Source organism: Azospirillum brasilense, assembly GCF_008365405.1.
Classification (GTDB): domain Bacteria; phylum Pseudomonadota; class Alphaproteobacteria; order Azospirillales; family Azospirillaceae; genus Azospirillum; species Azospirillum brasilense_D.
In genome coordinates this window covers 1-56,086 of record NZ_QOKV01000026.1, presented here as the reverse complement: position 1 = coordinate 56,086, position 56,086 = coordinate 1, and the positions used below count along the sequence as shown (strand labels likewise).

Below are 56,086 nucleotides of genomic sequence, written 5' to 3'. Positions count from 1 at the left end.
CGTCTATGTGGAGGGCGTGCTCGTCGCCCGCGGCGAGGTGGTCATCGTGGACGACAAGATCGGCGTCACCCTGACCGACTTCGTAAAATCCAGCCGCGAGTGGAAGCGCTAGCTTTCGGCGCTTTGATGCGCTTGCGCAACGACATGTTCCGGAAGCGAAACGTTACGTTGCGCTCCCGGAACAATCATGATGCGGCTTCGCAACGATCCTTACGGCATCATTCAGCCGGCTCGGGAACCACGATGTCCAGCGGCGTTCCGGTGGCGTGGGCGTAGAGCATCAGGTCGTTCAGCAGCTCGGCTTCCTGCTCGCCGGCGTCCTTGCGGCGGATGGCGACCAGCTTGTCGAGCGCCTTGATGTTGAAGCCGGCGGATTTGACCTCGCTGCGCAGGTCCTTCAGGTCGGCCTTCAGGCCGTCGATCTCGTCCATCAACCGCTCCATGCGGTCGGCGAACTGCTTCAATTGGTCGGCGGCGGTGGTGTTGAAACCGGTCGTCACGACGGTACCATCTCCTTCAGGAACGGGGACCCCACCGCCTTCGGCACCTTGGCCGGGCCGCGGGGGGAGGCGCTGTTAGCACAGCTCGCGGCGCTTTGTCCGGGGACAACGCGCGTGGCTTGACGCGGCGTGGCCGGCAATGCTTTCGTGGCTGCGGCCGTCCCTGCGGTCTGGAGAGCGAACACGATGTCCGACCTGCCGCCGCTTGGCACCCCGCGTCTCTTCTCGAATCCGCGCGCCGACACGGACCACCCCTACGGACCTTCCGAACGGGCGATCCTGAGCCGCGCCGCCTTCCAGGATGCGATGAGCGAGATCGGCGCCTGGCCGGGCTACGCCCCGACCCCGTTGCGCTCGCTGAGCGGGCTGGCCCGCGCCGTCGGCATCGACCGCATCTGGTACAAGGACGAGAGCAGCCGCTTCAACCTGCACAGCTTCAAGGCGCTGGGCGGCGCCTACGCCGTGCTGCGCCTTCTGGTGCGCGAGGTGCAGGCCCGCGTGCCCGGCGTTCCGGTGACCGCGCTGGATCTGGTGGTCGGGCGCTACGCCAAGGTGACCCGCGGCATCACGGTGACCACGGCGACCGACGGCAACCATGGCCGCTCCGTCGCCTGGGGCGCGCAGGTGTTCGGCTGCGGCTGCGTCATCTACATTCCCGGCAACTGCTCGCAGGGGCGGCAGCAGGCGATCGAGTCCTTCGACGCCCGCGTCGTCCGCGTGGCCGGCAATTACGACGACGCGGTGCGGCAGGCCGCGGCGGACGCGCGGGAGCATGGCCGGCACGTCGTCTCCGACACCTCCTACACCGGCTACATGGACATCCCCCGCGACGTTATGCAGGGCTACACCGTGATGGTGGAGGAGGCCATCGGCCAGCTTCCGGCCAGCGAGCGCCCGACCCACGTCTTCGTGCAGGGCGGGGTGGGGGCCTTGCCCGCCGCCGTCTGCGGCCATCTGTGGGAAAGCTGGGGCCGCCAGCGCCCGCGCTTCGTGGTGGTGGAGCCGCACGCCGCCGACTGCCTGTACCAGAGCGCCGTCAGCGGCCGTCCGACACCCTCCAAGGGTGATCTGGAGACGCTGATGGCCGGCCTCGCCTGCGGGGAGGTGTCCCTGCTGGCCTGGGCGATCCTGGAGCGCGGGGCCGATGATTTCCTGACCATCCCCGACGACGCGGCGGTGGCGACGATGCGCCTGCTGGCCGAGGCGCGGTATGGGGGGCGGCCCATCGTGGGCGGGGAGTCCGGCGTGGCCGGTCTGGCCGGCCTGCTCTGCGCCGCGGCGGACCTGGCAACCCGCACCAGCCTGGGCCTCGCCCCGGACGCCCGCGTGCTGGTCTTCGGATCGGAAGGGGCGACCGACCCCGAGGTCTATGAGTCCCTGGTTGGCCGCAAGCCGGACGCGGTGCTGAACGGCGCCTGATCCCTGCTTTGCCCCCGCTGGGCCTGCCATGCGTGGTCTTCCCGCGCTGGTCCCTTGCGCGAGCCCGGCGGGGCGGTCCACCATGGCGCCCCATAAAAATCGGACCTCGCAGACTGGACATCAGGGAATGGACCGCAGAGACGTCAACCCGCTCGTCGCCGCCACCGAGGCCCCGCCCATCGCCGAGGCGTGGCGCTGGGTGGAAGGCCGCAGCTTTCCGGCGGACAAGCCGCTGATCGACCTCTGTCAGGCGGTGCCCGGCTACCCGCCCGCCGACGCGCTGACCGCCCATCTGGCCGAGCAGGTGCGGGCGCCCGACACGGCGCGCTACACCGCCATCGACGGCATCCCGCCGCTGACCGCGGCGCTGGCCCGGCGCACCGGATCGCTCTACGGAGCGGACGTCACTGCGAGCGAGGTGCTGATCACCGCCGGCTGCAACCAGGCCTTCGCGGTGGCGGTGATGGGGCTGGCGCGGGCCGGCGACAACGTGATCCTGCCCGCCCCCTGGTACTTCAACCACAAGATGACGCTGGATATGCTGGGCATTGAGGCCCGGCCGCTGGCGCTGCGCGAGGAGAACGGGCTGATCCCCGACCCGGCGGAGGCCGAGCGGCTGATCGACGCCGGCACCCGCGCGCTGGTGCTGATCTCTCCCAACAACCCGACCGGCGCCATCGCCTCGCCCGACGCCATCGCCGCTCTGTACGAACTGTGCGAGCGGCGCGGCGTGAAGCTGCTGCTCGACGAGACCTACCGCGACTTTCCGGACTGGGAGGGGCGGGCGCCGCACGGGTTGTTCCAGCGGCCCGGCTGGCGGCGCACGCTGGTCCAGCTCTACAGCTTCTCCAAGGTCTACAGCCTCGCCGGCTACCGGGTGGGCGCGGTGATCGCCGACGCCGGCCTGCTGTCCCAGGCGCGCAAGGTGATGGACTGCCTCGCCATCTGCGCCCCGCATGTCGGACAGAAGGCGGCGTTGTTCGGGCTGGAGAATCTGGACGGCTGGGTGGCGGAGAAGCGCGGCGACATCCTGGCCCGCGTCCATGCCTTCCAATCGGCGATGGAGGCCAGCGGCACCGGTTACCGCATCGCCAGCATCGGGGCCTATTTCGCCTATGTCCGGCATCCCTTCGCCGGCAAGCGCGCCCACGAGGTGGCCGAGGGGCTGGCCCGCGATCACAACATCCTGTGCCTGCCCGGTTCCATGTTCGGTCCCGGCCAGGACGATTACCTGCGCTTCGCCTTCGCCAACGTCAATGCGGCGGTCATGCCGGAGATCGCGCGGCGCCTCAAGGAAAGCGAAGCGTAAAGCGTGAAAAGCGAAGCGTAAAAGACGTCAGCGGATCAGGTGGGTGACGATGTTGGCGCCCACCGCCGCCAGATGGTCGGCGTTGTCGCGGTAGTCGAGGCTGCCGGAGAAGCCGCCGGCGGCCCGCACCCGCTCGATCCAGGCGGGGGCGGCGCCCAGCGCGACCAGACGCTTCACCATCTGGTCGGTGGAGCGCAGCGTCATGCGGCCGTTCTCCGCCAGACGCGGCGCATGCACCATGAACTCCGCGGTCGGCGCGGCGTAGCGCGGGTAGCCGGCCAGATAGAGGCCGACGCACATGCTCTCGCAGGACTGCCCGCCGGCCACGCGGGTGGCGACGGAGCGCCCCGCCTGCCGCTCCGCCAGCATCAGGTCGATCATGCGGTAGCCCGCGGTCGTGAAGCCGCCGGGGCTGGACAGTTCGACCACCACCGGCTGGCCGGCCGGCACGCTGCGCAGCGCGTCGGAGAAGCGCTGCTCCACGGCCGGCGTGATGATTCCGTCCAGCCGCAGCGTGGTGGAATCCATCTGATCGACGCGGACCAGCGTGGCGTCGGGGAAGTCGGAGGCGACGGGCGGCGGCGCCGGGTTCGGACGGTTCACCGACAAGCTGTCGGCGGTCGCGGCCCCAGACGAGCCGACGGCCAGCAGCAGCCCCAGAACCATCATGCGTGCAGTCGCGCGAACCGGCATCGAAACCTCCTTGCTCTGGGAAGGAGGGTGCCGGGAAATGCTTGCGTGATGGTTAACGACAAGCCTGCCCAAAGGTGCAACGACCCTCGCCGCAGGCTGTTTATGGAGGAAGGCGATCGTTCGGACTGTGAATGGTGAAACAATTTTGCGCATTCTGCGCCGCGGCCATGCTGATTCTGTGGTCCTTCCACGGCTTATCGGCGGAATTGGTTAATAATGTGGCGCCGCAGCAATTATCGCGCGGCTGCGGAGCGCCGGCCCCGGCACCGGTGGCCGACCATGTGACGCTGGACGGGGCGGCGCGTGGCATGATCGTGGCCGTGCCGGAGGGCTACCGCCCCGACCTTCCGCACAGTCTCGTCGTCGCCTTCCATGGGCGGACCAACAGCAACGCCGAGGTGCGGCGCTACTTTGCCCTGGAGGGGCAGGCGGGGGAGCCGGCGATCGTCGTCTATCCCGCCAGCCTGAAGGACGCCCGCGGCTTGAACGTGTGGGCCGATCCCGGCGACCCGCCGCACCGGCTGCGCGATTTCCGGCTGTTCGACGCCGTCCTCGAGAGCATGGCCGCGACCTACTGTCTGGACATGGGCCGGGTGTTCGTCGTCGGCCATTCGCTGGGCGGCTCCTTCGCCAACAGCCTCGCCTGCGCGCGGGGCGGGGAGATCCGCGGTCTGGCCAGCCTCGGCGGCGGGTCCGCCCGGCCCAAGGACTGCGGCGGGCCGGTCGCCGCCATGGTGCTGCACAACCCGCGCGACGAGCAGGTGCCGCTGTCCGAAGCCCTGCGCCTGCGCCGTGCGCTGCTGGCCCAGGATGGACTGCCGACGGGAAGCGAGCCGGACGAACCGCACCGCTTCAATTGCCGGCGTTATGGCGCCGAAGGCGAGGAGAACCCGGTTCTGTGGTGTCCGCTGGCCGACGACCGCACGCGCAACGGACGCTTCTACCCGCATCAATGGCCGCAAGGGGTGGGGGCGGCGATCATGGCCTTCTTCGCTCGGCTGGACTGAGTCTCTCCGTCCGCGGCAACAATTGTTGGCTGTGCCCATTGCCGAGGCCGCCTCATTCCGCCAAGATGCCGTGAAAACGACCATCAGGGACGGAACGCATTGATGTCAGACAGCGCCGCCGTGGCGGCCGCCCTGCGGACGGAGGGGGCGGACAAGGCCGCGCTCCGCCTGGACGGCGTGACCTGCACCTTTCCATCGCCCGACGGACGCGGGCAGACCTACACGGCGGTCCAGGGTGTGACCCTGTCGGTCGCCGCGGGGGAGTTCGTGTCCATCGTCGGGCCGACCGGCAGCGGCAAATCCACGATCCTGAACGTCGCGGCGGGGCTTCTCGCCCCCAGCGCGGGGCGCGCCCTGACCTTCGGGGAGCCGGTCGACGGCATCAATCCGCACGCCGGCTACATGTTCCAGGCGGACGCGCTGATGCCCTGGAAGTCGGCGCTGGAGAATGTGGCCGCCGGGCTGGAGTTCCGCGGCGTGCCGCGACGCGAGGCGGAGGAGCGGGCGCTTCCCTGGCTGGCCCGCGTCGGGCTGGACCGCTTCGGCGACCGTTACCCTCACCAGCTGTCAGGCGGCATGCGCAAGCGGGTCGCGTTGGCCCAGACGCTGATCGTCGATCCGAAGATCGTGCTGATGGACGAACCCTTCTCGGCGCTCGACATCCAGACGCGGCAGTTGATGGAGAACGAGTTGCTGGAGCTGTGGTCGGCGGACCGCAAGTCGGTGGTCTTCATCACCCACGACCTGGAGGAGGCCATCTCCATGTCCGACCGGGTGCTGGTGCTGTCCGCCGGCCCCGGCGCCCGGCTGATCGGTGAGTACCGGGTGGATCTGGAGCGCCCGCGCGACGTGGCGGAGATCCGCATGACGCCGCGCTTCCTCGACCTGCACCGGGAAATCTGGGGGCAGCTCCGCGAGGAAGTTCTGAAGGGCTATGCCCAAACCAAACTGAAATAACGTCCAAGTTGACGCGAGGACCCCATGGCCGTGGCCCGTGTGAAACGCCTGCCGAGCCGTTCGGTGATCCTGCTGCTGCAGGTCGCCGTGCTGATCGGTTTCTTCCTGATCTGGCACGTCCTGACCGCGACGAAGATCCTGAGCCCCTTCTTCTTCGGCACGCCGCTGGCGGTGCTGGAGCGCACCTGGAGCGACTTCGCGTCCGGGGTGATCTGGTACCATCTTGGGATCACGCTTCTGGAGACCGCCCTGGCCTTCGCCATCGGCACCATCGCGGGCATCGCCTTCGGCTTCTGGTTCGCCCGCGCGCCCTTGGTCTCCATCGTGTTCGACCCCTACATCAAGGCGGTCAACGCGCTGCCCCGCGTGGTGCTGGCGCCGATCTTCGCGCTGTGGCTGGGCCTCGGCATCTGGTCGAAGGTGGCGCTGGGGGTGACGCTGGTCTTCTTCATCGTCTTCTTCAACGTCTATCAGGGCGTGAAGGAGGTCAGCCCGGTCGTGCTGGCCAACGCGAAGATGCTGGGGGCGAGCAACCGGCACCTGTTCCGGCACGTCTATCTGCCGTCCGCCCTGTCCTGGGTCTTCTCCAGCCTGCACACCGCGGTCGGCTTCGCCATGGTCGGCGCGGTGGTGGGCGAGTATCTCGGCTCCGCCGCCGGCCTCGGCTACCGCATCCATCAGGCGGAGGGGGTGTTCGACACGGTCGGCGTCTTCTCCGGCATGCTGGTGCTGACGATCTTCGTCGTGGTGATCGACGCCGTGGTGACCGTCATCGAAAAACGCCTTCTGCACTGGCGCCCGCAGGAGGCGCAGACGACCAACGCGCAGGGATGACTGCGCCATAGCAAGAAACTTGGGAGGGAAGCCATGCGTATGAAAAGCGTGATCGCCGCCGCGGCGGTGGTCCTGGCCTTCGGGATCGGCGGGGCGAACGCCCAGCAGGTCGAGAAGAAGGACCTGAAGCTGGCGGTCGGCGGCAAGCCGCTGCTCTATTACCTGCCGCTGACGGTGGCGGAGCGGCTCGGCTACTTCAAGGAGGCCGGGCTGAACGTCGAGATCAACGACTTCGGCGGCGGCGCCAAGAGCCTCCAGGCGCTGGTCGGCGGTTCGGCGGACATCGTGACGGGCGCCTTCGACCACACGGTGCAGATGCAGGCCAAGGACCAGCCGATCACCGCCGTGGTGCTGCTGGGCCGTTATCCGGGCATCGTGCTGGCCTCGGTCAACAAGGCCGGCACGATCAAATCGATCAAGGAGTTGAAGGGCAAGAAGATTGGCGTGACCGCCCCTGGCTCCTCGACCAACTTCATGGTCAACTATCTGCTGACCCAGCACGGCATGACGCCGGAGGACGTGTCCTTCATCGGCGTCGGCGGCGGCCCCAGCGCGGTGGCCGCGGTGAAGCGCGGCGAGATCGACGCCATCGCCAACCTCGACCCGGTGATCAGTCAGCTCGAAGCCGACGGCGACGTGACCCCGATCGCCGACACCCGGACGGAAAAGGGCACGCTGGACACCTACGGCGGGCCGTACCCGGCGGCGGTGCTCTACACCACGCCGGCCTTCATCAAGGAGAACCCGAAGACCACCCAGGCGCTGGTCGACGTCTTCGTGCGGACGCTGAAGTGGCTGGACCAAGCCAAGACCGAGGACGTCCTGAAGGTCCTGCCGCCGGAATACTTCCTCGGCAACCAGTCGCTCTACGCCCAGGCCTTCGAGCATTCGAAGCCGACCTACTCGCCCGACGGCCGCTTCTCCCAGGAGGGGGCGGAGGCCGCCTACAAGGTGCTGAAGGCCTTCGACAAGGCCGTGGCCGCGACGAACATCGACCTGTCCAAGACCTACACGAACGCCTACGTCGAGGACTCGCTGAAGCGCATCAAGTGAGTTGTTCCCTCTCCCGTCCCGGGAGAGGGTGCCCGCGACAGCGGGCGGGTGAGGGTCGTCCAAGGATGGAGCTGGTGATCCTTGGCGGTACCCTCACCCGCCCGCCGCTTCGCGGCGGGTCCCTCCCTCTCCCGGGGCGGGAGAGGGGAGACCGGTGCGACATTCCGTCACCGGCACCCCCGGTCCCCGCGCCGGTAGACTGGACCTAATTCGTCCTGTTTCGATGCGGAGCACCAACCCCATGACGGAAGTGATCTTTTACGGTCTGTCCGGCTGCACGGCGAACGCCAAGCAGAAGCTTCAGCTCCAGGCCGCCGGCCACACGCTGGTGGAGCGCGATCTGGCCGCCGAGCCCCTCACCGCCGAAACCCTGCGCCCCTTCTTCGAGGACCGTCCGGTGGAGGACTGGTTCAACCGCCGCGCCGCCGCCGTGAAAACCGGCGCCGTGAAGCCCGACGAGCTGGACGAGGAGTCGGCGCTGACCGCCCTGCTGGCCGACCGCGACCTGATCCGCCGCCCGCTGCTCCAGGTCGGGGCGGACCGCAAGGCCGGATTCGACCCCAACACGCTGCACGCCTGGATCGGCCTGACCGCGTCCGGCGAAAGCTGCGACGACAAGCATTCGCGCGGCGTCTGCGACCACGGCCATCACCATTTCCCGAAGCAGGCCTGAGCGCGGAATCAACTGGCGGGGTGACGGGGCGTAATGGTTGAATGCCGGGTTATGGACCGGCCCGACCAAGAGCTTGCGGAACTCCTCGACACCCTGGGCGCGCGGCTGTCCGCCGCGCCGCCCGACGCGCTGGCTCATCTGCGGGAGCCGTTGCGGGCGCTGCGGAACCGGCTCGACGCCGTCGTGGCGAGCCCGGTGAGCGGTCACCCAGGCGAGGGCGAGGCGCATTTCCGTGCGCTGCTGTCCGACGCCATCGGCTGCGTCTCCGAAGGCTTCGTGCTGTTCGGTGCCGACGGACGGCTGGTGCTGTGCAACGACCGCTATCGCGCGGCGTACCCGTTGCTGTCAGACCATCTGGTTCCCGGCGTCCGTTTCGCCGATCTGCTGCGGGTCGCGGTGGAGCGGGGTGCCGCCGGTGACGATCTCGGCGACCCGTCCGACTGGATCGCCGAGCGGCTGAACCGCCACACCCGCAGCGGACCGCCGACCGACCACCAGCTCGGCGACGGGCGCTGGTACCGCATCAGCGAGCACGCCACGCGCTTCGGCGGCGTGGTCAAGATCCTCACCGACATCACCGAGCTGAAGCGCCACGAGGAGGCGCTGGCCGACAGCGAGGCGCGCTACCGCCGGCTGGTCGAGATGGCGCCCTACGGCATCCTGATCTGGGACGGGCAGCGGTTGCGCTTCACCAACCGCTCCGCCGCGCTGATCCTGGGCAGCGGGGATCCCGACGCCATGCTGCGCATCCCGCTCGTCGAGGCGACGGAGTTCGACGGGGTGCAGCGCCTGTTCGACTGGCTGCCCCCGCCCGGCAGCGGCCTGGGAGCCCCGCCGCCGGTCGAGGCCCGCTTCGTCACCGCGCAGGGCGCCCTGCGGGAACTGGAGGTCGGCATCCACCCCTTCGCGGTGGAGGGGGAGGCGGCGTGGTTCCTCGTCCTCACCGACATCACCGGGCGCAAGCAGGCGGAGCGCGCCATCCAGCAGGCGCAGAAGATGCAGGCCATCGGCCAGCTGGCCGGCGGCATCGCGCACGAGTTCAACAACATGCTGACGGCCATCGGCGGCTTCGCCCAGATGGCCCGCCGCGCTCCACAGGACCGCCCGCGGGTCGAGCAGTGCCTGACCGAGATCGTCAAGGCGACCGACCGCGCCTCCGGCCTGACCGCCCAGCTTCTCAGCTTCGGGCGGCCCGGCCAGACCGACGCGGCGCGTCCGGTGCGCGTCGGCGCGGTGATCGACGATTTGCGCCGCTTCCTCGGACCCACGCTGGGCGAGCGCCACCCGCTGCGGACCGAGGGCGCCGGGGGCGGTGTGGTGGTGACCATCGACCCGGCCCTGCTGCACCAGTCGCTGCTCAACCTCGTGCTCAACGCCCGCGACGCCATGCCGGAGGGCGGGCCGATCACCATCGCGGTGGAGCGGACGGACGATGTCAGCGTGACCATCACCGTCGCCGACACCGGTTGCGGCATCGACCCGGCGGTGGTGGACCGCATCTTCGAACCCTTCTTCACCACCAAGGAGCCGGGGGCCGGAACCGGGCTGGGGCTGGCGCTGGTCTATTCCACGGTCGCGCGGGCCGGCGGCGCGGTGGAGGTGGACACGGAGCTGGGGCGCGGCACCGTCTTCACGCTCCGCTTCCCGGCGGAGGAGGCTGCGGAGCAGCCGGACGCGGACGCCCCCGGTCTGGACGATCCCGTCTTCCTGGACGCGGAGGATGAGGAGATGGAGGGGCTGTCGATGGCCGCCACCGTGCTTCTGGTGGAGGACGAGGCGCAGGTGCGCGACTTCATCCGCCTGACGCTGGAGGACATGGGCATGCGGGTGGTCTGCGCCGCCGACGGCGCGGAGGCCCTGCGCGCCTACGCCGACCATGGCGGGGCCTTCGATCTGCTGGTGACCGACCTCGTGATGCCGCAGATCGGCGGGGCGTCGGTGGCCCGCGCGCTGCGCCGGGAGAATCCGGATCTGCCGACCGTCCTGATGTCCGGCTACCCGCCGGAAACGGAAAGCCTGGACGACCTGCTGGCCGACCCGAAATCAGGCGGGCGCCGCATCGTCTTCCTGCGCAAGCCGATCAACCCGGACGAGCTGGCCGACACGATCCACGCGCTGCTGATCTGATGGCGGGACATCGATGAGCGCCGTTCCGCCGCCTTCCCCGCTCCCGACCGACGGCATTCCCATCGGCGCTTACGACGTCGACGCCCTTCTCGGCGAACTGAGCGGCGACGCGCCGGAGGAGGCGCCGGAGTCCGCCGTCTGCGTCCGGGTCGAGGAGGTCTTCGCCCCCGCCGCGCGATTCCTGATCGCGGGGGAGCTGGCGGAGTTCCTGGAGGCGCGCGGCATCACTCCCACCGAATTCCTGCACAAGGTGGAGCCGCAACGCTCCTTCCTCGACTGGCCGCGCCGCGCCCAGGTGCTGGAGCGGGTGGCCCAGCGGCAGGCCCGCCCCGGCCGCCGCTCCCCCGCCATGCGGCTGGAGGAGCTGAAGCGGCTGGAGCAGGAGGTGCTGGCCGTCACCGCCCGGCGCGCCCACAGCGGTGCGGCCCTGTCCATCGACGCCAAGCAGTTCGCCGCCACGGTCGCCCAGACCATGGCGCGGACGCCGGGATTCGCCGGACGCCACACCATCGATTGCTGGCTGTCCGCTTGGCTGGGGGAAGGGCGCAACCACGAGCTTCGGCTGGTGCGTATCCTGTCCCTCGACGGGGACGGGCTGTCCGGCGAGGGCATCGCCATCCTCGACCAGATCGTCGGGGAAATGCTGGCCAACGGGCTGGTGGTCGAGGCGCTGTTCGGCTGGGCGGACGGGCTGCGCGGCGTGCTGGACGCCATGGCGATGGTCTGGCGGGGCGAGGCGCCGTCGCACCCCGACGCCCCGGCGGTTCTGCACCGCCTGTCCGCCTTCGTCGCCCGCCATCAGGCGCGCGCCGCCCGGCTGGGGCTGGAGGCGGGGGTTCACCACGCCCTGCTGGGGGACGCACCGCTGTCCGGCACCAAGGCGGAGCCGAACAGCGTCGCGGCGGTGCTGGACGAGCTGTCGGCGATCAGCCTCCTGTCCTCCCGTCTGGCGGTGACGGGTGGGGTGATCGGCGGGGAGCGCACGACCCGGCTGATCGACCGGCGGGTGGCGCTGCTGCTGTCCGGCGCGCGGTTGGAGGCGGTGCTGCACGCCAAGAGCCACTATGCCCGCATCGTCGACCTGCTGGCCTTCGAAGGGGCGGTGTCGGGGGAGCGCAGCCGGCGCATGATCGTCGCCCACCTGCGCCGCCATCTGGAGGCCCGCGACTTCACCCAGCGCCTGTTCGAGACGGCCCGCACGCCGCGCGCCCGCATCAAGGCGCTGGCCGACCTGCAACGGCGGGTGCAGCGCTCCACTCTGCCGGACGGCCTGCGCGAGCGCTACGTCCGCATGCTCGACGAGATCCAGAACACCTTCCTGCGCACCAACAAGGTCTTCGCCCGCATCGCCAAGGACCGCCCGCCCCACGTCGACGAGGTCATGGAATTCGCCAGCCTGCTCGCCGAGGGCGCCTTCACCGAGGGCAAATGCGTGGCGGCGGCGCGCGAGCTGGTCGGGCACCATGTCCGTTCCACCGCCTTCCTGCGCGGCTACCTCGCCCGTTGCAAGGACGCGACGGAGCAGCGGGCCGAGCGCTTCGCCCATTTCTTCGCGACGCTGGCCGGCGCCGGCCTGCCGATGCGCGCCATGAACACGCTGCGCGTCCTGCTGGCCGACGACGAGCCGGCCGCCCGCGGCTACGTCGAGATGATCCTGCGCGACCTCGGCATCACCGATCTGACCATCGCCCAGGACGGGCGCGAGGCGCTGACCCGATTCGAGGAGCGGCAGGGCGCCTTCGACCTCATCGTCTGCGACTGGAAGATGCCGCGCCTGTCGGGGCTGGAGTTCCTGAAGCTGGTCCGCGCGGTGCGACCGGACATGCCCTTTCTGATGGTCACCGCGCTCGCCACCATCATCGCGGTCGAGGAGGCCATGGCCCACGACGTCACCGCCTACATCGCCAAGCCCTTTTCTCCCGAACAGCTCGAAGAGAAGATCCTGGTTCTGGTGAACCGGCGCTGAGCGGTGGAAATCGTATGCTCACGGTAGAATCCGGTCGTACGAAGGCGAACAGCGAAACCGGCTGTTAACGGCTCCCCTCCTATTACGGGTCTATGCACAGCGCGCCTTGCGCGGCGGTACACCCATGACGATGGAGCGGGGCTCCGTGGATCTTTCCGGCCGGGGCGGGCTGCCCCCCACCGACACCGACCTCGACGTCCGTGCCGTCCGGCCGGCCGGGGCAGCGGCAGCGCGCCGCGGGCTGGGCGGGCTGACCGACCTGCTGTTCCTCATGCTCGGCGCCGCCGGCCTGCTGGCCGTGATGATGCCGGAGGAGGGGCGCGACCGGCTGATGCTGCCGCTCGGCGTGATGACGCTGGCGATGGCGGCGCTGGCCGTCCTTTCGGTGCGCCGCGCCCGCGCTGCTGCGGCGGCTCTGGACCGCTCCGCCCGCCTGCTGCGCACCGCCAACGAGGAATTGGCGGCCAGCCGCCAGCGCTTTCGCGACTTCGCCGAGGCCGCGTCCGACTGGTTCTGGGAAAGCGCCTCAGACCATCGCTACACCTATGTGTCCGAACGGCTTCCGGAGCTTCTTGGCGGCGATCCGGCGCCGGTGTTCGGCGATTCGCTGCTCGACCTCGGTGCGCTGGTGGAGGACACCGACACCTGGCTCGTCCAACTGGCCGACATCGAGGCCGGGCGAGCCTTCCGCGATCTGGAAATTATGCTGCGCGACGGGGCGGGCGACACCCGTGTCTTCCGCATCAGCGCCCAGCCCTTCACCGACGCGGACGGGCGGTTCGCCGGCTACCGCGGCACCGGCATCGAGACGACCGCGGAGACGCTGGCCCTGGTCGAGGCGCGCTTCATGCAGTCGGTGGTGCACGACGCGCTGTCCAGCATTTCCGAGGGCTTCGTGCTGTTCAGCCCGGACGACCGGCTGATCTTCTGCAACGAGCGTTACCGCAGCGCCTATCCGAATCTGGCCGACGTGCTGGTGCCCGGCACCGCCTTCAAGGACATTCTGCGCGCCGCCGCCGAGCGCGGCGGCTATGACGGCGACGACCGCGAGATGGCGAACTGGATCGCCGAGCGGATGAAGCGCCACCTGCTGCACACCGACCCGGTGGACGGGCGGCTGTCCGACGGGCGCTGGTACCGCATCAGCGAACACGCCACCGGCTCCGGCGGCATCGTGAAGATCCTGATGGACATCACCGAGCTGAAGCGGCGCGAGGAGCAACTGGCCGGCCAGACGGAGCGGCTGGAGGCCACCGTCAGCGCGCTCAGCGAGAGCGAGAAGCGCTACCGCCAGCTGGTCGAGCTGGCGCCTTACGGCATCGTCATCTGGGACCGCCGGGCCATCCGCTTCGGCAACGCCGCGGCGGCGTCCATCCTGGGGGTGGGCGGCAACGACGGGCTGGAGGGGGTGGACCTCAACCGCTTCATCGTGGAGGCGGAGACGGTGACGACGCGTTTGGGGCTGGGGCTGGGGCTGGGCGCGGAGGGCGACCACCAGCGCGTGGAATGCGCGATCGCCCGCCCGTCGGGCGAACAGCGCCACGTGGAGATCGGCGCCTTTCCCGCGGTCTACCAGCGGGAGCCGGCGGTTCTCCTGGTGCTGAACGACGTGACCGACCGCCGCCGTGCCGAGGCGGAGCTTCAGAAGTCGCAGAAGATGGAGGCGGTGGGCCGCATGGCCGGCGGCATCGCCCATGAGTTCAACAACATGCTGACCGCCATCGGCGGATTCGCCCGGCTGGCCGAACGGGCGCCGGACGATCCGGCGCGCGTCACCACCTGCGTGCGGGAGATCGCCAAGGCCTCCGACCGGGCGGCCGCGCTGACCGCGCAGCTTCTCGACTTCTCGCGCCGCCGCCCGTCCGACGAGACGGAGGTGGTGGCGCTGGCGCCGCTGGTGCGCGACCTGAAGATCTTCCTGAAGCCGCTGATGAGCGCCGGCATCGACCTGGACATCCGCATCGGCGACGCGGACACCCACGCCGTCGCCAACCCGGTGATGCTGAACCAGGCCATTCTGAACCTCGCCCTCAACGCGCGCGACGCCATGCCCGACGGCGGGCGGCTGACCATCGCGCTGGACAGCACCCTGCCGGATGCCGGCTTCTTCGGGCGGCACGGCGCGCTGGCGCACGGGCGCTATGCCGTGATCCGGGTCATCGACGAGGGCTGCGGCGTGCCGGAGGCGGTGCGCGACCGCATCTGGGAGCCCTTCTTCACCACCAAGGAGCCGGGCAAGGGCACCGGCCTCGGCCTGTGGATGGTCTATGGCACCGCCCAGCAGGCCGGCGGGGCCGTGGAGATGGAGGCCGGGCCGGACGGGCGCGGCAGTGTCTTCTCCATCCATCTGCCCGCGGTTCCCGCTCCCGTGAAGGCCGGTTCGCTGGTGGACGGGCTGGGGCTGGGCGAGGACGAAGGGGCCGCCATCCTGCTGGTGGACGACGAGGACTCCGTGCGCACCTACGTGCGGCTGGCGCTGGAGGAGGCCGGCTGCACGGTGACCGAGGCGGTGGACGGGCTGGACGCGCTGGAGCGCTGGGACGAATGCGGCGGGCTGTTCGACGCGGTGGTGTCCGACATGTCCATGCCCCGCATGAACGGGCTGGAGCTGAGCCGCGCCCTGGCGGAGCGCAACCCCGACCTGCGCATCCTCTTCCTGACCGGCTACGCGTCCCATGAAACGGCGGCGGACATGACGGCACAGCCCGGCCGCCGGATCGTCATGAAGCCAGTGGCCCCGGACCGCCTGATCGAGGCGGTGCGCGGGCTGCTGGCCGAATGAGACGGGGTTAGGGCATGGCATCGGACCAGAGCATCGCGGAGGGCCGGGACATTGGCCGGGACCTGGACACGGAGGGCGGGGTCGACACCGCCGTCTGCCGGACCCCGGAGGACTTCTACACCCCGCAGGGCCGGGACAGCATCGGCCGGCATTGCCAGCGCTATTTCGACGAGAACGCGCTGACTCCGACCGAGCTTCTGCATTCCCCCCGCCACCAGCAGAGCCTGTCCAACATCCCGACCTTCGTCGCCATCCTGCAGCAGGCGGAACGGGCGATGGACCGCAAGGGCGCGCTGACCGCCCTGGTCAACGAGGTCGCCCGGCTGACCCGCGAGCGGCTGAAGGACGCCCAGCCGCCGGACCTGACGCCGGCCAGCTACGCCGCCACGGCGGAACGGCTGATCACCGCCCGCGACGCCTTCAACGGGCGCTTCATGGTCGATGCGGCGCTGACAACGCACCTGTATCAGGGCCGCAGCTTCGCCGAAAAGGCGCGGCTCCTGCTGGATCTGGCGGACGGTCTGGAGGACGCCGACGCGCTGGCGCCGCTCGACCGGCTGCTCGGCGAGATCCTGCGCAGCGACACCGGCACCGCCTCCTGTTCCCTGGACGCGCCCTTCGTGGACCGGGTGGACATGATCGTGACGCTGATCGCCGGGGACAAGCCGTTGCCCGACGAGGCGCCACCGGTCTTCCGGGGTCTTGAGACGCTGGTGCGCCGCACGGCCATGCCGGTGCTGAGCGACAGCCTGATCGTCGCGCTGCGCCGTGAATTGTCGAAGCCCGACCGCTTCACCATCACCAGCGCCGGCGACCTGTTCGGGGTGGAGGCGGTGCAGCGGGAAATCATGGCGCTGAGCCAGGTGTCGCAGCGGCTGCGCACCGGCGAGGGCTATTTCGGCGGCGCCCGGACGGAGGCGGCGCTCCAGCGGCGCAGCGCTCTGCTCGTCAACGAGGACACGCTGCCCGAGATCACCAAGGGGCGGACGCTGATGCAGAAGCTCCGCATCCTGTTCGTCCTCCAGAAGATGCCCCTGTCGCCCAGCGCCGAGCGGGCGGTGAACGGCTACCTGACGCAGTTCTTCGACGGGCGGGATTTCGCCGGGCGCCTGCTCGACTGCTGGAAGGAGAAGACCGAGAAGCTGAAGGGGCTGGCGGAGGTCCAGAAGCTCGTGCTCGACAGCGCCTTCGCCGAGGATGCCCGCGAGCATATGGCCGGGCAGATCGACGAGATCCAGAACGCCTTCATCCGCACCCAGCGCCTGCTGAGCCCCCTCCAGGGCAAGGACGAGCCGAACCCCGACACGGTGCTGGAGATGGTGCGGATGGCCGGCGACGGCGCCTTCTGCCGCGGCAAGAGCCGGGCGGCGGTCGCCAAGGCGCTGTACCGGCAGGTGCACCGGCCGCGCTTCGTGCGCTCCTTCCTGCTGGGTGCCACGGGTGGCAAGGAGCGCTCGGCCCGCGCCTCCTGGATGCGCGGGGCGCTGGGGGTGATCGGCGTGCCCTTCATCGACCTCGGCGCCATCCGCGTTCTGGTCGTCGACGACGAGGACGGGCCGCGGCACTTCGTGGAATCGGTGCTGCGCGACCTCGGCATCGGTCACATCGACACGGCGGCGGACGGCCAGGAGGCGCTGCTCCGGCTGGCCGGGGACGGGAGCTACGATTTGATCGTCTGCGACTGGATGATGCCGAAGGCCAGCGGCCTGGACGTGCTGCGCCGCGTGCGTGAGGTGCGGCGCGATCTGCCCTTCCTGATGGTCACGGCGCTCGCCACGCTGAAGGCCGTGGAACGGGCGCTGGCCCACAATGTCAGCGCCTACATCGCCAAGCCCTTCACCCCGGAACAACTCGAGGAAAAGATCTTCCTCGTCCTGACCCAGAAATCCGCCCCCGGCGCCTGACCGCGATAGAACACGTCCAAGCGTGACAACTTTCAAACCTCGCAAGGGACATCAATTTTCTGACAGAACAAACAAAACGTCCGCAACGAAAGGTCTATGATCAACGCTCAGTCTTTGAGTTCGATCAAGTAAAACTATTAATGAATGAGTCACGATTTCTCTTATAGCATTCCGATGGCCGAACGGCCGGCGCGCAATCGGTCATCGGTGCGCATTTGTCGGAAGGGTTGTCATGTTCGATAATTTGTCCATCCGCTCGAAGCTCTGGGGGTTGGTGGCTCTGGCGAGCATCGCGTCGGCTGCCGTCGTCGGCGCCGGCCTCTGGCTGAATTACCAGCGCATGCACGCGGACCGCGTCCAGTCCCTGCGCTTCATGGTGGAGGCCGCCCACAGCATGGCCGCCGCTTACGAGGCGGAGGCCGCTTCCGGGCAGATCACGCGGGAGGAGGCCCAGGCCCGCTTCAAACGGTCGCTTCTCGGCATGCGCTACGGCGGGCAGGAATATTTGTTCGCGATCACCCTGGACGGCTTCGGCTTCGCCCATCCCAGCCCGAAGATGATGGGGCAGGACATTTCCGGCGTGAAGGACACCAGGGGGGCGCCGATCCTGATGGACATGGCGCGGATCGCCAGGGCCACGGGTGAGGGAACCTACGGCTATTTCTGGAACGTCGCCCCAGGCAGCGACGAGACGGCGGCGAAGCTGTCCTACATCAAGATCTTCCAGCCCTGGGGAATCTACATCGGAACGGGCGTCTTCGTTGACGACATCCGCGGCGCCTTCCTGGGCACGCTGTGGACCGTCCTGGCGGTGGCCGGCTTGTTGGCGGTGCCGGCGGTCTGCCTGATCGCGCTGGTCGGGGTGCGGCTCAGCGCCACGATCCGTGGCCTCAGCATCCGCATGCACGCCCTGGCGGGCGGCGATCTCTCCGTCGCCTTTCCCGAGGCGAGCCGCCGCGACGAGATCGGCGCCATGGCCGGCGCCGCCCGCGTGTTCCTGAGCAACGCCGAGGAGAAGACGCGCCTGGAGGCCGATCAGGCCGCCGCTCTCCGCCGCTCGGAGGAGGACAAACGCCGCACCCTCGCCGGCCTCGCCGAGCGGTTCGAGCGGAGCGTCGGCGAGGTGATGAAGTCGGTGTCGCTCGAAACCGAGGAGATGGAGCGCGAGGCCCAGGAGATGACCCGGGCCGCCGGACAGACCGACCGGCTGGCCGGCGCCGTGGCAGCGGCGACGGAACAGACCTCGGTCAATGTGCAGACGGTCGCCGTGGCGACGGAGCAGCTGTCGGGCTCGGTGGGGGAGATCAGCCGCCGGGTCGCCGACGCCTCGCGGATCGCGCGCGACGCCGCCACAGCGTCGGAGCGGGCCACCGGAAAGGTGACCGGGCTGGCCGAGGCGGTCGGGCGGATCGGCACCGTGGTCAGCCTGATCAACGACATCGCGGCGCAGACCAACCTGCTGGCGCTCAACGCCACCATCGAGGCGGCCCGGGCGGGGGAAGCCGGCAAGGGCTTCGCGGTGGTCGCGGGCGAGGTGAAGAGCCTCGCCAGCCAGACCGCCCGCGCCACCGAGGAAATTGCCGCCCAGGTCGCCGGCGTCCAGTCCGCGACCGGCGAGGCGGTGGCGGAGATCAGCGGTGTGGCGCGCGTGATCGAGCAGGTGAACGGCATCGCCACGATCATCGCGTCGGCGGTGGAGGAGCAGGGGGCGGCCACCCAGGCGATCAGCCGCAACGTCCAGCAGGCCGCCGACGTCACGCGCGAGGTGGCGCGCGACATCTCCGGTGTGACCGCCGCCGCCGGGCAGTGCGGGACAATGGCCTACGCCGTGCTGGAGGCGTCCCGGCAACTGGCCCAGCAGTCGGAATCCCTGAACGGCGAATTCGGCGGTTTCCTGCGGACCCTGCGCACGCAGTGAATGGTGAAACGGCGCCGCGCCGCGCCGATCAGTCGGCGGCGGCGCGGACGCCCGTGTCCGAAGCCCCCGTGTCCAAGCTCTTCGTGTCCAGAGCCTTCCTTTGCGGCGCCGGCCTCTTCAGCACCGTCGTCTCCACCCAGTCCGCGATGTGGCCGGCAACCGCTTCCCAACCGGGTTCGAGCATCATGCTGTGCCCCATCGCGGGGAAGAAGACCGGCTCCGTCCGGAAGGCGCGGGCGGTGACCGCGACCTGATCTTTGGGAATCAGCCGGTCCTTCTCCGCACCCAGCACCGTCACGGCGACACCGCGGGCCGGCAGGAGCGGGAAGGGAATCCAGCCGCCGATGTCCAGAAGCACGCGCTGCGACTCCTCCTGCATCAGCGGTTCGTAGCGCTTGGCCACCTCCAGCGGCACTTGGTCGGAGAACATGGCGCGGCGCACCGCCTCCGCCTCGATGCCGTTGGAGAAGGTCATCAGCATGCCCATCTGCTGGAACACGTAGGGGTCGCTCCAGGCCAGCCGCATCGTCGATTCCAGCAAGCCGTGCGGCGGCGCGGAAGCCATCAGGACCGCTCCCGGGAAGCGACGGCGGATCAAGGTCCGCTGGACCACCATGCCGCCCATGGAATGGCCGATCAGCACCGGCGGGGCCGAGCAGGCGTCCGCGGCGGTCAAAACATCCTCAATGTAATCGGCGATGCCGAAACTGTTCAGCCGCCCCCGCCCCTCGCTGGCGCCGTGGCCGCGCAGGGACACGGCATGCGCCTCCCAGCCCTGCTCGGCGAACCAGGGCAGGAAATGCTCCTCCCAGATCCAGGCGCCGCAGAAGGCGCCATGAACGAACAGCAGGGGCGCCGGCTTGGCCGGTCCAGCGGGGCGGTGGCAGAGGATTTCGAGCTGGGGCATGGGCGGTCCGATCCGGGTGCCGCGATGCGGCAGGGAAACCAGAGGTAGCCCGCATCGCTCCCGCTGTCGACCCGCGCTCAGCCGTTGGCAGCCTTGAGCAGATGAGTGGTGAACCAGGAGCGCGCGGAATCGGCCACCTGATCCAGTTTTCCGGTTTCTTCGAACAGACGGCCGGCCCCCGGCACGATCTCCAGCGCCTTGGTGCAATGCAGCCGGGCAAGGGCGTCATTGTTGAGGTCCAGCGCCGGCGCGTCCTTGCCACCGACCACCAGCAGCGTGGGGGCGGCGACCGCGTTCAGCCACTCCTCCGCCAGATCGGGACGACCGCCGCGGCAGACCACGGCGCCGATGCCGTCATGCTCCGCGGCGCGTCCCGCCGCGATCAGCGCCGACGCCGCGCCGGACCCGGCGCCGAAGAAGCCGATGGGCTTGCGCTCCACCGCGGTGGTGGCGCGCAGGTGGCGGACGGCCAGCAGCAGGCGCTCGGACTGGCGGTGGACGTCGAACTGGTTGGCCGGGTCGGCCTTCTCCTTCTCCGTCAACAGATCCATCAGCAGCGTGGCGAATCCCGCGTCCCGCAGACGCGCGGCGACGCGGACGTTGCGCGGGCTCGTCCGTCCGCTGGAGGTGCCGTGGGCAAAGATCACCGCAGCCGTGAAGCCGGCGGGTGCTCCGAATTGCCCCGCAAGGCCGAGCGGTGGAATGTACAGCGTCGTCTCCATGCGCCTTTCCCCCTTCCGTTGGGCCTTGCCTCGATGAGGTTGTCGGCCGGTGGCTTAACAGGCCGGATGGTCCGTCCGTGCCCGATGGCCTACAGTGACGTTCCCGGATCAATTCCAGAGATCGGTATCGATCCCAGGTGAAGGGAGACCCACCTTTGTCAGACAAGCCCCCCGCACCCGCCATCCCCCCCGAGCCCCCGGTGCTCGACCCCGCCGCCGTCGGGGCCAAACTCGGCGCCACCGGCTATCCGGAGCCGTTCCGCGCGGCGGTCGCCGGGCGCCTGCGCAAACGGCTGGGCAACCCGCTGGGGATCACCAACTTCGGCGTCAACCTGACCCGGCTGGAGCCGGGCGCCGCCTCCGCCCTGCGGCATTGGCACACCCGCCAGGACGAGTTCGTCTATGTGCTGGACGGCGAGCTGACCCTGGTCACCGACGCCGGCGAGACGATCCTGCGCCCCGGCATGTGCGCCGGCTTCCCGGCCGGAAAGCCGGACGGGCACCAACTCGTCAACCGTTCCGACGAACCGGCGACCTACCTGGAGGTCGGCGACCGCACCGCCGGGGACGAGGCGCATTACCCGGACGAGGATCTGCGCTACGACAGCGCGACGGATCTCTTCACGCACCGCGACGGCACCCCCTGGTGAGAGGAGCGGGGACGCGGTCCGGCGACCCCATCCGTCAGGGCATCGCCCGCGCGTGAAGCGGCGACGGCTCCGCCGGAGGGTAGGCGGATCGCCGCAACCGGGCGATGTGCCGGGCGGCCTGGGCGCATTGGCTGCGCAACTCGGGCACCGCGGTCATCTCCCAGAAGGGCGGACGGCTGATCGGGCCGAGCGCGAACAGCCGGTCCGATACCTGCCCGTCCTCACCGATCAGCGCGCCGTCCATGGTGACGTCCAGCCCCAGCCGCAGCGGGTCAGGCCGCGCCAGACCGCGCGTCAGCAGCGCCTTGACCAGCGGATGGGCGATCCGGCTGAAATCGCACTCGGTGCCGGTGGCGTTGACGATGGCTCCCACCGTCCGGGTCCAGACGGTTCCCTCCGCCCCGCGGGCGCGAACGGTCGCCTCCACCCCGTTCGGAACGGGAGTGAGCGTCTGAAGACGACCGGCGCGGATGGTCAACCGCCCGTTCGCGCGGAGGGCGGCGATGCGGGCCGCCACCTCGGGCGCGATGCGGTGGCGATGGACCTCCCAGTAGGGGCGGACATGGCGCAGGAACCGCCGCCGCTCCTCCGGCGCCAGATGGCTCCAGATCAGGTGATGGTAGGGCCGCAGCGCGTCGAAGGCCGACCGCCAGTCGAATCCCGTCTCCCGCGCGCGGCGGACGTCGGCCTTCAGGGCGATCATCACGTCCAGCACCGTGCGTGGCATCACCTGCGGATGGATGAAGCTCTTGAAGGGCCGCGTCTCCTCGTGCGTCTGGGGCAGCAGGCCACGGCGCGACAGGGCGATGATCGGGCCGCGGTGCCCCTTGTCCTCCAGCGACAGGACGGTGTCCACCATGGTCAGCCCGGTTCCCAGGATCAGCACGGGCGTGTCGGAGGCGATCGTGGACAGCGCCGGCCAGTCCCAGGGCGACGCCACGTAGCGGCTGGAGGCATAGACCTCCGGCGCCGGGACCGGGGGCGGCGAGGGAGCGAAATTGCCGATGCACAGAACCGCCGTGTCCACCGACAGGCTGGTGCCGTTGCCCAGCCGCAGCCGGGTGCCCCGAGCGTCCGACGCGATGTCCACCGCTTCCGCCTGAGACACGGTAAGCGAGACGTGGGGCGGGGCGGCGGCCACGGCCTCCCGCAGGACGTCCTGGATGTAGGCGCCGTAGCGGGCGCGCGAGACGAAGGCGTGGCCGCTGGGCGGCACCGCCCCGGCCCCGCCATCCTGCGTCCCGCCATCCTGCGCCCACAGCCAGCGCAGGAAATGCCGCGGGTCATCCGGATAGGCGCTCATGTTGTAGGCGCGCACGTTCAACAGATGAGCGGCGTTGGGGGTGGAGTAGGCGAGCCCGGCGCCGAGGCTGGGCGTGCGTTCGATCAAGTGCAGGCTGGTCGGCTCATCGGCGTGGCGCATCAGGTGCGCGGCGAGGACGCTGCCGGTGAAGCCGGCCCCGATGATGGCGATGCGGCGTTTCGAAGGGCGTGCTGACAACGTCGTCGCTCCTCTGCTCTGGCCGTAAGAAGGAGGGCGGTGATCCGGCGCCATGGCGCCGGAAGGCCCAGCCGGCCACTGTTCGGTGCAGGATTGTGCAGGTCAACCGCAATTCCGGTGTATCAAGTTCGCCCGGGCGCCGCTGGCGGATTTATAGTTAACAAGAAATTAACCATAAGCAGGGAGTGTTTCGCACCTTCGAACCATGTACGGCAGGACCGATGCGCGACCACCCCTTCCGACCCGCTCATGCCATTCCTCCCGATTCCTTTCCGCCCAGTGCCGAACAGACTCCGTCCGCCGCTCGTGAACCTGACGTGCAGTTGGCCGCCATGGTGCCGCAGAGCGTCAAGCGCGCCGTCCGCCGCCGCGCGGAGGAGGAGGGGACGACCGTCCGCAGCGTCCTTCTGCGCGCCCTGAAGCACGCCGGGATCGCCGAGGTGGAGGAGACGGAGATCGCCGACCGCCGCATTGCCGCCGGGGCCGAACGCTCCGGCGTGTGGAAGGCAAACCGCAGCCCCACCGGCACCCGTTGACGGGAGCATCCCGTATCCCGCACGGTCTTACGGCATCATTTTCCGAAAGCCGTCCTGCATGAGCCTTCTTCACCGCCTGTTGCTGCTCGTCCTCGTGGCGATGATTCCGGCGGCCGTCATCGAGGTGAAGAACGAGTTGGCCCTGCGCGCCGCGCGGGAAGCGGAGGTGGGGCGGGACGCCCTGCACCTCGCCGCTCTGTTCGAGGCGGAGCAGCACCGCATGATCGACGGGATGCGGCAGGTGCTGAGCACGCTGGTGAAGGCCGACCCGGCGCGCGCACCCGGCTCCTCGGCCTGTCAGGCGCTGATGGACGACCTGCGCGCGTCGTATCCCGGTCATCTCGGCATCGTGATCGCCGGGTTGGACGGTGTGGTGCGTTGCTCGACCGACCGCGCCTCTCTGGGGATCTCCATCGCCGACCGCGACTATTTCCGCGATGCGCTGGACAGTGGTCGCATGACGCTGGGCGAGCATGTCTTGCGCCGAACGGACGGGCGCTCCGCCATGCCCGTCGCGCTGGCCTTCCAGGACGCGGAGGGCCGTGCCGCCGGCGTGGTGACGGCGATGACCGATGTTTCCTGGATCGCCGATTTCCTGTCCAAACGGCCGCTGTCCGACAACGCGCGGATCACGCTGGTGGATCGCCGCGACCGGGTGGTCGCCCAGGTGCCGCCCCTACCGAACCAGACGGCGCCGAACCAAGCGGATGCCAATGGCACGCTGTCCCCATCCGTCATCGCGCTGCTGTCCCGTGACGCACCGGGCGTCGCCGAGGTGACCGGACCGGACGGGCGGCCACGCATCGTCGCCTACCAGCCCACCGGGCGGAGTCTGGACGGTGTCGGCGTCGTGGTCTGCCTCGACAAGGGGGAGGCGCTGGGACCGATCCGCGGCGCGATGGTCCAGGCGATGACGGGCATCGCAATGGTGCTGCTGCTGACGCTGCTCGCCGTCTGGTGGGGCGCCAGCCGGTTCCTGCGGCGGCCGGTGGCGGCGCTGGTCGCGACGGCGGAGCGCTGGAAGGCCGGCGACCTGACGGCGCGCAGCGGCGTGGCCGACCAATCGTCCGAACTCGGCACGCTGGCCCGCGCCTTCGACGGCATGGCCGAGGAGCTGGCCCGCCAGCAGCGGGTCCGGGAGCAGGCCAACGCGCTGGCCCACAAGACGGCCGCCGTTCTGGGCAGCATCACCGACGGCGTGTTCGAGGTGGACCGCCACTGGCGCATCACCTTCATCAACGAGCGCGCCCGCGCGCTGATCGCCGGGGGGCGCGATCTGGTCGGCCTGGATTTGTGGGACGTTTTTCCGGAGGTCGCCGCCAGCGCCTTCGGGGATAACTATCGCCGCGCCATGCGGGATCAGACGCCCGTCGAGTTCGAGGAGTATTGCACGGCCTTCGAATCCTGGTTCGCCGTGCGTGCCTTCCCGTCGCCGGACGGGCTGGCCGTCTTCTTCCAGGACACCACCGCCCGCAAATGGGGGGAGGCGGCCCTGGTTTCCGCCAACCGGGAAAAGAACGCGTTGCTCGCCCAGTTGAACGGCCTGCTGCAGAACGCGCCGGTCGGCTTCGCCTTCTTCGACCGCGAGCGCCGCTACATCCGCATCAACGAGCAGTTGGCCGATTCCAACGGCATCCTGGCGGAGGCCCATATGGGCCGCACGCTGGCGGACCTTTTTCCCGTCGTCGGGGCCAGCGTCGAGCCGCTGATCGACCGGGTGTTCGACACCGGCGAGCCGATCCCCTACCGCGAGGTGATGGGCGAGACGCCCAAGGAACCGGGCGTGACGCGCCATTGGCTGATCGCCCTGTTCCCCGTGCATGAGGGGATGGAGGTCGTTGCGGTCGGCGCCGTCGTGATGGAGGTCACCGACCTGCGCCGGGCCGAGACGGCGCGCCGCCAGAGCGACGAACGGTTCCGGTCGGTCTTCGAACTGGCCGCGGTGGGAATCGAGCGGGTGGGGTTGGATGGCCGGATTCTCGACGTCAACGCCAAGATCTGCGACATCGTCGGCTACCCGCGCGAGGAGTTGCTGAGACGGACCTACCGCGACATCACCGACCCGGCCGATCTGCCGGCGGAGGACCGGCTGATCGAGCGGCTGCTGTCCGGCGAGCTGGCCAGCTACGCCCTGGAGAAGCGCTACCGCCGCAAGGACGGCGGGGCGGTGTGGGTGCGGGTGACCTCCTCGCTCGCCCGGATCACCGGTACGGAGCCGGCCTACCGCATCACCGTCGCCGAGGACATCACCGAGCGCAAGGCGATGGAGGCCGAACTGCGTTCCGCCCGCGATGAGGCGGAGCGCGCCAACCTCGCCAAGTCGAAGTTCCTGGCCGCGGCCAGCCACGATCTGCGCCAGCCGCTCCAGTCGCTGTTCTTCTTCACCGCCGCCCTGTCGGCCCATGTCGGGTCCCCCGCGGGCGCCAAGATCCTAGCCCACCTGGAGCAGGGGCTGGACGCGCTGAAGGGGCTGCTCGACAGCCTGCTCGACGTGTCGCGCCTCGACGCCGGGGTGGTCACCCCGGTGTTCGAGGATTTCGACGTGGCGGAGGTCCTGGACCCGATCCGCGCCGCCTACGCACCGGTCGCCGCGGGCAAGGGCATCGGCTGGCAGGTGGAGGTCGCCGCCGGGCGAGTGCGCAGCGACCGCACGCTTCTGGGCCGGCTGTTGCGCAATCTGGTCGAGAACGCCATCCGCTACACCGACAGCGGGCTGGTGCGGGTGCAGTGCCGGCCGGACGGGCGCTTCCTGTCGATTGTCATCCAGGACACCGGCATGGGCATTCCCGACGACCATCTGGAGCGAATCTTCGAGGAGTTCCATCAGGTCGGCAACCCGGAGCGGGACCGCAACCAGGGGCTCGGCCTCGGCCTCGCCATCGTGCGGCGCCTGTCGCGGCTGCTCGATCACCCGGTGGAGGTGCGTTCCGCGATGGGCAAGGGCTCGGCCTTCCGGGTGCTGGTGCCGATGGGCGAAACGGTGGTGGCCGCCGCCGCGGGTGCGGGGAGTGCGGCGCCAGGGATGGGGCAGGGCCGTCTCGCCGTGCTGGTGGACGACGACGCCATCGTGCTGATGGGCCTTCAACTGATCCTCACCGAATGGGGCTACGCCGTGCTGGCGGCGGGCAGCGCCGATCAGGCCATGGAGCGGCTGTCGGCCCAGACCCGCGTCCCCGACATCGTGATCGCCGATTACCGGCTGCGCGAGGGACGGATCGGGACCGAGGTGATCCTGCGGGTCCGCGAGCGCTACGGCGCCGGGGTTCCCGGGGTGATCCTGACCGGGGAGACGGGGCCGGATTGCCTGCTGGACGCCACCGCCCACGGGCTGACGGTGATCCACAAGCCCGTCACCCCCCGTGAACTGGCGGCGGCGGTGGACCAGCAATTGAAGGCCGTGTCGGCGTAGAGGGAGATGCCCGCCGTCACTCCGCCTGGGCGAGTTCCTTCGCGGAGGGGCGGGGGGCGAGGGCGGTGCGGCCCGTGTCGGTCAGGCGGCAGACCAGCCAGTCGGGCTTCAGCGGGTTGTGAAACCAGCGCTCCGCCCAGCCGGACTTCAGGCAGCTTTCGATGGTCTGGCGCTTGACGCGCTGGCCGTCGCCGTCGAACAGGGGCAGCTTGCCGCCGGGCTGGTCCAGGCCGTTGCGCAGCCACGCCGCCTGCGCCTCGGTGGGGCGGCGTCGGGACGTGGTGCGTCGGGGTGCGGCCATGGTTCGTCGCCTCGGAGGATGTTGCGGCCCGGCTGTTGCGCTCTGGCGGCCTGTGGCAAGATTCGGGCACTCTACATCGAAAGGGTTCGGCCATGGAATTCGTCTTCGCCTACATCACCGCCGGGTCGCGGGACGAGGCCCGGCGCATCGGCCGCGCGCTGGTCGAGGAGCGGCTGGCCGCCTGCGCCAACATCCTGGACGGCATGACCTCCATCTACCGCTGGCAGGGCGCCATCGAGGAAGCCACGGAAACGGTGCTGATCGCCAAGACGCGGGCGGAGCTGTTCGACCGGCTGGCCGCGCGGGTGCGGGAACTGCACAGCTACGAGGTGCCCTGCGCGGTCGAGCTGAGGGTTGGGCGCGGCAACCCGGCCTATCTGGACTGGCTGCGCGACGAGACCGCCTGAGCCCCGACGACAGCCGTCGCATGCCGGCCATGACGGCGGCGCATTGGACCGCCTCCGACCCGCGTGCCAGTTTCGCAAAGGTTGCTTTCAAGCGCAAATCATCCGGATGCGGAGAATTTCCATGACTGACACATCGGCGCGTCTGTCGATCGGCTTTTCCTGGGTCGGCCACGCGCTGATGCACATCGTGACGGCCCTGTTCCTGACGGTCGTCCTGGTGCTGGAACGGGAATGGAAGCTGCCCTACGACGAACTGATCCGGCTGTGGACGCTGGGCGCGCTGATGATCGGCGTCGGCGCGCCGCTGGCCGGCTGGCTGGGCGACCGCTGGAGCGAATGCCGGATGATGGCGGTCTTCTTCCTGCTGACCGGGGCGGGGGCGATCGCCTGCGGCCTGACCGACGGTCCGGAGGCGCTGCTGTGGGCGCTGGCGGTGCTCGGGCTCGGCGCCTCCATCTACCACCCGGTGGGCATGGCCTGGATGGTCAAGAACGCCACCAACCGCGGCAAGGCGCTGGGCTACCAGGGCATCTTCGGCACCATCGGCATCGCCTCGGCGGCGGTGGTGGCCGGCGGCCTGACGGAATGGCTGGGCTGGCGCTCGGCCTTCCTGATTCCGGGGGCGATCTGTCTGGGGCTGGGCGTGGCGCTGGCCCTGCTGATCGCGCTGGGCAAGGTCGAGGATCGCCAGGGCGACGTGAAGCCGATCCCCAAGGCGTCGCGCGGCGACGTGATCCGCGCCTTCGTCGTGCTGTCGGTGACGATGGTCTGCGCCGGGCTGATGTTCAACGCGATGCAGGTGGTGCTGCCCAAGCTGTTCGAGGCGCGGCTGAGCGACCTGCTCGGCGGCAGCACGCTGGGAGTCGGCGGCGTGGTGACGGCGGTCTATCTGTTCGCCGCCCTGCCGCAGCTGATCGGCGGGCATCTGGCGGACAAGTACCCGCTGAAGCGCATCTACACCCTGTGCCTGCTGGTCCAGGTGCCGATGATGGCGGCGGTGGCGGTCCTGGCCGACCTGCCGCTGGTCGGTGCGGCGGCGCTGGTCGTCGTCGCCTCCCAGGTGCAGATCCCGGCGGAAAACCTCCTGCTCGCCCGCTACACGCCGGAAAGGCACCGGGGCTTGGCCTACGGCGCCAAGTTCATCCTGTCCTTCGGCGCGGGGCCGCTCGCCGTGCAGCTTGTCGCCCTGGTCTATGAGCGGACGGGCGAGTTCGTCATGCTCTACGCCACTCTGTCGGTGCTGGCGCTGGTCGCCTTCGCGGCGGCCCTGCTGCTGCCGCGCGACCGGGATGTTCCGGCCAAGCCCGCTACGGCTCCGATGGCGGCGGCGGAGTGACGATTCACATTTTGTCTGGGAGGCTGAGGTAGGGCGCATCGCTGGGCAGGTCGGCGACCACCGTCCGCCCCGTCCAGGTCAGGAGCCACGCATCGCCGACCCCGGCGGCGCGGATCTCGGCCAGCCGGCGCAGGGCGGTCGGACGGTCTTCCGGCGGCAGGATGAGCCGGTGGATGCGCCGGCCCCGCACGTCGGCCGTCATGATGTCGGCTTCCGGATGGCCCAGCCGCGCGCGCTGGGCTTCCGCCTGTCCACGTTTGGAAAAACTGCCCGCCACCACGAGGAAGCGCCGTTCGGCGGGGCGCGGCATCGGCGGCAGCGCGGCGATCTCCACCTCCGCCGTCACAGGGAGCGGTGCGGGCGGCGGGGCGGGGGCGGGCGACGGCTCCGTTTCCGGAAGGGGGACCGGCACGCTCTCCGCGCTGCGGACCACCGGCACGATCACCGGCTTGCAGACATAACCTTGGGTCAGAACGCGGAAGGTCGCGCAATCCTGCTTCAGCATGGCCGACAGCATGTGGTCGGTGCTGCTCTTGCTGGTTCCGACGTAAAGAAGCCCGTCTACGGCGAAGGACGCGGCGGTCATCGCCACCGGCGCGCCCGCGCAGCCGCCCAGCCCCACCAGCGCGACCGCCGCCACTCCCCGCCTGAGCCGTCCGCTCATGCCCCGCTTCCCCGCCTTGTTCGTGTCAGGGTCGGTGCTATGACCTGCGGAGGTCAATGGAACGGCCAGCGCTCAGCCCTTCGCGTCGCATCTACCTCTTGCGGGGTATCCCCCGCCCGCCGGGCCGGACGCCGCAGCGGGCGGAGGGGAGCCGGCATCAGGCGGCCGACAGCGCGCGGTCGAGGTCGGCGATGATGTCCTCCACGCTCTCCAGCCCGATCGACAGGCGCAGCACGTCCGGACCGGCGCCCGCCTGGGCCTGACCTTCCGGCGACAGCTGGCGGTGCGTGGTCGAGGAGGGATGGATGATCAGCGACCGGCTGTCGCCGATGTTGGCGAGGTGGCTGAGGAGCTGGACGTTCTCCACCACCTTCACGCCGGCGTCGAAGCCGCCCTTGACGCCGAAGGTCAGCACGGCCCCGGCACCCTTCGGCAGGTACTTCTTGGCGAGCGCGTGGTACTTGGACGATTCCAGCCCGGCGTAGCTGACCCAGCCCACCGCCGGGTGGCTCTCCAGGAACTGCGCGACCTTCAGGGCGCTGTCGCTGTGGCGCTGCATGCGCAGCGGCAGCGTCTCGATGCCGTTCAGCGTCAGGAAGGCGTTCAGCGGCGCCTGGCTCGGCCCGAGGTCGCGCAGGCCGACGGCGTGACCGTGGATGGTGAAGGCCAGATGGCCGAAGGTCTCCTGGAACTTCAGCCCGTGATAGCCGGCGTCCGGCTCCGACAAAGCGGGGAATTTGCCGGACTTGCCCCAGTCGAAGGTGCCGCTGTCGATGACCACGCCGCCGACCGAGGTGCCGTTGCCCGACAGGAACTTCGTCGTGGAATGCACGACCAGCGTGGCGCCCCACTGGATCGGATTGATCAGGTACGGCGTCGCCAGCGTGTTGTCGACGATCAGCGGGATGCCCGCCTCGTCGGCGATCTTGGCGATGGCCTCCAGGTCGGTGACCACGCCGCCGGGGTTGGCGAGGCTTTCCACGAAGATGGCCTTGGTCTTCGCGGTGATGGCGGCGCGGACGTTCTCCGGCTGGTCGGTGTCCACGAAAACGGACTTCCAGCCGAAGGCGCGCGGGAAGCTGGTGCCGAGCTGGTTGAGCGTGCCGCCGTAGAGGTTGCGCGAGGCGACGATCTCGTCCCCCGGCTCCATCAGCGGGAACAGGGCGAGCAGCTGCGCGGCATGGCCGGACGAGGTGGCCGTTGCCCCCGCGCCGCCTTCCAGGTTGGCGAGCCGCTCCTCCAGCACCGACACAGTCGGGTTGGTCAGGCGGGAATAGATGAAGCCGACCTTCTGGAGGTTGAACAGCGAGGCCGCGTCGTCCACGTCGTCGAAGACGAAGCTGGTCGTCTGGTAGATCGGCGTCTGGCGCGCGCCGGTGGCGGGATCGGGGGCGGCGCCGGCGTGGATGGCGCGGGTTTCGAAACCGAAGGACTTCTGCTCGCTCATGATGGCTTCCTCTGCCTTTTACATCAGTTTCTTGAAGGATTTGGCCGGTGCGGCCTTCTTGGATGTCAGGATGTTGGAGTTGACGCCGATGCGCCCGATCTCGTGGAACAGGCGCTGAAGCTCGATCTTGGGGCAGCGGTTCATGATCACGGTCAACCCCGCCGCCTCGGCGCGTGCCGCCGCCTCGTCGTTGCGGACGCCGAGCTGCATCCACACCACCTTGGCGCCGATGGCGATGGCCTCGTCCGTCACGCCTCCGGCCGCGGTGGCGTTGCGGAAGACGTCCACCATGTCGGGCGGCTCCGGCAGGTCCGACAGGCTGGCGTGGACCCGCTCGCCGAGGATGGTCTGGCCGGCCAGTTTCGGGTTGATCGGGATGACGCGATAACCCTTGTCGCGCAGGTATTTCAGCACGATGAAGCTGGCCTTCACCGGATCGTTCGACGCGCCGACCAAGGCTATGGTCTTCACCCGATCCAGGACTTGGCGGATGAAATCATCGCTGTAGCCGTCGTGCGAGGGGGCGGGGCCGTTCATTGGCCGCACCACACCGGAGGGCGCTTCTGCAGGAAGGCGTCGATGCCCTCCTCGGCGTCGCGGGCCAGCATGTTCTCGGTCATCACGCGAGCGGCGTAGGCGTAGGCCTCCTCCACGCCCAGCTCGATCTGGCGGTAGAAGGCCTCCTTGCCGATGGCGAGCGTCAGCGGCGACTTCGCGGCGATCTTGCCGGCGGCCTCAGCCACCACGGCGTCGAGCCGGTCGGCCGGCACCGCGCGGTTGACAAGGCCGATGCGCGCCGCCTCGTCGGCGCCGATCAGGTCGCCGAGCAGAAGCATCTCCATGGCCGCCTTGCGCCCCACGGCGCGGCTCAGCGCCACCATGGGGGTGGAGCAGAACAGGCCGATGTTCACGCCCGGCGTGGCGAATCGCGCCGTGTCGGCGCAATAGGCGAGGTCGCAGGTGGCGACAAGCTGGCAACCCGCCGCCGTGGCGATGCCGTGAACTTTGGCGATCACCGGCTGGCGGATCCGGCTGACCGTCAGCATCAATTTGGAGCATTGGACGAACAGCGACTCATAGGCCGAGCGATCCGGATTGGCGCGCATCTCCTTGAGGTCGTGCCCGGCGCAGAAAGCCGGCCCGGCCCCGGCCAGCACCACGGCGCGGACCGTGGCGTCCTGGTGGATGGCGTCCAGCTCCGCCTGCAGCGCGTCCATCAGCCCGACGGTCAAGGCGTTGCGCGCCTGCGGGCGGTTCAGCGTCAGGGTCGCGACTCCGTCGCGGTCCTCGCGGAGAACCAGCGGCGCGTCGTCGCCAATCAGGGGCCCGGCGGCGGGCGGGGTGTCGTTCATCGCTGTCCATTCCTCCCGGATGTTTTGATCGTTGGCGGGAACAGTACCCCGACCGCCGCCGCCACGGAACCGGGTGTGTGGTCCATTCATCTAACGATGCCGCGGTGGGCAACTCAACCCATTTGTTGATTGTAGTTGTAGATTTATGGATGGTCGGCGCTATTATATTGTGTGAAATGGATCGTGGCGCGATGCACTTGGCGGGCCGGGCGATGTTCGCCATGATCGGGTCTCCATAAGAAAAGCCATGGGTGAGGGAATGAGCGCGCCGGTCGTGTCCGCCGAGGAACTGGAAGCCCTGATTCGCGAGGGCGTGCCGCTGGTCGGCAATTATGGGATCACCATCGAGCAGCTCGGCGCCGGGACCGTGCGCATGAAGCTGCCCTACAACGACAGCTTCGTCCGCCCCGGCGGCACGGTGACCGGGCCGGCGATGTTCGGGCTGGCCGACGTGGCGCTCTACGCCGCCGTGCTCAGCCTGATCGGGCGGGTGGAACTGGCCGTGACCACCAGCATGACCATCAACTTCCTGCGCCGCCCGGCGCCGGTCGCCATCACCGCCGATTGCCGGATCCTGAAGATGGGCAAGCGGCTGGCCTACGGCGAAGTTCTGCTGTTCTCCGAAGGCGATCCGGAGCCCGTCGCCCACGCCACCGGCACCTATTCGATTCCGCCGCACGAACCGGTGACGCTCGCGGTATCTGGATACCATGATCCGGAAAGCGCCTGAAAACACCAATAATATCAATGGTTTTGCTTTCGCGGTAAAATGATACCGCGACCATAGATCGTTGATATGAAATGGATATTTTTCCGTTGACAGAGTCCCCGTGGGCTGCGTACAACACCGGCCGCTTCGGCGCCCCGGGGATTGAACGTCCAGTTTCGGTGGCCCGCCGATCCACGTTTAGTCAACGAGTGTGGCGATGAAGACCTTCAATCTGAAGCCGACCGACATCGAGAAGAAGTGGTACGTCGTCGATGCCGACGGCCTCGTTCTCGGCCGGCTTGCCAGCATCCTGGCGAACATCCTGCGCGGCAAGAACAAGCCGACCTTCACCCCGCACATGGATTGCGGCGACCACGTCGTCGTGATCAACGCGGAGAAGGTCAAGCTGACCGGCAACAAGCGCCAGGACGACATCTTCTACTGGCACACCGGTTATCCGGGCGGCATCAAGGGCCGTTCCAAGGGCCAGATCCTGGACGGCAAGTACCCGGAGCGCGTGATCGAGAAGGCCGTGGAGCGCATGGTTCCGCGCGGTCCGCTCGGCCGCAAGGTGATGACCCACCTGAAGGTCTACAAGGGCGCCGCCCACCCGCACGAGGCGCAGCAGCCGGTCGCTCTCGACGTTGCGGCCATGAACCCGAAGAATAAGCGGAGCGCGTAATCCAATGGCTCAGGTTACCACCACCCTTTCCGGCCTGAAGGACATCGCCGCCGCTCCGGCCGCCGCTTCCGCCGAAGTGGTCGCCCCGAAGCTGGACGCCCAGGGCCGCGCCTATGCCACCGGCAAGCGCAAGGACGCCGTCGCCCGCGTGTGGATCAAGCCGGGCTCCGGCAAGGTCGTCATCAACGGCCGCGACCAGGAAGTCTATTTCGCCCGCCCGGTGCTGCGCATGATGATCGCCCAGCCCTTCGGCATCACCGACCGCGCCGACCAGTTCGACGTGATGGTCACTGTGGCCGGCGGCGGTCTGTCCGGCCAGGCCGGTGCGGTCCGTCACGGCATCTCCAAGGCGCTGACCTACTTCGAGCCGGCGCTCCGTCCGCCGCTGAAGGCCGCCGGCTTCCTGACCCGCGACGCCCGCGTCGTCGAGCGTAAGAAGTACGGCAAGGCCAAGGCCCGCCGCAGCTTCCAGTTCTCGAAGCGCTAAAGCCTACCGCGGACCCGCGTTACTGCTGTACAAGCGAGGGGCGTCCCGACGGGGCGCCCCTTTCTTGTTTCAATTCTGTTTCACGTCTCTCCACCGTTCCGTGCCCATCCCCGTGCGTCAAAAGGAACAGCGTCCATGGCCAACAGCACTTCCCCCATCCGCGTCGGCATTCTTGGCGCGTCCGGTTACACCGGCGCCGAGCTGGTGCGCATGCTTCTGCGCCATCCCGGCGTGGAGATCTGCGCGCTGACGGCCGAGCGACAGGCGGGGAAGCCGATGGCGGAGGTGTTCCCGCATCTGGGCCAGTTCAACCTGCCCGGCCTCGTGAAGATCGAGGAGGTCGCCTGGGACAAGCTGGACGCCGTCTTCTGCGCCCTGCCGCACGGCACCACGCAGGAGGTCATCGCCGGCCTGCCGCGCCACATCAAGGTGGTGGACCTGTCCGCCGACTTCCGCCTGTCCGACCCCGCCGAATACGCCACCTGGTACGGGCATGAGCACCGCGCCGTGGAACTTCAGAAGGAGGTCGCCTACGGCCTGACCGAGTTCAACCGGCAGGGCGTGCGCAAGGCGCGCGTGGTCGCCAACCCCGGCTGCTACCCCACCTGCTCGCTGCTGCCGCTGCTGCCGCTGCTGATGGACGAGATGATCGAGCCGGGCGGCATCGTGATCGACGCCAAGTCGGGCGTGTCCGGCGCCGGGCGCGACGCCAAGCAGCAGAACCTCTTCACCGAGGTGTCGGAGGGCTTCAACGCCTACGGCGTCGGCCACCACCGCCACATGCCGGAGATCGAGCAGGAGCTGCGGCTCGCCGCCGGGCGCCCGGTGACCGTCAGCTTCACGCCGCACCTCGTCCCGATGAACCGCGGCATGATGGCGACGATCTACGTGCGCATGGCCGACGGTGTCACTGCCGACGACCTGCGCGCCACGCTGACCGCACGCTACGAATCGGAGCCCTTCGTGAACGTCACGGCGGCGGGCACCGCCCCGGCGACCCGCCACGTACGCGCGTCCAACCAGGCGCTGATCGGCGTCTTCCCCGACCGCACCCCGCGCGGCGCCATCATCGTTTCGGTCATCGACAATCTGGTGAAGGGCGCCTCCGGCCAGGCCATCCAGAACATGAACGTGATGTTCGGCCTGGGCGAGACGACCGGCCTGGAGCAGGCCCCGCTGTTCCCGTGACCGGAGAAGGAACCCCCGCGATGTCCGGCCTGATCCTGCCCTTTCAGGGCACTCATCCGAAGATCGACCCGAGCGTCTATGTGGCGCCGACGGCCTCGGTCATCGGCGACGTCGAGATCGGGCCGGGCAGCAGCGTCTGGTTTGGCTGCACCATCCGCGGCGACGTGAACGAGATCCGCATCGGTGCCCGCACCAACATCCAGGACGGCACCGTCGTCCATGTCGCGTCGGCGGGGCAGGGGACCTACATCGGCGACGACGTGTCGATCGGCCACATGGCCCTGCTGCACGCCTGCACGCTGGAGGATGGTTGCTTCATCGGCATGCAGGCCTGCGTCATGGACGGGGCGCATGTCGAGTCGGGGGCCATGGTGGCTGCGGGGGCTCTGGTGACCCCCGGGAAGCGTGTTGCCGCGGGGCAACTTTGGGCCGGAAGTCCCGCGAGACCCGTGCGTGCACTAACGGAAAAGGACCTTTCCTTCTTCCCGGTAAACGTCCGAAACTACGTGCGGCTTGCCCAAATCTACAGAGAGGGCTAATACCTCTTTAGTGCTTCGCAGCACTGTGGCATACTAGCAACAGTGACACCGGAACGAAACGTGTAGGACTTCCGGAGGGTATGTTTGAACGTGGACAAACCCCACATGTTTCGCGTTTTGTCACGTTACATGCACGCGATATGTCCTATCGTTTGTGCGATTCGTCCTCCGCGAACCAAGCGGTAGGGAGTGTGTCTCTAAGGGAGTGGAGAAATGAACAGCTTCTTCCGCGCTACCATGGCCGTCGTGCCGGCCGCCGTCGTCGCTTTCGGCCTGACCGCCGGGGCTCAGGCCCAGAGCGCCGACACCGCCGAGTGGTGCAACCCGGTCATCGGCTGGAACAACACCCCGGTCCGCACGGCGGATGGCGGCTACGCCACCCACCAGGGCAGCTACAAGTGCCCGCCGGCCGCCGCTCCGGCGGTTGCTCCGGCCCCGGCCGCCCGCGCCCAGACCGAATACCTGGTCTTCTTCGACTGGGATAAGGCCAACGTCACCCCGGCCGCCGATCGCGTGATCGGCGATGCGGCCGCCGCCATCGGCAAGGGCGCCAACGCCCGCGTCCATGTCGTCGGCCACACCGACACCTCGGGTTCGCCGGCCTACAACCAGCGTCTGTCGGTGCGTCGCGCCGAGGCGGTGAAGCAGGCCCTCGTCTCCAAGGGCATCGGCGCCGGCGCCATCACCACCGAGGGCAAGGGCGAGAGCCAGCTCCTGGTGCAGACCGGCCCGAACGTCCGCGAGCCGTCCAACCGTCGTGCGCAGATCCTGCCGCGCGGTGCGAACGCCCCGTCGTCGTAAGGCGCAGGTTCCCCGTCGGGACACGAGCCCCGGACTTCGGTCTGGGGCTTTTGCCCGATGAAGGAATTCGCCGGATAAAGGAAAAGGCCCCGGACAAAATTGTCCGGGGCCTTTTCTTATGGACCGTTTCCTTGATTCCGTCGCGTCGACGGTTTTGGCCATCCGGAGGGCGGTGGACAGCCCTCCGGACGCGGGTCCTCAGACGATGCGCACCTTGGCGTAGGAGCCGGGAGCGTCTTCCAAAGCGGGCAGGCCGCCCTTTTCCGGATCGCGCGCCGGGACCTTGCCTTCAGAGAAGGTGGAGACCCAGTTGTTCCACTCCGGCCACCAGGAGCCGGGGGTCTGCTCCGACGACGCCAGCCAGTCGTCCGAGGCCTTCGGCAGCTTGGCGTTGGTCCAGTAGCAGTACTTGCCGGCGGCCGGCGGGTTCACCACGCCGGCGATGTGGCCGGAAGCGGCCAGCACGAACTTCACCGGGCCGGAGAAGAGGTGGGCGCCCATGTAGGTGGACTTCCACGGCGCGATGTGGTCCTCGCGGGCCGACAGGAAGAAGGACGGGGTCTTCACGTTGCGCAGGTCGATCGGCACGCCGCCCAGCGACACCGCGCCCGGCTGCGCCAGAAGGTTCTTCTGGTACATGTTGCGCAGGTAGAAGCTGTGCATTGCCGCCGGCATGCGGGTCGAATCGCTGTTCCAATAGAGCAGGTCGAACGGGAACGGGTCCTTGCCGAGCAGGTAGTTGTTCACGACGAACGACCAGATCAGGTCGTTGGCGCGCAGCATGTTGAAGGTGGTCGCCATTTTCGAGCCGTCCAGGTAGCCCTGCTGGGCCATCTGGCTCTCGATCATGGTGAGCTGCTCCTCGTCGATGAAGACCGACAGCTCGCCGGCTTCCGTGAAGTCCAGCATGGTGGTGAAGAAGGTGGCCGACTTGATGCGGTCGTCCTTCTTGGCCGCCATGTAGGACAGCGTCGAGGCCAGCAGCGTGCCGCCCAGGCAATAGCCGATGGCGTTCACGTCCTTCTCGCCGGTCACCTTCTCGATGGCGTCCAGCGCGGCCAGAACGCCTTCGAACATGTAGTCCTCGAAGCCCTTCTGGGCCAGCTTCTCATCCGGGTTCACCCAGGACAGGATGAAGACGGTGTGGCCCTGGTCCACCGCCCATTTGATGAAGCTGTTCTTCTCGCGCAGGTCCAGGATGTAGTACTTGTTGATCCAGGGCGGCACGATCATCAGCGGCCGCTTGTTCACGTCCGGCGTGGTCGGGGTGTACTGGATGAGCTGCATCAGATCGGTCTGGAAGACGACCTTGCCCGGCGTGACGGCGATGTTCTTGCCGACCTGGAAGGCGTCGTAGTCGGTCATGGAGATGCGCAGCTCGCCCTTGCCGCGCTCCAGGTCCTTCAGCAGGTGCTCTAGGCCCTTGACGAGATTCTCACCGCCCGTCTCGATGGTCGTGCGCAGCACCTCCGGGTTCGTCATGACGAAGTTGGAGGGCGCCATCGCGTCGACGAACTGGCGGGTGTAGAAGTCGACCTTCTTGGCCGTGTGGTCGTCCAGCCCATCGACCTCGCTGACCGTCGACTGCATCCACCGGGCCGACAGCAGGTAGGACTGCTTGATGAAGTCGAAGAGGGTGTTCTCGTCCCAGGCCGAATCCTTGAAGCGGCGGTCGTCCTTCGCCGGGGCGATGACCGGCTGGGCCTCCTGGCCGAAGAAGCGCTGGGTGGTGCGCTGCCACAGGGTCAGGTAGTCCTGCCACAGCGTCATCTGCGCCTTCATCAGCTTGGCCGGGTCGGCCATCATGCGCGTGGTCATTTCCAGGAACGCATGGCCGACGCCCATCGGGTCGGGGTTCTTCGCGCCGACGCCGTCCGAGGCCTGACGGGACAGGAAGTCGGTGACCAGCCGCTGGCTCTGCTCGGCGATGCGGGTCATCGCCCGCGACATCTCCACCGGGTCGGGAAGCTTGACGTCAGGGGCCTGGTTTTCGGCCATTGGTGCGGTCCTTCTTCTTTAGGCGAGTTTAGGCTTCAGGAGGGACGTTGTGCGGTTTATACAGTGCCTGCCGGAAGTCTGTTCGGTCGGAGTGCGTTCCGGTCCTGGCATCCCGGACAGCTTATGCCATGTCCGTTCGAGCCGGGGTCCGTCATACACCTCTCGTATGAAGATTTCATTTCGCCCACCACCGTTCAAGCGGCCGGATGGGTTCGGATGTGGGGTTCGCAGAATGGAAACGGGTATCCGACGCGGCGTGGTGGCGAAGGCGGGCCGGTTGGGCCCAGCGCTGTCCGTCCTGGTTGTCTTGGGGCTCTCCGCCTGCAGCGACCGCGTGCTCGACACCGGGCTGCTCGGCGCCGTGACCGGCCGCGACGTGCCCAGCCAGGAGTCGCCGGTGCGCGGCATGTCCGGCGAGGCCCGGGAATACCCCAATCTCGGCACCGTTCCGCCGCGCCCGACCGACCTGCGGACCGAAGCGCAGCGCCAGGAGGATCTGGACCGTCTGGCCCAGGACCGCGAGGCCGCCAGGAACATGCTGCCGACCCCCATGGACGCTCCCCCGCCGCCGAACATCACGCCTGGACAGCCAAGCGCCGGGAAGCCCGCCTCCGGGAAACCCAATTGAGGGCAGGGGTGTAGCAAAAGGCTGACGCTGCCAGTAATCCGTAAGTATACCTATGCGGAGCGTCCTTCGGCCTCTGATGGCGTTCCTTTGAAGGAAAGGGACGCACCGGTTTTCGTCCGGTCGATGCGCAGTTCCGATGGCGGTGGCGCGGACCACGGAGCACCCATTGCTGCTGCCAAGGCGAAAAAACTACGTCTTGCAGCGGCGGGTCCGCAACAGATTTTCATGCTGCGACTATTTGGCGCGTCGGCTTCGCTTCAGCTCGGTCGAAATTCACGTTGGGCGGATCGATGCCGTGCAGATCGGCGCCGCGCGGCCATGGCACCGCGGCATGACCGCCCTGCGCCGACCGCGGTTGCTGGAAATTATAAGGCGCCCTTACAATAAGGGATGCTTGATGAATCCCCCTTCGGTATGATCCTGATCGACTGCGCGCGGCTTCTGCGCGCGCGGTTCGACCGTGCCCTGGACGACGCGCGGCTCGGCCTCACGGCGGGGGAGGCGCGGGCGCTGGTTTATGTCTGCCGCCACCCCGGCTCGCGCCAGTCGGTGTTGGCAACCCACATGTGGGTGGAGCCGATGACCCTGGTCGGCTTCCTCGACCGGCTGGAGGCGCGCGGGCTGGTGGTCCGCGAGCCGGACCCGGCGGACCGCCGCGCCAAAATCGTCCAGCCGACCCCGCAGGCCGAGCCGCTGGCGCTCCAGGTCCTGGAGGCCTTCCGTACCGAGCGCGAGTCGGCCATGGCCGATCTTTCGGCGGAGGAGATCGTCCTGCTCAAGGACATGCTGGACCGCCTGCGCAATCGGATGATCGCGGACGACCGCGGCGGGGCCGGCCAATGAGCCGCGCCTCCGCGCAAACCGACGCGCCCGCCATGACGGAGACTCGGACCGCCGTCATCGGGACGCTGATCGTCACGCTGGGGCCGCTCAGCCTCGCGCTCTACACGCCGGCCCTGCCGATGCTGGTGGAGGCGTTCCAGACCACACCGGCGGCGCTGAAGCTGACGCTCACCGTCTATTTCTTCGGCTTCGCCTTTTCCCAGCTCGCCTGCGGGCCGCTGTCCGACGCCTACGGGCGGCGGGCGGTCGCTCTGGCCTTCTTCGTCACCTACGTCCTGGGCAGCGTGGTGGCGGCCCTGTCGGGCAGCATCGAATGGCTTCTGGTCGGGCGGGCCCTGCAGGGCATCGGGGCGGCGGCGGGCATCGCCATTTCCCGGGCCATCGTGCGCGACCAGTTCACCGGCCAGCGGTCGGCGCGCATCCTGAATCTGATCGGGTTGATGCTGGCCGTGGTGCCGGCGGTGGCGCCGACGCTGGGCGGGGTGATCCTGGGCACGGTGGGCTGGCACGCCATCTTCGTGGTGATGACGCTCTACGGCCTCGCCGTGCTGACCGTCTTCGCGCTGGGCACGGCGGAGACCAACCGGACGCGCGACCGCTCGGCGGCCCGGCCCGGCCCGGTGATCCGCAACTACCGGACCCTGCTGACCGACCGGCGCTTCATGCGGGCGGGGCTGGTTCTGGGCCTGACGCTAGGCGGCCTCTACACCATGGCGGCGCTGCTGCCCTTCGTGATGATCGAGCGGGTGGGGCTGAGCCCGACCGTCTTCGGCTTCGCCATGCTGCTGCAGACCGGCTCCTACACGCTGGGGGCGACGCTGGCGGGGCGATTGCTGCGCCGGGTGGACGCGATGCGGTTGATCCCCTACGGGCTGGCCTGCGTGGCGGTGGGCGGGCTCGGCTTCGCCCTGGCGCCCCTGACCGGCGAACCGACCGTGGCGAGCGTGATGGGTCCGACCGCCGTCTGGGCCTTCGGCATCGCCCTGGTCATGCCCGGGGCGACCAGCGACGCCCTGGCCGGCTTCCCCCGGATGGCGGGAGCGGCCTCGGCGCTGATCGGTTTCATGCAGATCGGCGGCGGGCTGGCCGGCACCGCGATGGCCGCGCTGTTCGCCGATCCCTACACCGCGACGACGGCCATCATGCCGGGCTTCGCCCTTCTGTCGCTGCTGTCCTACGCACTGCTGCGCGTCGCGGCGTCCCGGCGCGGCCACCCGGCCGAGCCCGCCCGACCGGAGGATCTGGAGGTCGCCGTGGACCCCGTCGCCCTGGTCGGCGCCGGCGGGGAGGAGATCGAGGAAGCGCTGCACCAGCGTCGGACATCCGGCCGCAAGGGAGGCTGAAGACGGGCTTCGGCGTCCGGGATGCCTCAGGCAGCGCAGGAATGCGGCCGGACGCGAATTTTACCTCGCTTCTGAAGATGCAGGGCGGTAGATAAGTGGTCCCGGTCCGCAAATATGGGTTCGTGGCGTGGCCGGACAAGGCTTCGGAGCGTCCATGAGCGATTCAGAATTCCACCGGATCAAGCGGCTTCCGCCCTACGTCTTCGCCGAAGTGAACGCCATGAAGGCGCGAGCCCGAGCTGCCGGCGAGGACATCATCGACCTCGGCATGGGCAACCCGGACCAGCCGACGCCCCAGCACATCGTCGATAAGCTGATCGAGGCCGTGCGCGATCCCAAGACGCACCGCTACTCGAACTCCCGCGGCATCCCCGGCCTGCGCAAGGCGCACGCGGCCTATTACAAGCGCCGCTTCAACGTGGACGTCGATCCGGAGTCGGAGTGCATCGTCACCATCGGCTCGAAGGAAGGCCTCGCCAACCTCGCCCAGGCGATCACCAGCCCCGGCGACATCATCCTGGTGCCGAACCCCAGCTACCCGATCCATCCCTTCGGCTTCATCCTGGCCGGCGCCTCGGTGCGCCATCTGCCGGTGGGGCAGGCCAACGGCACCTCCACCGACATCGACAGCTTCATGAACATGCTGGAGCGCGCCGTGCGCCACAGCGTGCCGAAGCCGCTGGCGCTGGTGCTGAACTACCCGTCCAACCCGACGGCGGAGGTGGTCGGGCTCGACTTCTACCGCCCGATCGTCGAGTTCTGCCGCAAGCACGGCATCTACATCCTGTCTGATCTGGCCTACGCCGAGGTCTTCTTCGACGGTGACCCGCCGCCCTCGATCCTGGAGATCCCAGAGGCGCGCGAGGTGGCCGTCGAGTTCACCTCGATGTCGAAGACCTACTCGATGGCCGGCTGGCGCATCGGCTTCGCCACCGGCAACAAGACGCTCATCACCGCGTTGGCCCGCATCAAGTCGTACCTGGACTACGGCGCCTTCACGCCGATCCAGGTCGCCGCGACCGCCGCGCTGAACGGCCCGCAGGAGTGCGTGGAGCAGGTGCGCACCATGTACCGCCAGCGCCGCGACGTGATGATCGAGGGTCTGGCCTCGGCCGGCTGGACGGTGCCGAGCCCCTCGGCCTCGATGTTCGCCTGGGCGCCGATCCCGGAGCCCTTCGCCCATCTCGGCTCGCTGGAATTCTCCAAGCTGCTGCTGCAGGAGGCCAAGGTGGCCGTGGCGCCGGGCATCGGCTTCGGCGAGTACGGCGACGGCCATGTCCGTCTGGCGCTGGTGGAGAATGTTCACCGCATCCGTCAGGCGACCCGCAACATCAAGGAGTTCTTCCGCTCCAACGCCGCCGGTGCGGCGGCGAGCAAGGACCCGGCGGCGCGCGCCGCTCTCCTCGACCCGGAGAAAGCGAAAGTCTGATGTCCGACTCCCACAAAACAGGCCCCCTGAAAATCGCCGTCGCGGGCCTGGGCACGGTCGGCGCGGGCGTTCTGAAGCTGCTGGAGCGGCAGGCCGACCTGATCGAGCAGCGCTGTGGCCGCCGCATCGAGGTGGTGGCGGTCAGCGCCCGCTCGCGCGGCAAGGACCGCGGCGTCGACCTGTCGACGGCCGAATGGTACGACGACCCGGTGGCGCTCGCCGCCCATCCCGGCGTGGATGTGGTGGTCGAGCTGATCGGCGGCTCCGAGGGGCCGGCGAAGGAGACCGTCGAGCTGGCGCTGGAGCGGGGACGCCACGTCGTCACCGCCAACAAGGCGCTGCTCGCCCACCACGGCACCGCGCTCGCCGCCAAGGCGGAGGCCGCCGGCCTCGCCATCGGCTTCGAGGCGGCGGTGGCCGGCGGCATCCCGATCATCAAGGGGCTGCGCGAAGGGCTGGCGGGCAACCGCGTGTCGGAGGTGCACGGCATCCTCAACGGCACCTGCAACTACATCCTGACCGAGATGCGCACCACCGGCCGCGATTTCGCGGACGTGCTGGCCGACGCGCAGAAGCTGGGCTACGCGGAAGCCGACCCGAGCTTCGACATCGACGGCGTGGACGCGGCGCACAAGCTGGCCATCCTGACCTCGGTGGCCTTCGGCACGCCGGTGGACTTCAAGAGCGTCCATGTCGAGGGCATCCGCCACGTCTCGGCGGTGGACTTCGACTACGCCGACGCGCTCGGCTACCGGATCAAGCTGCTGGGCATCGCCCGGCGCACCGATCACGGGATCGAGCAGCGCGTGCACCCCTGCATGGTGCCGAAGGCGGCGCCCATCGCGGCGGTGGACGGCGTGTTCAACGCCGTGATCGCCCAGGGCGACTTCGTGGACCGCGTGCTGTTCGTCGGCCGCGGCGCCGGCGAGGGGCCGACGGCCTCGGCGGTGGTCGCCGACCTGATCGACATCGCCCGCGGGCGCTCCACCCCCACCTTCGGCGTGCCGGCGGCCCAGCTTTCCGAGGCCCAGCCGTCGCCGATGGAGGCCCGCCGGGGGTCGTACTACGTACGCCTGATGGTCGTGGACCGTCCCGGCGTGATAGCGGATGTTGCGGCGGCCATGCGCGACCAGAACGTCTCCATGGAGCAGTTCCTGCAGCGCGGGCGCGCCCCCGGCGAAGCGGTGCCGGTGGTCCTGACCACCCATGACACCGAAGAGGCGGCCATGCAGCGCGCGCTCGCCACCATCGCCGCCAAGGAGTCGGTGGTCGAGCCGCCGCGCATGATCCGCATCGAACAGTTTTGACCGAACCATAGAAGAACCGAGCATCGATTCGGGGGAGAACAACCATGTCCGTTCATGTCGACCTGTCCGGTATGGACCGGAACCTGGCCTTGGAAGCCGTCCGCGTCACCGAGGCCGCCGCGCTGTCCGCGTCGCTGCTGATGGGCCGCGGTGACGAGAAGCTTGCCGACCAGGCCGCGGTCGACGCCATGCGCCAGGCGCTCAACACCCTCTACATCGACGGCACCGTCGTGATCGGCGAGGGCGAGCGCGACGAGGCGCCCATGCTTTACATCGGCGAGAAGGTCGGCGCCGGCATCGGCCGCGGGCCGAAGGTGGACATCGCGCTCGACCCGCTGGAAGGCACCACCATCTGCGCCACCGGCGGCCCGAACTCGCTGGCCGTCATCGCCATGGCGGACGAGGGCGGCTTCCTGAACGCGCCCGACGTCTACATGGACAAGATCGCCGTCGGCTCCGGCCTGCCGGAAGGCGTGGTCGATCTCGACGAGACGCCGGCCAACAACCTCAAGGCGCTGGCCAAGGCCAAGGGCACCGAGGTGCAGGAGCTGCTGGTCTGCATCCTGAACCGTCCGCGCCACGCCGAGCTGATCGCCCGCGTCCGCGAGGCCGGTGCGCGCATCATGCTGATCAACGACGGCGACGTGTCGGGCGTGATCGCCACCAGCCAGGCCGGCACCGGCGTCGACATGTATGTCGGCTCCGGCGGTGCGCCGGAAGGCGTTCTGGCCGCGGCGGCGCTGCGCTGCATCGGCGGCCAGTTCCAGGGCCGTCTGCTGTTCCGCAACGACGACGAGAAGGCCCGCGCCGCCCGCTGGGGCGTCAAGGACCTGAACAAGAAGTACAGCCTGACCGAGCTGGCCAGCGGCAACGTCATGTTCGCCGCGACCGGCGTGACCGACGGCGCCATGCTGCGCGGCGTCCGCCGTTTCCCCGGCGGTGCCACCACCCACTCGGTCATCATGCGTTCCAAGTCGGGCACCGTGCGCTACGTCGAGGCGCACCACAACCTGCAGCGCAAGCCCAGCATGGCCTGAGGCTGCTTAAAGAAAAAGGGGCGCGCGGTGCTCTGCCGCGCGCCCCTTTCCTTTTTGAAGTTTACAGACCCTTCCGCCGCCGTCCCTCGGCGTCGGCGGCCTTCATGGCGGCCAGGACGCGCTGCGGGGTGATCTCGTGCGGTTCGTTGTGGATGGTCTCGCCCTCGGCGCAAGCCCGTTCCGCCGCCAGCAGGAGCCGCTCGTCCGGCACACCGGCGAGGCCGATCTCGGCCAGCGTCGTCGGCAGCCCCACCGCCTTGCAGAAGCCGTAGACCTCGTCCAGCACCGCCGGCGGCCGGTCGGTCAGGATCAGCAGCGTCAGCGTGCCGAAGGCGACCTTCTCGCCGTGCCAGCAATGGTGCGTTTCCTCCAGCGCGGTCAGGCCGTTGTGGACGGCGTGCGCCGCCGCCAGACCGCCGCTCTCGAAGCCCAGCCCGCTCAGCAGCGTGTTGGCCTCGACGATGCGCTCCAGCGCCGGGGTGACCACGCCCTGTTCGCAGGCCGACTTGGCGAGCACGCCATACTCCAGCAGCGTGTCGTAGCACAGCCGGGCCAGCGCGAAAGCGGTCATCGGGCCGACGCGCCCGGTCATGTTGCCGCCGCGCTTGATGCGGCAGTCCTCCGCCTCGAACCAGGTGGACAGGGCGTCGCCCATGCCGGAGACGAGGAAGCGCACCGGGGCGCTCGCCACCACGCCGGTGTCGACCAGCACGAGGTCGGGGTTGCGCGGCAGCACGAGGTAGCGCTTGAAGGCCCCCTCCGGCGTGTAGATCACCGACAGGGCGCTGCACGGCGCGTCGGTGGAGGCGAGCGTCGGAACGATGGCGGTGCGCGCGTCCAGCGCGTGGGCGATCGCCTTGGCGGTGTCGAGCGCCTTGCCGCCGCCGATGCCGGCCACGACCTCCGCCCCCATGGCGCGGGCGAGGCCGGTCAGCCGCTCGATCTCCTCGTCGGAGCATTCGCCGCGGAATTCCTGGATGTCCATCTCGACGCGCCCGGCGGCGGCGTCAACCAGCCGGCCCTTCAGCGTCTTCAGGACGAAGCCGTCGGTAACGGCCAGAACCGTCTTGCCCAGCCGGGCCAGATCCTCCCCCAGGCTGTCGAGGGCGCCGTTGCCCTGAACGTAGCGGGCCGGAAAGATCGCCGTGGTGATCATGGTTCCCTCCTCCGCGTGTGGATGACGCAGTGGAGCAGGACATTTCCCCACCCGCAATGACCTGCCTCAAGTTGCGGTGCGGCAAGGCCGCCTGCCACCTTTGCGTACAGACGCGACGCTTCCGACGCTACCGACGGCCCCCATCCGCTGGCCCGCATGTCCCCCATCTGCTATGGCTTCGCCCTTTCCGATCCGTGGCATTCTGGGCAGCATGACCGACACCGTTCCTCCCTTCCTGAACGTCGCCCATTCCCTGTCCGGCAAGCGCTGGCAGGCGCGGCCCTACGACGAGCGGCTGGCCTGGGGGCTGGCGCAGGGGCGGGGGCTGCCGGAGATCGTCGGGCGGGTGCTCGCCGCCCGCGGTGTGACGGAGGAGGCATGCGACGGCTTCCTGAACCCGACGCTGAAGGCGCTGCTTCCCGACCCCTCCCGCTTCAAGGACATGGACGTTGCCGCGGAGCGCATCGCGCGCGCCGTGATGGATGGCGAGCCGGTGGCCGTCTTCGGCGATTATGACGTGGACGGCGCCACCTCCTCCGCGCTGCTGCGGCGCTTCTTCCGGGCGGTGGGGGCGGATCTGCGGATCTACGTGCCCGACCGCATGAAGGAGGGCTACGGCCCCAACGGCCCGGCGCTGCTGCGGCTGAAGGCCGAGGGCGTGCGGCTGGTGGTGACGGTGGACTGCGGAATCTCCGCCTTCGCGGCGCTGGAGGCGGCGGCGGAGGCCGGGCTGGAGGTGGTGGTCCTCGACCATCACGCGGCGGAACCGCGTCTCCCGCCTGCCGTCGCCCTGGTCAACCCGAACCGGCTGGACGAGGACGGTGCCTATCGCACGCTGTGCGCGGCGGGGGTGACCTTCCTGGCCGTGGTGGCGGTGAACCGCGCGCTGCGTGGCGCCGGATTCTACGCGGGCCGCAACGAGCCGAACCTGATGGAGTGGCTCGACCTCGTGGCGCTGGGCACGGTGTGCGACGTGGTGCCCCTGACCGGGCTGAACCGCGCCCTGGTGGCGCAAGGGCTGAAGGTGATGGCGCGGCGCGCCAACCCTGGCCTGTCCGCCCTGTCCGACGTCGCCGGGGTCAAGGAGAAACCGGACGCCTACCACGCCGGCTTCGTGCTCGGCCCGCGGGTCAACGCCGGCGGGCGCGTCGGCGCGTCGGACCTCGGGGCGCGGCTGCTCTCCACCGACGACCCCATGGAGGCGATGGAGCTGGCCCAGAAGCTGGAGGCCCACAACGCCGAGCGCCGCGCGGTGGAGCAGGGCGTGCTCGCCGACGCCATGGCCCGGCTGGAGGAGCACGCCGACGAGTTGTCCGAGCTGGTCTTCGTGGCGGGGGAGGGCTGGCACCCCGGCGTGATCGGCATCGTCGCCAGCCGCCTGAAGGAGCGCTACAGCCGCCCCGCCTGCGTCATTGCCCTGGAGGAGGGGGCGGACGGCACGGTGATCGGCAAGGCCTCGGGCCGTTCGGTGCGCGGGGTCGATCTCGGGGCGGCGGTGATCGCGGCGCGGCAGGAAGGGCTGCTGATGGCCGGCGGCGGGCACCGCATGGCGGCGGGCTTCACCGTCGCGGGCGAAAAGCTGGCCGACCTCCAGGCCTTCCTGACCGGCCGCGTCGCCGAAGAGGTCGCCGCGGCCCCGCTGGTGCCGACGCTGGAGCTGGACGGCGCGCTGTCGGTGGGGGCCGCGAACGCCGCATTGGTGGACCGGTTGAACCAGCTCGGCCCCTTCGGCACCGGCAACGCGGAGCCGCGCTTCGCCGTCACCGACGCCCGCGTGGTGCGGGCGGACGTGGTCGGGGCGAATCATGTCCGCTGCATCCTGCAGGGTGGCGACGGCGCCCGGCTGAAGGCCATCGCCTTCCGCGCGCTGGACAGCGAGATGGGAAAAGCCCTGCTGATGGGCCGCGGATCGCCCTTCCACCTCGCCGGCGTCCTGCGCATCGATCGCTGGAACGGGGCGGAGGGAGTCCAGCTTCTGATCGATGACGCCGCACCCGCGCAAACCATGTGAATGCAAACAAATTCGGAGCGGAGACCATGCATAGGGGGCATACGCGAACGAGGTAGAAAGGCGTTGGAAAAAACGCTTGCGCTCGGCCCGCCATCCCATTAGTAATCCCGCCACGCCAACGACGTCCCCATCGTCTAGAGGCCTAGGACACCGCCCTTTCACGGCGGCGACAGGGGTTCGAATCCCCTTGGGGACGCCATCTTCTCACAGGTTGGCACCGGTTTCGAAAGCTCAGCCCTTGGCTGAGCTTTTGTCGTTTCAGGCGTCATTTGTCCGGTGCCTTTGCCGGCTGCGGGCGACCCGTTCGTCGTGATGCCGTCGTTGGCCTCTCCCGCCCGTCGAAATAGCGCCAAGTGGCGGTTTCCAGGGGGGGCTCCGTGGACTAACGTTCCTCACGCTCTTCGACGGGGCCAAGGGAACGGGAGACATCCATGACCATTCCGACGACACGCCTTCCTTCGGGAACCGCCGTGCCGGTGCTCGGCCAGGGCACTTGGTACATGGGCGAGGACAGCCGCGACCGCGCGCGGGAGGCGGCGGCGCTGCGGCTCGGCCTCGACCTCGGCATGACGCTGATCGACACGGCGGAGATGTACGCCGACGGCGGGGCGGAGGAGGTGGTCGGCGAGGCCATCGCCGGGCGCCGGGACGAGGTGTTCCTGGTCAGCAAGGTGTTGCCGATGAACGCCAGCCGCCGCGGCACCATCGCGGCCTGCGAACGCAGCCTGAAGCGTCTGCGTACCGACCGCATCGACCTCTATCTGCTGCACTGGCGCGGCAGCCACGATTTTTCCGAAACCATTGAGGCCTTCGACACGCTGATGCGCGACGGCAAGATTGGCCGATGGGGTGTCAGCAACCTGGATCTCCAGGACATGGAGGAGTTGGTCGGTACGCCGGGCGGGGAGGGGGTGCAGACCAACCAGCTCCTCTACAACCTGACCCGCCGCGGCATCGAATACGACCTTCAGCCCTGGTGCCGGGGGCGAGGCATCCCGATCATGGCCTATTCGCCGATCGAGCAGGGGCGGATGCTGCGCCATCCGGAACTGCGCCGCGTCGCCGACCGGCACGGCGCGACACCGGCCCAGGTCGGGTTGGCCTGGCTGCTGCGCCAGGACGGGGTGATCGCCATCCCCAAGGCGTCGGACCCCGCCCATATCCGCGACAACCGGGCCGCCGCCGACCTGCGGCTCGACGAGCAGGACCTCGCGGACCTCGACCGGGCTTTCCCGCCGCCCCGCGGGCCGCGCCCGCTGGAGATGCTGTAGCGCGGCGAAGCGCAGCGCTTGCGGTGGCGGACTCGATTTCCCTGGCCGAACGGCCTATGTATGCTGCATTGCGGAATCAGGCATGCCTGAGTCCGCGTGTGGCTCATCCGGGATTCGAAGCATGCTCGCCATCGTTCTTCTGTCCATGCTGTTGTCGGGCTTCGCCATCGTCGTGGCACGGATTCTGACCGCCGAGGTCGCCACCGCCGGCATGCCGGTCCGCGATCCCTGGTCGCCCCGGCATCTCCGCCGGGTGAAGAAGGCGCGCAAGGCGCAGGAGGAGATCGAAGGCGGACCGTCCTGGGCGTCGTTCCCGCGCGGGCTCTGACCTTTTCCCGAAAACCTTTCCCCAAAAGCAGATCGGGCCGGGAAATCTCCCGGCCCGATTGCGTTCAGGTGCTGATGGTGCGGCCGGTGCCTTACTGGGCCGGCTCCGCAGCCAGCTTCGAGGCCGGCAGGCTCTCGGTGATCTGGCGGGCGCGCATCGGCTTCAGGACGAAGATCGCCAGCAGGGCGGCGATGCCGTTCACCGCGGCGGCGAAGAAGAACACCGCCTGCCAGCTGCCGGTCGAGGCGACCGCCACGTTGGCGAAGGGAACGACCAGCGACGCGGTGCCCTTGGCGGTGTACAGCAGGCCGGCGTTGGTGGTGGCGAACTTCGAGCCGAAGGAGTCGCCGCACAGCGCCGGGAACAGGCTGTAGATCTCACCCCAGGCGAAGAACACCAGACCCGTCAGGATCACGAAGGCGACGGGGTTGTGGCCCCACTGGTTCAGCGCCAGGATGCCGACGCACTCCAGAGAGAAGGCGATGAACATGGTGTTCTCGCGGCCGATGTGGTCCGACACCCAGCCGAAGAAGGGGCGGGTGACGCCGTTCAGCACGCGGTCGATCGACAGGGCGAAGGTCAGCGCCGGCAGGGTCAGGCCCATGATGCTGACGGGAACGCCGTCCAGGTGGAAGTCCTTGGCGATCGGGCCGAGCTGCGCGGTCGCCATCAGGCCGCCTGCCGCCACCATCACGAACATGGCGTACATGACCCAGAAGACCGGGGTCTTCAGCATCTGGACCGGGGTGTAGCTTTCGCGGGTCTGCGACACCGACGAGCGGGAGACCTCCGGAACCTGCCCCTTCTTCGGCGCCGCCAAGAACCACGCCAGCGCGAGGATCACCGCGCCCTGGCCGATGCCGAAAGTCAGGAAGGTGGCTTGATAGCCCGAGGAGTGGATCATGTTGGCGATCGGCACGACCGTCAGGGCCGAGCCGGCGCCGAAGCCGGCGGCGGTCAGGCCGGCAGCGAGGCCGCGGCGGTCGGGGAACCACTTCAGCGCGTTGCCCACGCAGGTGCCGTAGACGCCGCCGGCACCGATGCCTCCCAGCGCCGCGCCGAGATAGAGCATGGCGAGCGAGTCGGCCACCGAGTTGACCGCCCAGGCCACGGCGCAGAGCACGCCGCCGATCAGGACGACGATGCGCGGGCCGAACTTGTCGACGAACCAGCCTTCGACGGGAACCAGCCAGGTTTCCATGACGACGAAGATGGTGAAGGCCACCTGGATGGCCGCACGGCCCCAGCCATGCTTCTGGTCGATGGGCTCGACGAACAGAGTCCAGCCATACTGCAGGTTCGCGATCATCGACATGCAGATGACGCCGATGACGAGCTGGAACCAGCGGCCACCGAGGGGCCCCTTCGGGGCCTCCGTGAGGGCTTGGTGCATTTCTCTCCTCCTAGAAGCGATCTCTTTGCGAAGCGGTCTTTTGCTTTTTTGAGTCGGGTTGTTTTTGTTTTTTTGATTGGAGGCTTCCCCGTGGTGTGCCGGGGTGACTCCATCGTCTTGGCTTGCCCGTGGAACCGGCCGCTTGGTGTGGGCGGCTTAAGCTCCCGGAATGAGCGTTTTTGGCATTAGAGATATGGTATGCCAGATACAGTTTTCGGCGCAAGCTGTTTGTCAGCGTAACAAACAGACTTGGCATGCAGGGCCGGTCTACCACCTTCGGAAGCGCTGATGGCCCTTGTTCGGATAGGGGTTCTCGCGCCTGGACGGTGGCTTTGCTGACGGTTCGTCAGCAAAGCGATTTGGCCCATTCTGGTATCTGGTATACATATAAGGCGAGAGTGCGCGTCGACTCGGGACGGCATGCCGCTTCGGCGCCGTCGCGCGATTGACCAGCTTCAAATCGTCGATACAGGGGAGGAGAGGACTCGATGACCACCGCCATTTTCACCCACCCGGACTTCCTGGCGCACGACACCGGCCCGGGGCACCCGGAGCGTCCGGAGCGAATCGCCGTGGTGTGGGAGGTTCTGGACCGCGACGAGTTCCGCGATCTGCCGCGCTTCGAGGCCCCGGAGGCGGAGGTCGAGCAGCTGCGCTGGGTGCACGACCCGGCCTATGTGGACGCTGTGCTGAACGCGGTCCCGGACAGCGGCCATGTCCGGCTGGACGCCGACACCGTGCTGTCCCCCACCTCGCGCTCGGCGATCCTGCGGGCCGCCGGCGCGGTCTGCGCGGCGGTGGACGCCGTGCTGGACGGGACGGCTACGAATGCCTTCTGCGCCGTCCGCCCCTGCGGCCACCACGCCGAGCCGGCCCGCGCCATGGGCTTCTGCGTCTTCAACAATGTGGCGGTCGGTGCCGAGCACGCCCGCAAGCGGCGCGGCCTGACCCGAGTGGCCGTGGTCGACTACGACGTGCACCACGGCAACGGCACCCAGGCGATGTTCTGGGACGACGCCGACCTGTTCTTCGCCTCGACCCACCAGTCGCCGCTCTATCCCGGCACCGGCTCGATGAGCGAGACCGGGGTCGCCGACAACATCGTCAACGCGCCGCTGCCGCCCCACTCCGGGACGGTGGAGTTCCGTCAGGCCATGGAGCGGCGCATCCTCCCCGCGCTGGAGGAGTTTCAGCCGGAGTTGATCCTGATCTCCGCCGGATTCGACGCCCACGCCCGCGACCCGCTGGCGTCGCTGAACTTCACCGGCCCGGACTTCGAATGGGCGACCCGCAAGCTGATGGAGGCGGCGGACCGGTTGTGCGGCGGTCGCGTGGTGACGGTGCTGGAGGGTGGCTATGACGCCATCGGCTTGGCGGAAGGCTGCGCGGCCCACCTTCAAGCCTTGATGCGTGGCTGATCGGGCTGCCATGGCGTGGCTCCCTCATCAATTGGGAGGTCTTTTCGAAGGTCTTCGTGCGGGTGCATCATGCGAGCAGTTGCTTCCCGCACGGATTATCTGGTATACCAAATACCAGAGAGACGAACAGAGTCCCTCGAACACACAAAAAAACGGGAGTTACGCACGATGGACCAGCGGATCGCCGAACAGAACGCTGCTCAGAACGCTTCGGGCCAGCCCACCATCGAAATCACTCTGGCGAAGACCGACGCCGACATCGCCGACAGCTACGCGGTGGTGAAGGAACTGCGCACCCACATGACCGACGCCGACGCCTACGCCGCCCAGATCCGCCGCCAGATGGAGGACGGCTACAACATGGCGCTCCTGCGCATCGACGGCGAGGTGGCCGGCTGCGGCGGCTTCCGCGTTCACGAGACGCTGTCGCGCGGCCGCTATATGTATGTTGAGGACCTCGTCACCTCGCCGAAGCACCGCTCCTTCGGTCTGGGCGACAAGCTGTTCGATTGGCTGGCCGCCCAGGCCCGCGAAAAGGGCTGCGCCCAGATGGAAATCATCTCCGGCGTCCAACGCGGCGACGCGCACCGCTTCTATCACCGGAAGCGCATGACGGTTAAGGCGTTCCAGCTCGTCCTTCCGCTCACCTGATCCCGCGCACCTGATCCCGCACACCGGATGGACCCGCGAACCGGGAGTCCGGACGGGCTGAGCGTCCGGTTTTCCATGCTCGAACTTTCGTTGGAAAACCCAGGATTCTCGCCCGATTCCGGATCATGCCCCTCCCTCGACAGGGTCTATTTTGCCAGTTGACATCTGGTATCTGGTATACCAAACTCCGTATTTGTTCGGTGTGCTGATTGATTGGGGTTACTGCAAAGGCTGCGCAGCGCGTGGCCGATAATTGGGGGAGAGGAAACGGGTTATGAAGATCTGCATCTTTGGGTCCGGGGCCATCGGCGGGTATCTGGGTGTGCGTCTCCACCAGGCCGGCGCGGATGTCAGCCTCGTGGCGCGCGGCGCCCACCTCACGGCCATGCGTGAGAACGGCGTGAAGCTGATCGTCGGAGAGGAAGAAACGGTCGTCCACCCCCGCTGCACCGACAACGCGGCGGAACTCGGCCCGCAGGACTACGTCATCATCGGTCTGAAGGCCCACTCCGTTCCCAGCGTCGTCAACGCCATCCAGCCGCTGCTCGGCAAGGACACCGCCGTGGTCACCGCGGTCAACGGCATCCCCTACTGGTACTTCTATAAGAATGGCGGCGAATTCGAAGGCCGCGTGCTCGACACCGTCGATCCGGGCGGCATCCAGTGGAACGGCCTGAGCCCGGAGCGCGCCATCGGCTGCGTCGTCTACCCCGCCACCGAAGTCGTCGAACCCGGCGTCATTCAGCACATCTACGGCGACAAGTTCTCGCTGGGCGAGCCGGACGGCAGCCAGTCGGACCGCGTGAAGAAGCTCAGCGCGGCGATGGAGGCCGGTGGCCTGCGCGCCCCGGTGCTCGACCGCATCCGCGACGAGATCTGGCTGAAGCTGTGGGGCAACCTCTGCTTCAACCCGATCAGCGCGCTCACCCACGCCACGCTGGACGTCATCTGCTCCGATCCGGAGACCCGCGCCGTCGCCAAGGCGATGATGCTGGAGGCCAAGGAGATCGGCGACCGTCTGGGCGTGCATTTCCGGGTGGATGTCGAACGCCGCATCAACGGCGCCGGCGCCGTCGGCGCCCACAAGACCTCGATGCTCCAAGATCTGGAGCGCGGCCGCCCGATGGAGATCGACGCCCTGCTGTCGGTGGTCCAGGAGATGGGCCGCATGGTCGGCGTGTCGACCCCGACCATCGACGTGGTTCTGGCGCTCGTCCGCCAGCGCGGTGAGATCGCCGACTGCTACAGCCGCCCGCAGCGGGCATCGTCCGAGGCCGCACCCGCGGTCGCCGCCCAGTAGGGCGGACACCGTCCGGCCCCGCACACAGAAACCATCGCCCCCAACGACGCAGCGAAGCAACGCCGAGGGGCCGGACAATCGCTTCACAGGAGGAGCGTCATGAGGGTTGAAGACATTCTCCGCCGGAAGGGGACGCGCATCGGCACGGTGCGCATCAACGAGACCGTAGAAACGGCGTTGCGTCTTCTCAAGGCGGAAAACACCGGCGCGCTGGTGGTCAAGGACGTCTGCCGGACCGAGGGCAACACGGTCGTAGGGGTGATTTCCGAACGCGACATCGTGCGCAGCCTGACCGACCGCGGGCCGGGCATCCTGTCCCTGCCGGTCACGGCGGTGATGAGCCATCATCCCGTCTGCTGCACGCCGGGCGATTCCGTCCGCCACGTGCTCCAGCTGATGGACGAGCACACCATTCGTCACATCCCCGTTCTGGACGGCGCCTCGCTGGTCGGCGTGGTCAGCGTGCGCGATCTCATCAAGGCGCAGCTCGACGCCGCCCCGCCGGACGCCGGGGCGGGCGAGGTCGTCAGCTACCCCGTCGCCGCGGCCCAGTGACGGACGACGGCGCCTTGGACAGCGTTCAAGGTCAGCCTCCACGTGAAGGCGGCGGCGGTCCGGAGGCGGTCACCCGCATCCATCCCGGGTGACCGCTCCGCCGCCCTGCGGGCCTGACGCCGGACACCGCCACGCCGCTGGCCGGCACCGACATCATTCGAGAATTTGACCGGCGGGCCGCCCGCCGAGGCCGCCCGCCGTCGAGGCCGGAGCGCTGACGCCTCGTCCTGCCGATTGCTTTGGGAGGCAATCAACAACCATGAAAATCGCCATACCCAGGGAACGGCGCGCGGGCGAGAATCGCGTCGCGGCGTCTCCGGAGACGGTCAAGAAGATCAAGGCTCTCGGTCTCGACGTCGTGGTCGAGGCCGGCGCCGGTTTGGGCTCGAACCTGCCGGACCGGGTTTACCAGGACGCCGGCGCGGAAATCGCGCCGGACGCCGCCTCGGCGCTGGCCGACGCCGACATCGTGCTGAAGGTGCAGCGCCCGCTGCTGGCCGGGGAAGGGGATCTCGACGAGCTGGCGCTGATCAAGCGCGGCGCGCTGCTGTTCGCCATCCTCAACCCCTACAACAGCCGCGACCACGTGGCGGCCTACGCCGCGGCCGGGGTGAACGCCTTCGCCATGGAGTTCATGC

At 68.8% G+C, this 56,086-nt stretch carries 50 protein-coding genes, 1 tRNA gene and 1 pseudogene (1 of these 52 cut by a window edge); 39 read left to right on the top strand and 13 right to left on the bottom strand.

Going from position 1 to position 56,086, the window contains the following annotated elements:
- Window positions 1-112, top strand: the 3' end of a protein-coding gene (gene fliN / locus DS837_RS27500) for a flagellar motor switch protein FliN (protein ID WP_014240218.1). The gene continues 191 nt to the left of window position 1, outside the view; the window shows 112 of its 303 coding nt (coding positions 192-303); its start codon lies off the left edge, out of view; its stop codon occupies window positions 110-112.
- Between the two features lie 106 nt (window positions 113-218).
- On the opposite strand, the gene DS837_RS27495 is transcribed toward fliN, so the two are convergent.
- Window positions 219-500, bottom strand: a complete 282-nt coding sequence (locus DS837_RS27495) for a DUF2312 domain-containing protein (RefSeq protein WP_014240219.1) — start codon at window positions 498-500, stop codon at window positions 219-221.
- 186 nt (window positions 501-686) lie between these two features.
- Here DS837_RS27495 and DS837_RS27490 point away from each other — a divergent pair, with 186 nt between their 5' ends.
- A complete protein-coding gene (locus tag DS837_RS27490) occupies window positions 687-1,919 on the top strand; it encodes a diaminopropionate ammonia-lyase (protein ID WP_149167637.1) in 1,233 nt (410 codons plus the stop codon).
- Window positions 1,920-2,046: 127 nt separating this feature from the next.
- Complete coding sequence (locus DS837_RS27485) at window positions 2,047-3,228, top strand: aminotransferase (RefSeq protein WP_149167636.1); 1,182 nt, start codon at window positions 2,047-2,049, stop codon at window positions 3,226-3,228.
- A 27-nt stretch (window positions 3,229-3,255) separates the two neighbouring features.
- Here the strand turns inward: DS837_RS27485 and DS837_RS27480 are convergent, their stop codons facing one another.
- Window positions 3,256-3,921, bottom strand: coding sequence for an ATP-dependent Clp protease proteolytic subunit (locus DS837_RS27480; protein ID WP_149167635.1), 666 nt, complete (start codon window positions 3,919-3,921; stop codon window positions 3,256-3,258).
- A gap of 167 nt (window positions 3,922-4,088) precedes the next feature.
- Between DS837_RS27480 and DS837_RS27475 the strand changes: the two genes are divergently transcribed.
- The 10 genes from DS837_RS27475 (at window position 4,089) to DS837_RS27430 (ending at window position 19,142) form a co-directional block, all read left to right on the top strand.
- Window positions 4,089-4,928 carry a CE1 family esterase gene (locus DS837_RS27475; RefSeq protein WP_170295996.1) on the top strand — a complete coding sequence of 280 codons (840 nt, stop codon included), beginning with the start codon at window positions 4,089-4,091 and terminating at the stop codon, window positions 4,926-4,928.
- 102 nt (window positions 4,929-5,030) lie between these two features.
- Entirely contained in the window at window positions 5,031-5,885 is an 855-nt protein-coding gene (locus tag DS837_RS27470; RefSeq protein ID WP_149167633.1) for an ABC transporter ATP-binding protein, read from the top strand.
- A 24-nt stretch (window positions 5,886-5,909) separates the two neighbouring features.
- Window positions 5,910-6,719: an ABC transporter permease gene (locus tag DS837_RS27465; protein ID WP_149167632.1), complete on the top strand. Its 810-nt coding sequence runs from the start codon at window positions 5,910-5,912 to the stop codon at window positions 6,717-6,719.
- A gap of 33 nt (window positions 6,720-6,752) precedes the next feature.
- The gene (locus tag DS837_RS27460; RefSeq protein WP_149167631.1) at window positions 6,753-7,772 is read left to right on the top strand and encodes an ABC transporter substrate-binding protein; all 1,020 of its coding nucleotides are present in this window, start codon (window positions 6,753-6,755) and stop codon (window positions 7,770-7,772) included.
- A gap of 241 nt (window positions 7,773-8,013) precedes the next feature.
- Window positions 8,014-8,445, top strand: a complete 432-nt coding sequence (locus DS837_RS27455) for an ArsC/Spx/MgsR family protein (RefSeq protein WP_149167630.1) — start codon at window positions 8,014-8,016, stop codon at window positions 8,443-8,445.
- Between the two features lie 51 nt (window positions 8,446-8,496).
- Window positions 8,497-10,572 (top strand): hybrid sensor histidine kinase/response regulator, encoded by a 2,076-nt coding sequence (locus DS837_RS27450; protein WP_149167629.1) that lies wholly within the window; start codon window positions 8,497-8,499, stop codon window positions 10,570-10,572.
- A gap of 13 nt (window positions 10,573-10,585) precedes the next feature.
- Window positions 10,586-12,538, top strand: coding sequence for a response regulator (locus tag DS837_RS27445; protein WP_149167628.1), 1,953 nt, complete (start codon window positions 10,586-10,588; stop codon window positions 12,536-12,538).
- A gap of 145 nt (window positions 12,539-12,683) precedes the next feature.
- Window positions 12,684-15,320 (top strand): hybrid sensor histidine kinase/response regulator, encoded by a 2,637-nt coding sequence (locus tag DS837_RS27440; RefSeq protein WP_247890162.1) that lies wholly within the window; start codon window positions 12,684-12,686, stop codon window positions 15,318-15,320.
- A 14-nt stretch (window positions 15,321-15,334) separates the two neighbouring features.
- Entirely contained in the window at window positions 15,335-17,224 is a 1,890-nt protein-coding gene (locus DS837_RS27435; protein WP_149167627.1) for a response regulator, read from the top strand.
- Window positions 17,225-17,456: 232 nt separating this feature from the next.
- Window positions 17,457-19,142 (top strand): methyl-accepting chemotaxis protein, encoded by a 1,686-nt coding sequence (locus tag DS837_RS27430; protein WP_149167626.1) that lies wholly within the window; start codon window positions 17,457-17,459, stop codon window positions 19,140-19,142.
- 28 nt (window positions 19,143-19,170) lie between these two features.
- Here the strand turns inward: DS837_RS27430 and DS837_RS27425 are convergent, their stop codons facing one another.
- Window positions 19,171-20,049 (bottom strand): alpha/beta hydrolase, encoded by an 879-nt coding sequence (locus DS837_RS27425; protein WP_149167625.1) that lies wholly within the window; start codon window positions 20,047-20,049, stop codon window positions 19,171-19,173.
- 77 nt (window positions 20,050-20,126) lie between these two features.
- Window positions 20,127-20,771, bottom strand: a complete 645-nt coding sequence (locus DS837_RS27420) for a dienelactone hydrolase family protein (protein ID WP_149167624.1) — start codon at window positions 20,769-20,771, stop codon at window positions 20,127-20,129.
- Window positions 20,772-20,926: 155 nt separating this feature from the next.
- Between DS837_RS27420 and DS837_RS27415 the strand changes: the two genes are divergently transcribed.
- Window positions 20,927-21,421: a cupin domain-containing protein gene (locus tag DS837_RS27415; protein ID WP_211102424.1), complete on the top strand. Its 495-nt coding sequence runs from the start codon at window positions 20,927-20,929 to the stop codon at window positions 21,419-21,421.
- 34 nt (window positions 21,422-21,455) lie between these two features.
- Here DS837_RS27415 and DS837_RS27410 read toward each other — a convergent pair whose 3' ends face one another.
- A complete protein-coding gene (locus DS837_RS27410) occupies window positions 21,456-22,922 on the bottom strand; it encodes an FAD/NAD(P)-binding protein (protein ID WP_149167623.1) in 1,467 nt (488 codons plus the stop codon).
- A 317-nt stretch (window positions 22,923-23,239) separates the two neighbouring features.
- Here DS837_RS27410 and DS837_RS27405 point away from each other — a divergent pair, with 317 nt between their 5' ends.
- Both DS837_RS27405 and DS837_RS27400 read left to right on the top strand, forming a co-directional pair.
- On the top strand, window positions 23,240-23,458 hold the full coding sequence (locus DS837_RS27405) for a hypothetical protein (protein WP_149167622.1): 219 nt from the start codon (window positions 23,240-23,242) through the stop codon (window positions 23,456-23,458).
- 58 nt (window positions 23,459-23,516) lie between these two features.
- Window positions 23,517-26,867 (top strand): PAS domain-containing protein, encoded by a 3,351-nt coding sequence (locus DS837_RS27400; protein ID WP_149167621.1) that lies wholly within the window; start codon window positions 23,517-23,519, stop codon window positions 26,865-26,867.
- A gap of 16 nt (window positions 26,868-26,883) precedes the next feature.
- Here the strand turns inward: DS837_RS27400 and DS837_RS27395 are convergent, their stop codons facing one another.
- On the bottom strand, window positions 26,884-27,168 hold the full coding sequence (locus DS837_RS27395) for a hypothetical protein (protein WP_149167620.1): 285 nt from the start codon (window positions 27,166-27,168) through the stop codon (window positions 26,884-26,886).
- A 92-nt stretch (window positions 27,169-27,260) separates the two neighbouring features.
- Here DS837_RS27395 and cutA point away from each other — a divergent pair, with 92 nt between their 5' ends.
- Both cutA and DS837_RS27385 read left to right on the top strand, forming a co-directional pair.
- Entirely contained in the window at window positions 27,261-27,575 is a 315-nt protein-coding gene (cutA, locus tag DS837_RS27390) for a divalent-cation tolerance protein CutA (RefSeq protein ID WP_149167619.1), read from the top strand.
- A 121-nt stretch (window positions 27,576-27,696) separates the two neighbouring features.
- Window positions 27,697-28,911 (top strand): MFS transporter, encoded by a 1,215-nt coding sequence (locus DS837_RS27385; RefSeq protein WP_149167618.1) that lies wholly within the window; start codon window positions 27,697-27,699, stop codon window positions 28,909-28,911.
- Window positions 28,912-28,915: 4 nt separating this feature from the next.
- On the opposite strand, the gene DS837_RS27380 is transcribed toward DS837_RS27385, so the two are convergent.
- The 4 genes from DS837_RS27380 to DS837_RS27365 form a co-directional block, all read right to left on the bottom strand.
- Complete coding sequence (locus DS837_RS27380; RefSeq protein ID WP_149167617.1) at window positions 28,916-29,575, bottom strand: SPOR domain-containing protein; 660 nt, start codon at window positions 29,573-29,575, stop codon at window positions 28,916-28,918.
- A gap of 157 nt (window positions 29,576-29,732) precedes the next feature.
- Window positions 29,733-31,022, bottom strand: a complete 1,290-nt coding sequence (locus DS837_RS27375; RefSeq protein ID WP_149167616.1) for an O-acetylhomoserine aminocarboxypropyltransferase — start codon at window positions 31,020-31,022, stop codon at window positions 29,733-29,735.
- An 18-nt stretch (window positions 31,023-31,040) separates the two neighbouring features.
- Complete coding sequence (locus DS837_RS27370) at window positions 31,041-31,559, bottom strand: CoA-binding protein (RefSeq protein WP_149167615.1); 519 nt, start codon at window positions 31,557-31,559, stop codon at window positions 31,041-31,043.
- On the bottom strand, window positions 31,556-32,374 hold the full coding sequence (locus DS837_RS27365) for an enoyl-CoA hydratase (protein WP_149167614.1): 819 nt from the start codon (window positions 32,372-32,374) through the stop codon (window positions 31,556-31,558). Before DS837_RS27365 ends, DS837_RS27370 begins: the two co-directional genes overlap by 4 nt.
- Before the next feature lie 259 nt (window positions 32,375-32,633).
- On the opposite strand from DS837_RS27365, the gene DS837_RS27360 reads away from it, so the two are divergent.
- The 6 genes from DS837_RS27360 to DS837_RS27335 all read left to right on the top strand — a co-directional run bounded on the left by DS837_RS27360 (window position 32,634) and on the right by DS837_RS27335 (window position 36,780).
- On the top strand, window positions 32,634-33,104 hold the full coding sequence (locus tag DS837_RS27360) for a PaaI family thioesterase (protein WP_149167613.1): 471 nt from the start codon (window positions 32,634-32,636) through the stop codon (window positions 33,102-33,104).
- 196 nt (window positions 33,105-33,300) lie between these two features.
- Window positions 33,301-33,765 carry a 50S ribosomal protein L13 gene (rplM, locus tag DS837_RS27355; RefSeq protein ID WP_014240247.1) on the top strand — a complete coding sequence of 155 codons (465 nt, stop codon included), beginning with the start codon at window positions 33,301-33,303 and terminating at the stop codon, window positions 33,763-33,765.
- Window positions 33,766-33,769: 4 nt separating this feature from the next.
- Entirely contained in the window at window positions 33,770-34,252 is a 483-nt protein-coding gene (gene rpsI / locus DS837_RS27350) for a 30S ribosomal protein S9 (RefSeq protein ID WP_149167612.1), read from the top strand.
- 135 nt (window positions 34,253-34,387) lie between these two features.
- Complete coding sequence (gene argC, locus DS837_RS27345; protein WP_149167611.1) at window positions 34,388-35,440, top strand: N-acetyl-gamma-glutamyl-phosphate reductase; 1,053 nt, start codon at window positions 34,388-34,390, stop codon at window positions 35,438-35,440.
- A gap of 20 nt (window positions 35,441-35,460) precedes the next feature.
- Entirely contained in the window at window positions 35,461-35,979 is a 519-nt protein-coding gene (locus DS837_RS27340) for a gamma carbonic anhydrase family protein (RefSeq protein WP_149167610.1), read from the top strand.
- A 213-nt stretch (window positions 35,980-36,192) separates the two neighbouring features.
- Window positions 36,193-36,780, top strand: coding sequence for an OmpA family protein (locus tag DS837_RS27335; protein ID WP_149167609.1), 588 nt, complete (start codon window positions 36,193-36,195; stop codon window positions 36,778-36,780).
- Between the two features lie 198 nt (window positions 36,781-36,978).
- On the opposite strand, the gene DS837_RS27330 is transcribed toward DS837_RS27335, so the two are convergent.
- Window positions 36,979-38,778 (bottom strand): PHA/PHB synthase family protein, encoded by a 1,800-nt coding sequence (locus DS837_RS27330; RefSeq protein ID WP_149167608.1) that lies wholly within the window; start codon window positions 38,776-38,778, stop codon window positions 36,979-36,981.
- Between the two features lie 232 nt (window positions 38,779-39,010).
- On the opposite strand from DS837_RS27330, the gene DS837_RS27325 reads away from it, so the two are divergent.
- The 6 genes from DS837_RS27325 to glpX all read left to right on the top strand — a co-directional run bounded on the left by DS837_RS27325 (window position 39,011) and on the right by glpX (window position 45,365).
- Window positions 39,011-39,406, top strand: coding sequence for a hypothetical protein (locus tag DS837_RS27325; protein WP_149167607.1), 396 nt, complete (start codon window positions 39,011-39,013; stop codon window positions 39,404-39,406).
- Between the two features lie 390 nt (window positions 39,407-39,796).
- A complete protein-coding gene (locus DS837_RS27320) occupies window positions 39,797-40,249 on the top strand; it encodes a MarR family winged helix-turn-helix transcriptional regulator (RefSeq protein WP_247890161.1) in 453 nt (150 codons plus the stop codon).
- Window positions 40,246-41,592, top strand: coding sequence for a multidrug effflux MFS transporter (locus DS837_RS27315; RefSeq protein WP_149167606.1), 1,347 nt, complete (start codon window positions 40,246-40,248; stop codon window positions 41,590-41,592). The genes DS837_RS27320 and DS837_RS27315 overlap by 4 nt, the downstream gene beginning before the upstream one ends.
- Window positions 41,593-41,746: 154 nt before the next feature.
- Window positions 41,747-43,021 (top strand): LL-diaminopimelate aminotransferase, encoded by a 1,275-nt coding sequence (locus tag DS837_RS27310; RefSeq protein WP_149167605.1) that lies wholly within the window; start codon window positions 41,747-41,749, stop codon window positions 43,019-43,021.
- Window positions 43,021-44,328, top strand: coding sequence for a homoserine dehydrogenase (locus DS837_RS27305; protein ID WP_149167604.1), 1,308 nt, complete (start codon window positions 43,021-43,023; stop codon window positions 44,326-44,328). Before DS837_RS27310 ends, DS837_RS27305 begins: the two co-directional genes overlap by 1 nt.
- A 44-nt stretch (window positions 44,329-44,372) precedes the next feature.
- Window positions 44,373-45,365, top strand: coding sequence for a class II fructose-bisphosphatase (glpX, locus tag DS837_RS27300; RefSeq protein ID WP_014240259.1), 993 nt, complete (start codon window positions 44,373-44,375; stop codon window positions 45,363-45,365).
- A 61-nt stretch (window positions 45,366-45,426) separates the two neighbouring features.
- Here glpX and DS837_RS27295 read toward each other — a convergent pair whose 3' ends face one another.
- Complete coding sequence (locus tag DS837_RS27295; protein WP_149167603.1) at window positions 45,427-46,521, bottom strand: glycerol dehydrogenase; 1,095 nt, start codon at window positions 46,519-46,521, stop codon at window positions 45,427-45,429.
- A gap of 211 nt (window positions 46,522-46,732) precedes the next feature.
- Here DS837_RS27295 and recJ point away from each other — a divergent pair, with 211 nt between their 5' ends.
- The 4 genes from recJ to DS837_RS27275 all read left to right on the top strand — a co-directional run bounded on the left by recJ (window position 46,733) and on the right by DS837_RS27275 (window position 50,131).
- Window positions 46,733-48,532, top strand: coding sequence for a single-stranded-DNA-specific exonuclease RecJ (gene recJ, locus DS837_RS27290; protein ID WP_149167602.1), 1,800 nt, complete (start codon window positions 46,733-46,735; stop codon window positions 48,530-48,532).
- A gap of 123 nt (window positions 48,533-48,655) precedes the next feature.
- A tRNA-Glu gene (locus tag DS837_RS27285) sits at window positions 48,656-48,731 on the top strand.
- A gap of 232 nt (window positions 48,732-48,963) precedes the next feature.
- Window positions 48,964-49,803 carry an aldo/keto reductase gene (locus DS837_RS27280; protein WP_149167601.1) on the top strand — a complete coding sequence of 280 codons (840 nt, stop codon included), beginning with the start codon at window positions 48,964-48,966 and terminating at the stop codon, window positions 49,801-49,803.
- A gap of 121 nt (window positions 49,804-49,924) precedes the next feature.
- Complete coding sequence (locus DS837_RS27275) at window positions 49,925-50,131, top strand: hypothetical protein (protein ID WP_114859934.1); 207 nt, start codon at window positions 49,925-49,927, stop codon at window positions 50,129-50,131.
- A 91-nt stretch (window positions 50,132-50,222) separates the two neighbouring features.
- Here the strand turns inward: DS837_RS27275 and oxlT are convergent, their stop codons facing one another.
- Entirely contained in the window at window positions 50,223-51,524 is a 1,302-nt protein-coding gene (gene oxlT / locus DS837_RS27270; protein WP_149167600.1) for an oxalate/formate MFS antiporter, read from the bottom strand.
- Between the two features lie 488 nt (window positions 51,525-52,012).
- On the opposite strand from oxlT, the gene DS837_RS27265 reads away from it, so the two are divergent.
- From DS837_RS27265 to DS837_RS27245, 5 genes and pseudogenes are all read left to right on the top strand, one after another.
- Window positions 52,013-52,942, top strand: coding sequence for a histone deacetylase family protein (locus DS837_RS27265; protein ID WP_149167599.1), 930 nt, complete (start codon window positions 52,013-52,015; stop codon window positions 52,940-52,942).
- Between the two features lie 168 nt (window positions 52,943-53,110).
- Entirely contained in the window at window positions 53,111-53,593 is a 483-nt protein-coding gene (locus tag DS837_RS27260) for a GNAT family N-acetyltransferase (RefSeq protein ID WP_149167598.1), read from the top strand.
- Between the two features lie 274 nt (window positions 53,594-53,867).
- The gene (locus tag DS837_RS27255) at window positions 53,868-54,893 is read left to right on the top strand and encodes a 2-dehydropantoate 2-reductase (protein WP_149167597.1); all 1,026 of its coding nucleotides are present in this window, start codon (window positions 53,868-53,870) and stop codon (window positions 54,891-54,893) included.
- Window positions 54,894-54,992: 99 nt separating this feature from the next.
- Window positions 54,993-55,448, top strand: coding sequence for a CBS domain-containing protein (locus DS837_RS27250; protein ID WP_149167596.1), 456 nt, complete (start codon window positions 54,993-54,995; stop codon window positions 55,446-55,448).
- A 259-nt stretch (window positions 55,449-55,707) separates the two neighbouring features.
- Window positions 55,708-56,086: pseudogene (locus DS837_RS27245) on the top strand (NAD(P)(+) transhydrogenase (Re/Si-specific) subunit alpha); the annotation flags it as partial.

Excerpts from the sequence above, each read along its gene's own strand:
- DS837_RS27330 (WP_149167608.1), bottom strand. The coding sequence starts at position 38,778 with ATGGCCGAAAACCAGGCCCCTGACGTCAAGCTTCCCGACCCGGTGGAG.
- DS837_RS27460 (WP_149167631.1), top strand. The coding sequence starts at position 6,753 with ATGCGTATGAAAAGCGTGATCGCCGCCGCGGCGGTGGTCCTGGCCTTC.
- DS837_RS27280 (WP_149167601.1), top strand. The coding sequence starts at position 48,964 with ATGACCATTCCGACGACACGCCTTCCTTCGGGAACCGCCGTGCCGGTG.
- oxlT (WP_149167600.1), bottom strand. The coding sequence starts at position 51,524 with ATGCACCAAGCCCTCACGGAGGCCCCGAAGGGGCCCCTCGGTGGCCGC.
- DS837_RS27485 (WP_149167636.1), top strand. The coding sequence starts at position 2,047 with ATGGACCGCAGAGACGTCAACCCGCTCGTCGCCGCCACCGAGGCCCCG.
- DS837_RS27430 (WP_149167626.1), top strand. The coding sequence starts at position 17,457 with ATGTTCGATAATTTGTCCATCCGCTCGAAGCTCTGGGGGTTGGTGGCT.
- DS837_RS27455 (WP_149167630.1), top strand. The coding sequence starts at position 8,014 with ATGACGGAAGTGATCTTTTACGGTCTGTCCGGCTGCACGGCGAACGCC.
- DS837_RS27360 (WP_149167613.1), top strand. The coding sequence starts at position 32,634 with ATGAGCGCGCCGGTCGTGTCCGCCGAGGAACTGGAAGCCCTGATTCGC.
- DS837_RS27470 (WP_149167633.1), top strand. The coding sequence starts at position 5,031 with ATGTCAGACAGCGCCGCCGTGGCGGCCGCCCTGCGGACGGAGGGGGCG.
- DS837_RS27480 (WP_149167635.1), bottom strand. The coding sequence starts at position 3,921 with ATGCCGGTTCGCGCGACTGCACGCATGATGGTTCTGGGGCTGCTGCTG.
- DS837_RS27315 (WP_149167606.1), top strand. The coding sequence starts at position 40,246 with ATGAGCCGCGCCTCCGCGCAAACCGACGCGCCCGCCATGACGGAGACT.
- rpsI (WP_149167612.1), top strand. The coding sequence starts at position 33,770 with ATGGCTCAGGTTACCACCACCCTTTCCGGCCTGAAGGACATCGCCGCC.
- DS837_RS27250 (WP_149167596.1), top strand. The coding sequence starts at position 54,993 with ATGAGGGTTGAAGACATTCTCCGCCGGAAGGGGACGCGCATCGGCACG.
- DS837_RS27265 (WP_149167599.1), top strand. The coding sequence starts at position 52,013 with ATGACCACCGCCATTTTCACCCACCCGGACTTCCTGGCGCACGACACC.
- DS837_RS27445 (WP_149167628.1), top strand. The coding sequence starts at position 10,586 with ATGAGCGCCGTTCCGCCGCCTTCCCCGCTCCCGACCGACGGCATTCCC.
- DS837_RS27385 (WP_149167618.1), top strand. The coding sequence starts at position 27,697 with ATGACTGACACATCGGCGCGTCTGTCGATCGGCTTTTCCTGGGTCGGC.
- DS837_RS27365 (WP_149167614.1), bottom strand. The coding sequence starts at position 32,374 with ATGAACGACACCCCGCCCGCCGCCGGGCCCCTGATTGGCGACGACGCG.
- DS837_RS27380 (WP_149167617.1), bottom strand. The coding sequence starts at position 29,575 with ATGAGCGGACGGCTCAGGCGGGGAGTGGCGGCGGTCGCGCTGGTGGGG.
- DS837_RS27340 (WP_149167610.1), top strand. The coding sequence starts at position 35,461 with ATGTCCGGCCTGATCCTGCCCTTTCAGGGCACTCATCCGAAGATCGAC.
- DS837_RS27375 (WP_149167616.1), bottom strand. The coding sequence starts at position 31,022 with ATGAGCGAGCAGAAGTCCTTCGGTTTCGAAACCCGCGCCATCCACGCC.
- recJ (WP_149167602.1), top strand. The coding sequence starts at position 46,733 with ATGACCGACACCGTTCCTCCCTTCCTGAACGTCGCCCATTCCCTGTCC.
- DS837_RS27325 (WP_149167607.1), top strand. The coding sequence starts at position 39,011 with ATGGAAACGGGTATCCGACGCGGCGTGGTGGCGAAGGCGGGCCGGTTG.
- DS837_RS27255 (WP_149167597.1), top strand. The coding sequence starts at position 53,868 with ATGAAGATCTGCATCTTTGGGTCCGGGGCCATCGGCGGGTATCTGGGT.
- DS837_RS27370 (WP_149167615.1), bottom strand. The coding sequence starts at position 31,559 with ATGAACGGCCCCGCCCCCTCGCACGACGGCTACAGCGATGATTTCATC.
- glpX (WP_014240259.1), top strand. The coding sequence starts at position 44,373 with ATGTCCGTTCATGTCGACCTGTCCGGTATGGACCGGAACCTGGCCTTG.
- DS837_RS27275 (WP_114859934.1), top strand. The coding sequence starts at position 49,925 with ATGCTCGCCATCGTTCTTCTGTCCATGCTGTTGTCGGGCTTCGCCATC.
- DS837_RS27490 (WP_149167637.1), top strand. The coding sequence starts at position 687 with ATGTCCGACCTGCCGCCGCTTGGCACCCCGCGTCTCTTCTCGAATCCG.
- cutA (WP_149167619.1), top strand. The coding sequence starts at position 27,261 with ATGGAATTCGTCTTCGCCTACATCACCGCCGGGTCGCGGGACGAGGCC.
- DS837_RS27395 (WP_149167620.1), bottom strand. The coding sequence starts at position 27,168 with ATGGCCGCACCCCGACGCACCACGTCCCGACGCCGCCCCACCGAGGCG.
- DS837_RS27465 (WP_149167632.1), top strand. The coding sequence starts at position 5,910 with ATGGCCGTGGCCCGTGTGAAACGCCTGCCGAGCCGTTCGGTGATCCTG.
- rplM (WP_014240247.1), top strand. The coding sequence starts at position 33,301 with ATGAAGACCTTCAATCTGAAGCCGACCGACATCGAGAAGAAGTGGTAC.
- DS837_RS27310 (WP_149167605.1), top strand. The coding sequence starts at position 41,747 with ATGAGCGATTCAGAATTCCACCGGATCAAGCGGCTTCCGCCCTACGTC.
- DS837_RS27425 (WP_149167625.1), bottom strand. The coding sequence starts at position 20,049 with ATGCCCCAGCTCGAAATCCTCTGCCACCGCCCCGCTGGACCGGCCAAG.
- argC (WP_149167611.1), top strand. The coding sequence starts at position 34,388 with ATGGCCAACAGCACTTCCCCCATCCGCGTCGGCATTCTTGGCGCGTCC.
- DS837_RS27450 (WP_149167629.1), top strand. The coding sequence starts at position 8,497 with ATGGACCGGCCCGACCAAGAGCTTGCGGAACTCCTCGACACCCTGGGC.
- DS837_RS27400 (WP_149167621.1), top strand. The coding sequence starts at position 23,517 with ATGAGCCTTCTTCACCGCCTGTTGCTGCTCGTCCTCGTGGCGATGATT.
- DS837_RS27475 (WP_170295996.1), top strand. The coding sequence starts at position 4,089 with ATGCTGATTCTGTGGTCCTTCCACGGCTTATCGGCGGAATTGGTTAAT.
- DS837_RS27295 (WP_149167603.1), bottom strand. The coding sequence starts at position 46,521 with ATGATCACCACGGCGATCTTTCCGGCCCGCTACGTTCAGGGCAACGGC.
- DS837_RS27420 (WP_149167624.1), bottom strand. The coding sequence starts at position 20,771 with ATGGAGACGACGCTGTACATTCCACCGCTCGGCCTTGCGGGGCAATTC.
- DS837_RS27260 (WP_149167598.1), top strand. The coding sequence starts at position 53,111 with ATGGACCAGCGGATCGCCGAACAGAACGCTGCTCAGAACGCTTCGGGC.
- DS837_RS27320 (WP_247890161.1), top strand. The coding sequence starts at position 39,797 with ATGCTTGATGAATCCCCCTTCGGTATGATCCTGATCGACTGCGCGCGG.
- DS837_RS27335 (WP_149167609.1), top strand. The coding sequence starts at position 36,193 with ATGAACAGCTTCTTCCGCGCTACCATGGCCGTCGTGCCGGCCGCCGTC.
- DS837_RS27435 (WP_149167627.1), top strand. The coding sequence starts at position 15,335 with ATGGCATCGGACCAGAGCATCGCGGAGGGCCGGGACATTGGCCGGGAC.
- DS837_RS27305 (WP_149167604.1), top strand. The coding sequence starts at position 43,021 with ATGTCCGACTCCCACAAAACAGGCCCCCTGAAAATCGCCGTCGCGGGC.